At 40.4% G+C, this 57,671-nt stretch carries 45 protein-coding genes, 3 tRNA genes and 3 pseudogenes (1 of these 51 only partly in view); 23 read left to right on the top strand and 28 right to left on the bottom strand.

Annotated elements, in window-relative coordinates; translation table 11 throughout:
• Positions 1-103: 103 nt before the first annotated feature.
• From BHV83_RS07110 to BHV83_RS07190, 17 genes are all read left to right on the top strand, one after another.
• Positions 104-1,705, top strand: coding sequence for a cytidylyltransferase domain-containing protein (locus BHV83_RS07110; protein ID WP_009017046.1), 1,602 nt, complete (start codon positions 104-106; stop codon positions 1,703-1,705).
• Between the two features lie 20 nt (positions 1,706-1,725).
• Entirely contained in the window at positions 1,726-2,760 is a 1,035-nt protein-coding gene (locus BHV83_RS07115) for an N-acetylneuraminate synthase family protein (RefSeq protein WP_009017047.1), read from the top strand.
• Positions 2,761-3,004: 244 nt separating this feature from the next.
• The gene (locus BHV83_RS07120) at positions 3,005-4,780 is read left to right on the top strand and encodes a hypothetical protein (protein ID WP_272057433.1); all 1,776 of its coding nucleotides are present in this window, start codon (positions 3,005-3,007) and stop codon (positions 4,778-4,780) included.
• 9 nt (positions 4,781-4,789) lie between these two features.
• On the top strand, positions 4,790-6,241 hold the full coding sequence (locus BHV83_RS07125; protein ID WP_286757098.1) for a lipopolysaccharide biosynthesis protein: 1,452 nt from the start codon (positions 4,790-4,792) through the stop codon (positions 6,239-6,241).
• A gap of 96 nt (positions 6,242-6,337) precedes the next feature.
• Positions 6,338-7,375: a hypothetical protein gene (locus BHV83_RS07130; protein WP_270620653.1), complete on the top strand. Its 1,038-nt coding sequence runs from the start codon at positions 6,338-6,340 to the stop codon at positions 7,373-7,375.
• A 26-nt stretch (positions 7,376-7,401) separates the two neighbouring features.
• A complete protein-coding gene (locus BHV83_RS07135; protein WP_147425512.1) occupies positions 7,402-8,301 on the top strand; it encodes a hypothetical protein in 900 nt (299 codons plus the stop codon).
• A gap of 18 nt (positions 8,302-8,319) precedes the next feature.
• Positions 8,320-9,195: a glycosyltransferase family 2 protein gene (locus BHV83_RS07140; protein WP_009017052.1), complete on the top strand. Its 876-nt coding sequence runs from the start codon at positions 8,320-8,322 to the stop codon at positions 9,193-9,195.
• Between the two features lie 10 nt (positions 9,196-9,205).
• A complete protein-coding gene (locus tag BHV83_RS07145) occupies positions 9,206-10,171 on the top strand; it encodes a hypothetical protein (RefSeq protein ID WP_009017053.1) in 966 nt (321 codons plus the stop codon).
• Positions 10,172-10,199: 28 nt separating this feature from the next.
• The gene (locus tag BHV83_RS07150; protein WP_009017054.1) at positions 10,200-10,421 is read left to right on the top strand and encodes a phosphopantetheine-binding protein; all 222 of its coding nucleotides are present in this window, start codon (positions 10,200-10,202) and stop codon (positions 10,419-10,421) included.
• A gap of 6 nt (positions 10,422-10,427) precedes the next feature.
• Positions 10,428-11,645, top strand: a complete 1,218-nt coding sequence (locus tag BHV83_RS07155; RefSeq protein ID WP_009017055.1) for an ANL family adenylate-forming protein — start codon at positions 10,428-10,430, stop codon at positions 11,643-11,645.
• Positions 11,642-12,364 (top strand): SDR family oxidoreductase, encoded by a 723-nt coding sequence (locus BHV83_RS07160; RefSeq protein ID WP_286757107.1) that lies wholly within the window; start codon positions 11,642-11,644, stop codon positions 12,362-12,364. Before BHV83_RS07155 ends, BHV83_RS07160 begins: the two co-directional genes overlap by 4 nt.
• A 1-nt stretch (position 12,365) precedes the next feature.
• Complete coding sequence (locus BHV83_RS07165; protein WP_009017057.1) at positions 12,366-13,043, top strand: PIG-L deacetylase family protein; 678 nt, start codon at positions 12,366-12,368, stop codon at positions 13,041-13,043.
• Between the two features lie 4 nt (positions 13,044-13,047).
• Positions 13,048-13,692, top strand: coding sequence for a sugar transferase (locus tag BHV83_RS07170; protein ID WP_009017058.1), 645 nt, complete (start codon positions 13,048-13,050; stop codon positions 13,690-13,692).
• Complete coding sequence (locus tag BHV83_RS07175) at positions 13,682-14,542, top strand: NAD-dependent epimerase/dehydratase family protein (protein WP_009017059.1); 861 nt, start codon at positions 13,682-13,684, stop codon at positions 14,540-14,542. The genes BHV83_RS07170 and BHV83_RS07175 overlap by 11 nt, the downstream gene beginning before the upstream one ends.
• 3 nt (positions 14,543-14,545) lie before the next feature.
• Positions 14,546-14,941, top strand: coding sequence for a WbuC family cupin fold metalloprotein (locus BHV83_RS07180; protein ID WP_286757110.1), 396 nt, complete (start codon positions 14,546-14,548; stop codon positions 14,939-14,941).
• Between the two features lie 78 nt (positions 14,942-15,019).
• Complete coding sequence (locus tag BHV83_RS07185) at positions 15,020-15,154, top strand: hypothetical protein (protein ID WP_255223108.1); 135 nt, start codon at positions 15,020-15,022, stop codon at positions 15,152-15,154.
• 209 nt (positions 15,155-15,363) lie between these two features.
• On the top strand, positions 15,364-16,338 hold the full coding sequence (locus tag BHV83_RS07190) for a PD-(D/E)XK nuclease family transposase (protein WP_211737013.1): 975 nt from the start codon (positions 15,364-15,366) through the stop codon (positions 16,336-16,338).
• Between the two features lie 105 nt (positions 16,339-16,443).
• Here the strand turns inward: BHV83_RS07190 and BHV83_RS07195 are convergent, their stop codons facing one another.
• The 7 genes from BHV83_RS07195 to BHV83_RS07225 form a co-directional block, all read right to left on the bottom strand.
• Positions 16,444-18,768 (bottom strand): TonB-dependent receptor, encoded by a 2,325-nt coding sequence (locus tag BHV83_RS07195; RefSeq protein WP_286757115.1) that lies wholly within the window; start codon positions 18,766-18,768, stop codon positions 16,444-16,446.
• A gap of 106 nt (positions 18,769-18,874) precedes the next feature.
• Positions 18,875-19,456, bottom strand: coding sequence for a helix-turn-helix transcriptional regulator (locus tag BHV83_RS07200; protein WP_012056204.1), 582 nt, complete (start codon positions 19,454-19,456; stop codon positions 18,875-18,877).
• A 9-nt stretch (positions 19,457-19,465) separates the two neighbouring features.
• The gene (locus BHV83_RS07205) at positions 19,466-20,152 is read right to left on the bottom strand and encodes a LuxR family transcriptional regulator (protein WP_005858717.1); all 687 of its coding nucleotides are present in this window, start codon (positions 20,150-20,152) and stop codon (positions 19,466-19,468) included.
• A 25-nt stretch (positions 20,153-20,177) separates the two neighbouring features.
• Entirely contained in the window at positions 20,178-21,116 is a 939-nt protein-coding gene (locus tag BHV83_RS07210) for a sugar phosphate isomerase/epimerase family protein (RefSeq protein WP_005858715.1), read from the bottom strand.
• Between the two features lie 12 nt (positions 21,117-21,128).
• Positions 21,129-22,511: a Gfo/Idh/MocA family oxidoreductase gene (locus BHV83_RS07215; protein ID WP_008779406.1), complete on the bottom strand. Its 1,383-nt coding sequence runs from the start codon at positions 22,509-22,511 to the stop codon at positions 21,129-21,131.
• A gap of 20 nt (positions 22,512-22,531) precedes the next feature.
• Positions 22,532-24,106, bottom strand: coding sequence for an SUMF1/EgtB/PvdO family nonheme iron enzyme (locus tag BHV83_RS07220; protein WP_122246345.1), 1,575 nt, complete (start codon positions 24,104-24,106; stop codon positions 22,532-22,534).
• Positions 24,107-24,308: 202 nt separating this feature from the next.
• Positions 24,309-24,381: transfer RNA gene (locus BHV83_RS07225), tRNA-Trp, on the bottom strand.
• 135 nt (positions 24,382-24,516) lie between these two features.
• On the opposite strand from BHV83_RS07225, the gene BHV83_RS07230 reads away from it, so the two are divergent.
• The gene (locus BHV83_RS07230) at positions 24,517-25,104 is read left to right on the top strand and encodes an RNA polymerase sigma-70 factor (RefSeq protein WP_286757121.1); all 588 of its coding nucleotides are present in this window, start codon (positions 24,517-24,519) and stop codon (positions 25,102-25,104) included.
• A gap of 22 nt (positions 25,105-25,126) precedes the next feature.
• Here the strand turns inward: BHV83_RS07230 and BHV83_RS07235 are convergent, their stop codons facing one another.
• Together BHV83_RS07235 and BHV83_RS07240 are read right to left on the bottom strand one after the other, a co-directional pair.
• Entirely contained in the window at positions 25,127-25,801 is a 675-nt protein-coding gene (locus BHV83_RS07235; protein WP_286757123.1) for an HAD family hydrolase, read from the bottom strand.
• A gap of 66 nt (positions 25,802-25,867) precedes the next feature.
• Positions 25,868-25,941, bottom strand: a tRNA-Pro gene (locus BHV83_RS07240).
• Positions 25,942-26,139: 198 nt separating this feature from the next.
• Here BHV83_RS07240 and BHV83_RS07245 point away from each other — a divergent pair.
• Positions 26,140-26,201: transfer RNA gene (locus tag BHV83_RS07245), tRNA-Phe, on the top strand.
• Positions 26,202-26,452: 251 nt separating this feature from the next.
• Positions 26,453-26,667: pseudogene (locus BHV83_RS21720) on the top strand (site-specific integrase); the annotation flags it as partial.
• A 153-nt stretch (positions 26,668-26,820) separates the two neighbouring features.
• Here BHV83_RS21720 and BHV83_RS07255 read toward each other — a convergent pair.
• From BHV83_RS07255 to BHV83_RS07300, 11 genes and pseudogenes are all read right to left on the bottom strand, one after another.
• Positions 26,821-27,264, bottom strand: a pseudogene (locus BHV83_RS07255) (ATP-binding protein); the annotation flags it as partial.
• Between the two features lie 328 nt (positions 27,265-27,592).
• The gene (locus BHV83_RS07260) at positions 27,593-28,939 is read right to left on the bottom strand and encodes an aspartate kinase (protein WP_057327956.1); all 1,347 of its coding nucleotides are present in this window, start codon (positions 28,937-28,939) and stop codon (positions 27,593-27,595) included.
• Between the two features lie 28 nt (positions 28,940-28,967).
• Positions 28,968-30,686, bottom strand: coding sequence for a sensor histidine kinase (locus BHV83_RS07265; RefSeq protein WP_034531510.1), 1,719 nt, complete (start codon positions 30,684-30,686; stop codon positions 28,968-28,970).
• A gap of 10 nt (positions 30,687-30,696) precedes the next feature.
• Positions 30,697-31,773: a sensor protein KdpD gene (locus BHV83_RS07270; RefSeq protein WP_286757129.1), complete on the bottom strand. Its 1,077-nt coding sequence runs from the start codon at positions 31,771-31,773 to the stop codon at positions 30,697-30,699.
• Between the two features lie 13 nt (positions 31,774-31,786).
• The gene (locus tag BHV83_RS07275; protein ID WP_005868608.1) at positions 31,787-32,557 is read right to left on the bottom strand and encodes a hypothetical protein; all 771 of its coding nucleotides are present in this window, start codon (positions 32,555-32,557) and stop codon (positions 31,787-31,789) included.
• A gap of 32 nt (positions 32,558-32,589) precedes the next feature.
• The gene (locus BHV83_RS07280; RefSeq protein WP_005868610.1) at positions 32,590-33,171 is read right to left on the bottom strand and encodes a K(+)-transporting ATPase subunit C; all 582 of its coding nucleotides are present in this window, start codon (positions 33,169-33,171) and stop codon (positions 32,590-32,592) included.
• An 80-nt stretch (positions 33,172-33,251) separates the two neighbouring features.
• Positions 33,252-35,291, bottom strand: a complete 2,040-nt coding sequence (gene kdpB / locus BHV83_RS07285; RefSeq protein WP_005868612.1) for a potassium-transporting ATPase subunit KdpB — start codon at positions 35,289-35,291, stop codon at positions 33,252-33,254.
• 16 nt (positions 35,292-35,307) lie between these two features.
• Positions 35,308-37,017, bottom strand: coding sequence for a potassium-transporting ATPase subunit KdpA (gene kdpA / locus BHV83_RS07290; protein WP_057326909.1), 1,710 nt, complete (start codon positions 37,015-37,017; stop codon positions 35,308-35,310).
• Positions 37,018-37,043: 26 nt separating this feature from the next.
• Complete coding sequence (locus BHV83_RS21725) at positions 37,044-37,124, bottom strand: potassium-transporting ATPase subunit F (RefSeq protein ID WP_080504992.1); 81 nt, start codon at positions 37,122-37,124, stop codon at positions 37,044-37,046.
• 370 nt (positions 37,125-37,494) lie between these two features.
• Positions 37,495-37,686 (bottom strand): helix-turn-helix domain-containing protein, encoded by a 192-nt coding sequence (locus BHV83_RS07295; RefSeq protein ID WP_008772525.1) that lies wholly within the window; start codon positions 37,684-37,686, stop codon positions 37,495-37,497.
• Positions 37,687-37,721: 35 nt separating this feature from the next.
• A complete protein-coding gene (locus BHV83_RS07300) occupies positions 37,722-38,195 on the bottom strand; it encodes a hypothetical protein (protein WP_005868619.1) in 474 nt (157 codons plus the stop codon).
• Between the two features lie 702 nt (positions 38,196-38,897).
• On the opposite strand from BHV83_RS07300, the pseudogene BHV83_RS07305 reads away from it, so the two are divergent.
• The 3 genes and pseudogenes from BHV83_RS07305 to BHV83_RS07315 all read left to right on the top strand — a co-directional run bounded on the left by BHV83_RS07305 (position 38,898) and on the right by BHV83_RS07315 (position 45,075).
• A pseudogene (locus tag BHV83_RS07305) lies at positions 38,898-41,103 on the top strand (bifunctional alpha,alpha-trehalose-phosphate synthase (UDP-forming)/trehalose-phosphatase).
• Between the two features lie 5 nt (positions 41,104-41,108).
• Positions 41,109-42,896, top strand: coding sequence for a glycoside hydrolase family 15 protein (locus BHV83_RS07310; RefSeq protein ID WP_009276108.1), 1,788 nt, complete (start codon positions 41,109-41,111; stop codon positions 42,894-42,896).
• A 91-nt stretch (positions 42,897-42,987) separates the two neighbouring features.
• A complete protein-coding gene (locus BHV83_RS07315) occupies positions 42,988-45,075 on the top strand; it encodes a cation:proton antiporter (protein WP_057326910.1) in 2,088 nt (695 codons plus the stop codon).
• Between the two features lie 198 nt (positions 45,076-45,273).
• On the opposite strand, the gene BHV83_RS07320 is transcribed toward BHV83_RS07315, so the two are convergent.
• The 8 genes from BHV83_RS07320 to BHV83_RS07355 all read right to left on the bottom strand — a co-directional run.
• Positions 45,274-46,566, bottom strand: coding sequence for an MATE family efflux transporter (locus BHV83_RS07320; RefSeq protein WP_057326899.1), 1,293 nt, complete (start codon positions 46,564-46,566; stop codon positions 45,274-45,276).
• Between the two features lie 504 nt (positions 46,567-47,070).
• The gene (locus BHV83_RS07325; RefSeq protein ID WP_044546068.1) at positions 47,071-48,573 is read right to left on the bottom strand and encodes a glutamine synthetase family protein; all 1,503 of its coding nucleotides are present in this window, start codon (positions 48,571-48,573) and stop codon (positions 47,071-47,073) included.
• Between the two features lie 18 nt (positions 48,574-48,591).
• Positions 48,592-49,542 (bottom strand): glycerophosphodiester phosphodiesterase family protein, encoded by a 951-nt coding sequence (locus BHV83_RS07330; protein WP_005868641.1) that lies wholly within the window; start codon positions 49,540-49,542, stop codon positions 48,592-48,594.
• An 80-nt stretch (positions 49,543-49,622) separates the two neighbouring features.
• Positions 49,623-51,218 carry a sulfatase family protein gene (locus tag BHV83_RS07335; protein WP_122380440.1) on the bottom strand — a complete coding sequence of 532 codons (1,596 nt, stop codon included), beginning with the start codon at positions 51,216-51,218 and terminating at the stop codon, positions 49,623-49,625.
• A gap of 47 nt (positions 51,219-51,265) precedes the next feature.
• Positions 51,266-52,738, bottom strand: coding sequence for a sulfatase family protein (locus BHV83_RS07340; protein WP_233570175.1), 1,473 nt, complete (start codon positions 52,736-52,738; stop codon positions 51,266-51,268).
• Positions 52,739-52,897: 159 nt separating this feature from the next.
• Positions 52,898-54,445 carry a sulfatase family protein gene (locus BHV83_RS07345; protein WP_005868645.1) on the bottom strand — a complete coding sequence of 516 codons (1,548 nt, stop codon included), beginning with the start codon at positions 54,443-54,445 and terminating at the stop codon, positions 52,898-52,900.
• A 48-nt stretch (positions 54,446-54,493) separates the two neighbouring features.
• Complete coding sequence (locus BHV83_RS07350) at positions 54,494-55,981, bottom strand: RagB/SusD family nutrient uptake outer membrane protein (RefSeq protein ID WP_286757149.1); 1,488 nt, start codon at positions 55,979-55,981, stop codon at positions 54,494-54,496.
• 18 nt (positions 55,982-55,999) lie between these two features.
• Positions 56,000-57,671, bottom strand: partial view of a TonB-dependent receptor gene (locus tag BHV83_RS07355; protein WP_122380442.1) — the 3' portion only. 1,634 nt of this gene lie beyond the right edge of the window; 1,672 of the gene's 3,306 nt are visible here — the last part of the coding sequence; its start codon lies beyond the right edge, outside the window; the stop codon is at positions 56,000-56,002.

Raw genomic sequence — 57,671 nt, forward strand, 5'->3', positions numbered from 1 at the left:
CTTAATATAAAAAAACTATTATTCTATCTTGCTGGTAAATAGTAAGATGGGATAATTGAGTGCTAACATTGAAGGTGAAGAGAAATTCTAATTGTAGATAAACATGAACATTTTAGCAATTATTCCTGCAAGAGCAGGATCTAAAGGAGTTCCCAATAAAAATATCCGATTGCTTGGGCAGCATCCTTTAGTATATTACTCAATTAAAAATGCATTGCAGTCAAAGTATATTACCGATGTGATTATTTCGACTGATTCTAACCCTGTACGTATCATTGCGCAGCAAATGGGAGCGAAGGTGCATTGGCGTGATGCGGAGCTTGCTGGCGATGAGGTAACTCTCGATGCGGTTATCTATGACGCTATTCCGACGGATAAGCAGTGGGATTATGTCATCACTATGCAGCCCACTTCGCCAACTCTCACTGTTGGTACATTAGATAGTGCCATTGAATACGCAATAAAAAGCAAACTCGACACTCTTATCTCTGCAATCAATGCACCTCACCTCTCTTGGGGAGAAAAGGATGGAAAGAAGATACCGAACTATGAAAAGCGTCTTAACCGTCAGTATCTTCCACCATGTTACATGGAGACGGGTGCTTTTGTTATCTCAAAGGCAGATATCGTAACAGAGAGTACTCGTATTGGTGTAAATGTTGATGTTTACGAGATTCCAGAGCGAGAGTCGCAGGATATTGATACCTTCGCTGATCTCTGTAGTGCAGCTGCTTTACTTGAGGCTCAGAAGATAGCTATCTATGTGAATGGTAATAACAAGCGTGGTATTGGACACATCTATCGTGCTCTTGAAATCGCTGATGAATTCTATGTTAAGCCAGATGTCTACTACGATGTAAACCAGACAGATGTTAAGGTTTTTGGTAACACTACTCATAATCTTATCCCTGTCAATGGCATTGCGGAACTCTACGAGATCTGTAAACGTGAGCAGTACAGCTTATTTGTCAACGATATCCTCACTACGTCCATTGACTATATGATTGGTTTGCGTTCAGTTTTGCCAAACGCTAAACTTATCAACTTTGAGGATGATGGTGAAGGAATTCTTAAAGCTGACCTTGTTTTCAATGCACTTTATAGTGAGCATGCATTGCCTAATGTTTATGGCGGGGAGAAATACTATATCTGTGGTAAGATCTTTATGTTCTACGAACCAATCAAGATAAAGGAAGATGTTAATCGTGTATTCATTGCTTTTGGTGGTGCTGACCCGCAGAACTACACAGACCGTTTGCTTGACATCATCTCTAAAGATGAGTATAAGAAATATGAGTTTGTTGTAGTTGTTGGGCGTGCTAAGTACAATGTTGATGCTTTACTTGAGTATAATAAGTATGAACATATTCAGGTTCTTTATGATGTTAGCAATATGCCTGAACTCATGTCTTCCTGTGATATTGCTATTACTTCTCGTGGACGCACAGGTTACGAGCTTGCACTCCTTGGCATTCCTTCAATCGCAATGGCACAAAATCAGCGTGAGGAGAAGCATGGCTTTGTTTGCAATGAGAATGGTTTCTCGTACATTGGTCTTAACCCAAGCGATGAAATTATCGAAGGTATTCTCAAAATGTATATGAATCTTTCCAAGGAAGCACGAGAGAAGTTACATGGAAAACTTCTCTCGCACAACCTTCGTGATGGCCGTAAGCGTGTGATGTCGCTTATTCGTGGATTATAAACAACATACTCATTTGTATTATGAAACCTTATGTAATAGCAGAAATGGGTGTCAATTTCTATGATACCGCTAAGAAACTCAACATCAATCCGCTCGAAGCAGCAAAGATGTATATCGATGCTGCAGCTGAAGCTGGTATTGATTGTGCTAAATTTCAATCATATAAAGCTGGCACTATCGTATCTAAGAATTCGCCAGCTTATTGGGACTTGACAAAGGAGCCGACAAAGACCCAATATGAGTTGTTTTTAAAGCATGACTCTTTTGGTGAATGTGAGTACCGTGAGCTTTGTAAATACACTCATGACAAGGGAATGGATTTTACATCTACTCCTTTCGACTATGCTTCAGCTGACTATCTTTATGACATGGTAGATTTCTATAAAATCTCATCATCCGATCTTTCTAATTTGCCATTTATTCATCATATAGGAGCAAAAGGTAAGCCTGTTTTTGTGTCTGTAGGAGCAGCTTATCTTTCGGAATGTGATGAAGCTATTCGTGCGTTACAAGAGTCAGGATGTAAAGATATCGTTGTTTTTCACTGTGTGTTATCATATCCTACTAATCCTAAAGATGCAAATCTTCGTGTAATTGATACATTGAAGAAGACATTTCCATCCGTTCGTGTTGGATTTAGTGATCATGTGGCCCCTGATGACAATATGATGACTCTTGCTGCAGCTTATTTATTGGGAGCAGAGGTTATCGAGAAGCACTTCACTCTCGACAAGACTCTTCCTGGCAACGACCACTATCATGCGGGTGATCCAGAGGATTTCAAAAAGGCTATTGCCAACTTCCAATGGATTGACAAAATACTAGGTAATCCAGAGAAGGTTGTTCTCGATTGTGAGCAGGTTCCTCGTCGCGAGGCTCGTCGCTCATTGGTGCTTACTCGTTGCATGAAAGCAGGCGAGATTATCAAAAAGGAAGACCTTATGCCAAAGCGTCCGGGCACTGGTATCGCTCCACGTTTTGAAGATATTGTTATAGGTCGTAAAGTACTTGCAGATCTAACAGAAGATACCATCCTTACATGGGATATGATTTAATATTTTGCAACAGAAGGTTCTATTCTTTTTGTTTCAACTGATAAATCTAGATTATATAAATCTATAAGATTGTTTTAGGAAGGAGATAGTTCCCTTAAAATAGCCTTCATGATAGTAACGAACGTGGAATGAAAATGCCTACTTTATTCTACATATTAATTGAATCAGGTAAGGAGTATAATATACACTAGAATAGCATAGTGGAAACAATTGAGTGCTTACATTAGAAATAATATTAATTGATATGGGAAAATTATTATTTACCAATAATCAGGATTGGGAAAATATTCTTAGAGGTATTTATTCCAGAAATGAATTAAATAAAAATTATAGTTCAAATGGACTAACTTGTTATGCGAAGCGATATGTAGACAGTGAAAATTGTTACTTTGATAATGACGGGGTAGTTGCGATTATAGGTACTTGGGCGTATTTAAATGATGATAATCCCTTTAATTTGAATGTAATCTATCAAGATCTCAAGTCAGAAGATAAAGGTGTTGATTATGTAAGAAAATATTTGATAGGTTCTTATGCTTTAGCTTATATTCAAGATAATAAACTTAGAATATTTGTGGATGAGTGCCATACATACGCTCTTTATTATTATATAGGTAGAGAAGGTGTGGTTGTTACTAATACATATTATCACGTAGAAAAAGTTTCAAAACAAGAATTCGACGAAACTGTTTTTGCTACAATGCTTGCGAGTGTTGGACTGTGTAGCAATAGAACTCCTTTCAAAAATATATATAGGTTACTAGAAAATGAATATATCGAATACGATTTTGCTATCCATCAGGCAATTATAAAAAAGTGTGACGTTCATACTACATCCTATTCCTTTGGCTCAATGGAGGAGGCCTTGAAGGTGTTAAAGGATGAAATAGAATTGCAGACTACAGTCCTTAATAAAAGAGTGCATAAAAAATTTCTCTTTGCTACGGGAGGATTGGATTCTAGAGTAAAACTGGCTTTAGATCTATTCCATAGTAAGGAAGTTATGATTGGATATTGGAAGGGTGAAGATTCAATTACAAATGGAACTTTACAAGATGCGAAAATTAATGAACTTTTAGCTTCTGAGTTTTCTTTAAAAACTAAAATATTCGATGTAAGTCAGCATTTTAGAGAGTGTTTGAGAACTATAGATGAAGATGAATTGGATCGATATGGTGAATACATTAGCATTTATGCACATAATCAAAAATGGTTGACTTTGTTTGATGATTTACACAAAGAGAATATCGATGAAGTAGAATTTGGAATGGATACAGATCTTTTAAGAGAAATAGGAAGTCTGGATGATTCATTTGATGAAGATTATGATAATTCGAAATTTGCAATTAAAGGCTGCTTGAGAGGAGGCTTATTTAATTATGTTTTTGATTTACCTAATGTGTGCAAATTGATCTGTGATGAAATTAAATTGGTAAACTTAGATTCACAGAATGATCTAAAAACTAAATATGCTAATCTCTTTAATTATTTTAGACATGATATGGGATGCTATTTTTCAAATATGTTGAATGAAAGTTTCTTCTCATATCCTCTTTTGCACAGTAAAAGAATATGGGATATAATCTATAATATTCCATATGATTATCGAGAAGATAGTAAACTTTCATTGCGTCTAATAAATAGTTGGTGCCCTATGCTGTTGAATATACCAGTGTTTACTCATCATCATTATGGTATATATAATCGTCAGAAGGGGGTGTTGAAGAAGAATTGGAGATATTTATTGCTATTGAGAATTAAGCCCTATGTCTTAAGATCAAAGCTTTATGATATTTTATATGTAAAACTTATAGAACCGGTTTATCGTCCGCAGAATAAAAATAATGAGATCTTGTTTCAAACGAGTGTTGCATCGCTTCAGAGTTCTGAATCCTTTATAAAGAGTGGAGTTCGTTTTAGAAAAAATTTAATTGGTAAAGGATTTGATATGGCTGCTTTATGTACCATAGTGGCAAAGTGCAAGTTTGTTGATCAAGTTCTTAATGTGGTGAGAAAGTAAAGTTCTGCAATGGGTACTAGATATAATATATTAGGTCTGTTACGTTCTCCTTCATCCGTATATGTAATCTTTCGATATGGGACGTATATAGTTCAATTCTTGAATTCCATATTATTGGCAAAAGCTCTAGGTGATATCAAATATGGAATATATAGCTTTGTCTTTTTGATTATGCAATATATGTCGTATTCAAATCTGGGAATTAATGAGTCCTTGAATACGGAATATGCGGTAAGTAAAGATAGTGATAGATGTAAAATATGGAATACGTCATGGGCATTGAATTTATTGATAAATACTTTTCTGTTCATGGTGTTTGCTTTTTTAATTTCAATAGTTTCGCTATTTAGTCGCTATGAGTTCGATTCATATGGTATGTTATTGCTAATGACATGTATCGTAATTAATCTGTCTCGAATTTATATAACATATTATAAACTACATGGAAAGCTGATTAAATTGAATATCCAACAGTTCCTTCCTCATTTTGTACTACTTGTATTGGTGTTAATTATGTGGAATAAACTTACTGTTAGACAGATTGTTGTTTCTTATTTGATGAGTAATGTGATAGCATTGATCATTTTTAGGGTGGATTTGCCCAATCCTCCTTCCTTTCAAATTGATCGATCGATCGCATCTGTTTTGTTACGTAGGGGTATTACTCTATTACTCTATAATTTGAGTTTTTATCTTCTTACGTTAGTGGCATCATCTTTAGTAAGTTCTTATTTTTCTTTAGAAGAGTTTGGGTGTTACTCATTTGTTAATACCTTGATTCATGGTATAATTATGGCTTGTGGAGCATTTTTGTTCATATTCTATCCTAAAATATTGAACAGACTCTATAGTTGTGATGAAGATAAGGCTTATGAGTTGATAAGCAGGATAAGAGGTGTTTATATTCTATTTATAGATTTGGTGTCTTTATTGTCTATATTTGTTGCGGTTGTTTTGTCCTATTTGTTACCTCAATATAGAAATGATATCACTATTATATTCCCTATTCTTATTTTGGGGCAAATAATTATGAGTTCTACTACTGGGCATTCAGCTTATCTGCTGTCAAAAAAGAAAGAATTCAGATTAGTTGTTTTTGGTTTCGAATCTGTTGTGTTGACGCTGGTTTTGGGAATCTTATGTGGTGAATATATCAATTCATTATATGCTTTGTCGTTGGTTGTTCCTATTAGTTCTTTGTTTTATACATTCATGACGACTCGAGAATCTTTAGCAACCATGAATAAGAGTCATGCGATAGCTGATGTGTTGAAGGAGATATTTGCGCTGAAAAAATGGTTTCCTTGTGTACTTGTCTTGATTTATGCTTTTGTTATTAACCAGTGGCATGTTATTTTGATTGGAGTAGGTATATATCTTTTTATTAATTATAAAAATCTAAGGATTTCAATCAAGGAAGGTGTAAGGATAATTTCTGATAGAAATTCTCTTCTGGTTTAGGAACTAACAATTTCTTTGTGAAATATAAGTATGTTGATAAATAAAAGTAAATTTCAGGGTGATATTTTGGTGTATGCTTACATGATCTTGTTAATTATGACAAGAATACTTCCGAATATTTCATCAATTAATGCTATAGTATATGCCTTGTTTTGTTGTTTGTACTTTTTTTTACTGAAACATTCATTCTCTTTCTGTTTGAAAATATTGCCTATTTTGTTGATAATTTCTATTTTTTCTTATGCTAATGGGAGTGGTATGTTGTATATTCTTATTGATGTTTCAATTGCTTATTTTATTCTTGCATCTATTCTGGTATATGATAGCACAACTCTTGTTTGTCAGAATTTGAAATTGCTTAATAAATTGTCTTTTATCGTATTCATATTGAGTTTATTTGCAATGCTGTTTCCTGCTAACTATATTGACATAGGTGGAGATATTCGTTTTATTGGTTTTTTTAAATATGGTAATCTTTCTGCAAGTATAGTCTCTATATTGTGTGTGTTATATTGGGAAACCTTTAATTTGCTGTATAAAAATGCAAAAAGAAAGACAGTCGTTCTATTCTTTTTAATATGCTTTTTTGTTTCTTACATATTTGTATGTAAAACCCGATCGTTACTATTCTTTTTGCCTTATTGGATTTATCAAATATATCTCTTTTGTGGAAAAAGGATTTTCTTTGCTATGTCAGTTTTTGGTGTTGCGCTTGTTTCTTTTTCACTGTTCGATGAGTTGAAAGTTGTTTTGCGCATAAATGAAGATGCCTCTTTTTTAACAAGAGAATCTTTGTCTATATTTTTATTGGATGGAATACGAGAAAATTATTTCATTTTTCCTCATGGAGCTCGTAAGTCTACTGATTTCTTTCAAACTTTTTTTAATGATGAATCATTAACCCCTCATAATGATTTCCTGCGTTATTATTATGATTGGGGATTTGCTTTTTTATTATTGATTCTATTTATGTTCAATGATTTAAAAAAGAGAAAATGTTTTAATTTTGGATTTATTTTCATATCATTAGGATACTGCTCTTTTGCTTTGCATAATATGCTGTTTTTGCCTTATTTGCTTCTTCCTTATTTGTTTATATTGATTATAAAAAAACAACCAATAATTAGATTATGAATAATTCGTCAGATAAAATACTGGTAGTGGCACGAAAATATAATGATATTTTTTATGCCATTTCTACTAGTGAATGGAGTCAATGTTCAAAGCATTACCTATTAATGATTACAGATCGCTTAGATCAGAATGAGTATCCTATGCAACATTTGTTTGATAAGGTCTGGTCTGTTCATGCAGAGTTGTCGCATGTAGCAATTCTTAAGCAGGTTTTTATATTGAGTAGGATTTTAAATCAGCTAGACTATAATCTCGTTACTATTTCAAATATAGTTACTGTTGCCAATTTGTATATTTTGAATCACACTAAAACAGCAAAGATCATCATGCTTGAAGATGGGTTTATGAATTATTACAATTTTGTCCCTTCAAATAATCGTATAAAGCGATTGCTTATGAAGCTGTTATTTATTAATGTTGATCGAGTCTATAAGAAAATAGGAAGTTGTTATTTGTTAGAACCTAATCGTGCAAAATATTATTTTGGATTAAAAAAGCAGTTACGTATAGATGCAGATCACATTCTCAAATCAGTTCCCTTAAGTATGAATTTAGAAGGGAAGTCTATATTTGTGGGACAGCCATTGTATTTAATGAATAATATGAGTGTGGATGAATATTCTACTATAGTCAATAATTGTATATCACAATATGCAATTGATTATTACTTGTCTCATACCATGTCTTCGAAGAAAGAGAATGTTGTTTGTCAGCATATTGATATGTCCAGTTTACAATTAACACTTGAGGTTTTATCTTCTATATATAATATGAAAATATACTCATTCTCTTCTTCTGTTTTATTTACAACAAAACTGATTAATCACAAAACGGAAACATTTGCAGTTACTCATCCAAAAGTTGATACTATAAAATCAGACAATATGATTTATGATTATGTTAACGGATTTGTTTCTGTGAATTAACTGATTATTTATAAGCGTATGTTAGATGTTACTGTAGTTATACTTACGAAAAACGAAGAGGTGAATTTACCTGACTGTTTGGAATCTGTTAAAGATTTTGCCACCAGATGTGTTGTAATAGATAGTGGTAGCATTGATAAAACTAAAGAAATAGCAGCGAAATTCTCTGCGGATTTTTACGAGCATCCGTTTGAGAACTATGCTCGCCAGTTTAATTGGGCATTAGATAATACAAATATAACAACAAAATGGACTTTTAGGCTAGACGCAGATGAAAGACTTACTTCTGAACTAAAGATTGAGCTGTCCGGACTTGTGCAAAAATATGAATCAGATGATGAAGTTAATGGTTTTACTATGGAAGCTTGGTTATATTTTCTTGGTCATAAAATTAAACACGGTTGCCATACCAAGCGAAAATTGATGATGTTTAAGACAGGAATAGGTCGCATTGAAGATAGAAAAATGGATGAACACACAATTTTATCACATGGTAGATCTGTTTTTTGCAAACATCGATTTATTCATTATGATTTTAAAGATATGACCCATTGGGTAAATAAAATGAATTGGTATGCAACCCGTGAGATGCAAGATTATTTTGAATATATTCAGTCTAGAAACACAAATAAAAATCAAATCTCAAAAGATCAAACAATAGGAAATACACGAAGATTGAAATTTGGACTTTATTACAAATTACCTATTTTTCTTCGAAGTTGGATTCTTTTTTTCTATTATTATATCATTAAGCTAGGTTTTCTTGATGGTAAGGAAGGGTATGTTATGCATTACATGTATCATCTTTGGTATAGATCTTTGGTTGATTCTAAAATATTAGAACAGATGATTTATAATAAACCTTTTGAAGAAACTGGTGCTTTAAATAATTAATATTATTTTTATGCGTACAGTAACATTAAAGACAACTGATTTAACAGATTGTGAAATCGGTAAGTTTCTTGGTGCTTTCAGAGAGGTATATAATCAAGAGAGGTCTATCACTTATTTTAAAAACGAATATACTTCTACTTGTTTAGAGCATTCTTTTCATACGCTATTATATAATGAATTTGATGAAATATGTGGTAGTTACTCATTAATTCCATTTATCTATTCTGTTAAAGGAGAAGAAGTTCTTGTAGGGTTAGGATCTGATTTATTTATCAAAGATAGTTATCGGGATAATGTAAGTAATTTGTTGAGTGTCTTGAATGCTGCTATTAAAAATGCAGAAGAAGTAGGAATGGTTGCCTGTTTTGGTTTTCCTAATGATAATTCTGAAATGGTTAGCCGTGCATTTTTGAAAGAAAAGAGAATAGGTTTGCTTGATACCTATATCTTGCCGTATAAGATTGGTGATTATAAAGCATCGATGAAGCTTTTGAATCCATTCTCGATACTTTTCTCAAACTGTTTATTAGGATTGTCGCATTTGTCATCATCTAACAATATTGCCGACACAATCATCAGGAAAGTTAGGCCTCAGTTTGAGCAGACCCGTTTCAAATGGTTCAACCCTACTGATTATCATCTGTATCAAAATAATGAAATGCAGTGCGTGTGGAAAATTTCTGCATTTGAGGGAGTCAAGGCTTGCTTTCTGATGGATGTATATCCGCTTACTGCAAGGAATTTCGATAAAGCTGTTAGAAAAATGGTGAGCGATGTTAAGAAAGAGTGTGGATTGTTTCTTTATGTTGGTCATCTCCATTTCACTCCGCTATCAATGGTTAAGATCCCAAGAAGATTTGAACCTAAAGCCTTCCGCTTTGATTGCAGAATTTTGGATAAAGAAAAATTATCAAAGGTAGATGTTTTCAATATTGACAATTGGGAGGTTGATCTGTCTTCGTATGATTTATTATAAATGTATAACTTGTTAAAAGTAAAGTAGTATGGAAAAGAAAGTTTTTGATATAATTAATGAGATTAGAGCTGCTAAAGATATGAATACAGTAGCTGAACTTACGGCAGAAACAAGACTTCGCGAAGATCTTGCTTTTACTTCATTTGATCTTGCAGAATTAACTGTTAAGATTGAGGATGAGTTTGACATTGACATCTTCGAGGATGGACTAGTTAATACGATTGGTGAAATCTATGCGAAACTCTCTTAATTGCAGATGAAAAGATTCCTTTTGAATAATGGCTCTGAGTACAGCTATGAGCAGTTGCTTGCTTCGCTCAACGAGAGCGACAAGTACTACCTTCTGTACAAACAGCTAGATTTGTATCTCTTCTTCGTTAATCTTATCAAGGCATTGGCTAACAATGCTCCGTTAGTGTTACTTGACGCTGACCTAAACGAGACAGAAATCGATGGTGTAAACGTAGCTGAAATAAATGTGCCAACAAAAATTGTTTCCACTACGTTTGTTAACATGGAGGCTGTTGTAGAGGCGGTTAAGAACTCTACATCTGAAATCACGATCTTTACTTCTGGAACGACCGGTCAACCTAAGAAAGTGGTACATTGCGTGCAGACTCTTATGCGGGCGGTACGTTTTGGCGAAAAATATATAAATCAGGTTTGGGCGTATGCATATAATCCAACTCATATGGCAGGCTTGCAGGTGTTCTTCCAGGCGTTTATGAATCTGAACTTCTTGGTGAATGTGTTTAATAAGAGCCGTACTGAGGTTTATTCGCTAATTGAGACAAATCGCGTTACTCATATGTCTGCTACGCCCACTTTCTATCGCTTGCTATTGCCTTTCGAAAAAGTTTATCAGACCGTACAGCGTGTAACACTTGGGGGAGAGAAATCTGATAAGAAGCTTTATGAGTCAATAGGGATGATTTTTCCTAACGCTAAAATAAATAATGTGTATGCTTCCACGGAAGCTGGAACTTTATTTGCCGCTAAAGGCGATAGCTTCCAGATTCCAGCTGCTATTCGGGACAAATTCTTGATTCAAGAGGAGGAGTTGCTTATTCACAAGTCGCTGCTTGGTCAGTCGGATAGCTTTAAGTTCGATGGTGATTACTATCATTCAGGTGACTTGATTGAATGGGTGAACGAAGCCAATGGCTTATTCCGCTTCAGGAGTCGCAAAAATGAACTCATCAATGTGGGCGGCTATAAGGTTAACCCTGGCGAAACTGAAAAAGTAATCCTTGAAATCGAAGGAGTACAGCAGGCTTTGGTTTATGGTAAGGCTAACTCTATTTTGGGTAATGTGCTTTGTGCGGAAGTGCAATTAGTTGAAGGCTCAACCCTTACGGAATTGGAGATTCGTAACTATTTGAAAGAACAGTTGCAGGACTTTAAGATTCCTCGTCGAATTAAGTTTGTGGATTCTTTCTCATTAACAAGAACTGGTAAAATTAAACGATCATGAACGTATTGGTAACAGGTTGCTCACGTGGTGTGGGCTTGGAAATTTGTAGAGTGTTGCTGGAGCAGGGTAATACTGTGTATGGTGTCGCTCGTAGTTATACGGATGAGTTTAAAGCATTGGAAGCTGAATATGCGGGCAAACTCTTCTTCAAGAGTATTGATCTTAGCGATAGCGAGAGTATAAGAAAGTCGGTTTTTAAAGAATTTGTGGGAAATAAAGTCGTACTTGACGTTTACGTGAACAATGCTGCGATGGCTTATGATGATATAGTGACAAATCTAAACTTGGATCGACTGAAGGCGATGTATGCGGTCAATGTATTTACTCCGATGATGATGACAAAATACGCAATACGTAATATGCTTCTTCACCATACCCGTGGTTCTATAGTGCATATTTCAAGTATTAGTGCGCATACGGGTTACAAAGGGCTTGCTATGTATGCTTCTTCAAAGGGTGCACTCGAAGCATTTTCAAAGGATACGGCTCGTGAATGGGGGGGGATGGGCATTCGCTCCAATGTGGTAGTGCCTGGATTTATGGAGACAGCCATGAGCTCAACTCTTACAGACGACCAAAAAGATAGGATATACAAACGTACTTCTATGAAGGCGGCTACCAGTGTTCGTTCTGTAGCGGAAACTGTTTCCTTTCTTGTTAGTGAGAAAGCATGTAGTATCACTGGACAGAATATATATGTAGATAATGGAACAATCTAGTATGAACTATTTAGTCGTAGTAGCTCATCCTGACGATGAGGTGTTGGGTGCTGGTGCAACAATTAAAAAACTAACAAGGGATGGCCATTCAGTAGACATCTGCATTATGTGTTCAGAGGCTAAAGCACGTGCTTTTCGCCCTGACGACAATGAACTGAACGATGATTTAGATGCTAGCTCAAAGATGCTTGGCATACGTAATAAGTATGCGGGGAACTTCCCTAATATAGAGATGAATAATGCTACGCATCTTAGTTTGGTACAGTTTATAGAGAAGGCGATCATCGCATCGAATTGTGACGTGGTTATCACGCATCACCCTTCTGACACAAATAATGATCATATGCATACCTCTATGGCTTGTCAAGCTGCTATCCGTCTGTTTCAACGCCGTGCGGAGGTGAAACCTTTAAAGGAGTTCCTGTTTATGGAGGTACTCTCTTCTACTGAATGGTCAGTTAATACATCCATGAACCGATTTCAGCCAAATACATTCGTGGAGGTTGGTGAGAACTGCTTAGAGGTTAAAATAAATGCTTTAGCTACCTATCGGGGTGTAATGCGGCCTTTTCCTCATCCTCGCTCTGCGGAAGCGATCAAGGGGTTAGCGGCTTATCGGGGCGCTCAAAGTGGAACGAATTATGCGGAGGCATTTGAGTGTACTTTAAGAAGACTTTGATTGTATGTATCAGTTTGTAAAAAGAGCTTTTTGTGTGATAGCTTGTGGTGGTGCGTTGATCGTTTTATTGCCTGTGTTCTTGATAGCTATTATTGGTATTCTTATCTCTGATTGGGGACCTGTTTTTTATTGTGCGAATCGTATTGGAAAGGATAACAAGTCTTTTAGGATGTATAAGTTCCGAAGCATGACGATCGCCAAAGATGCGGATGAGAAGAGTTTCAAGGCGGATACGAACCGTATCTTCAAGTGGGGTGCCATTATGCGCGCTACAAAGATTGATGAATTGCCTCAGTTGCTGAATTGTGTATTGGGGGATATGGCGATAGTGGGACCTCGTCCAGCCGCACAAGATCAAGTGGTGATTATGCGTGAGGGTAAATATGGTATAGCTGCCCGAGTGCGTCCGGGGTTGACAGGTCCAGCCGCATTATATGATTATTTATACGGTGACACTGTAGAAGATCCTGCAGAGTATATGGAAAAAGTGTTGCCTACCCGTAGGGAATTAGAGGCGTTTTATGTTCATCACGTGAATGTCGGTTTTGACTTAAAAATGATCGTTTGGACGTTTTTGTGCATTTTAGGTAGGGTGGCTGGTAAACCGCAGAATTGGATACTTGAAAAATTAAAAGGATATGTCGAATAAAACAATACTGGTAACAGGCTCAGCTGGGATGATTGGCTGCTATCTGGTGAAAGATCTGATAGCTAAAGGTTGCACTGTAGTGGGTGTTGACCGCAGGGTATCAGATTGGACGCATGAGCATTTGAAACAAGTGGTTCTTGACCTTGCTGACAAAAATGCGTTGGAGGCGTTATTGGATGCGGAGAAGGTGGATAGATGCATTCATTTGGCCGCATTGGCACATGCTGGAGGTGGTGAAACTGACTTTAGTTTTGAGAGGTTCAAGTTTCTGAATGTGACTTGTGCTGAGAATGTGTTTGAAGCTTGTGTTAGCCATAATGTGTCTGTGTTGTTTATCAGTACTGTGGATGCCATTGGCATGGTGAAGGGGTTAATAAATTCAGGCACAGAGCTGAATCCTATCTCGAACTATGGAAAGAGCAAGGCAATGGCTGAAGGCAGGCTTAAAGAGATTTGCCCAAAGTGGAATATATATAGATTCTCCCCTGTCTATACCGCTACGCAGAAGCGTGATATTGAGAAGCGCTATTATCTGAAATATCCTAACTGGGCATATAAGATAGGTAATGGTGGTAAATTTGAGGTGCTAGAGATGAGTGGTGCTGTTAAAGCCATGGTAGATTGGGTTGATAAAGAGGTTGATAATACAATTCATATCATCAAGAATCCCGAGCTGCTGGACATCAATAACCTCATTAAGGTTGAAAAGGCGGAAGGCAGAGCCAAGCATGTGTTATATTTCCCTGAGTGGATGGTAATAGCTGGATTTTATTGCATCAATTTGATGTTTGGTAAGAGCAATACAACTTATTTGGTATTCAAGGCTCTCTGGCCTTTTAGAACGGTATAGCTTATGTTGATTAATCAAGAATTATTGGATGATTTGTTGGCTAAAACGGCAGATAGCCCTCGTTTGCGTGTGAACTTGGATTTGCGGAATAGTTCCGAGGATACTTCCCAGCGGATGCTGAACGCCTTGCAGTCGGGATCGTTAGTGGATATCCATCGTCATTCGAATACGTCTGAGACGGTCGCTATCTTGCGGGGGGCGGTCACGGAGATCTTCTATGATGAGAAGGGGGTGGAGTGCGGCCGTTATGAGTTGTCGCCTGCCATTGGGAATATGGTTCTACAGATTCCTGCCGGGCAGTGGCATATGCTTGATCCCTCGGGAACCTTCAGTTATCTTAGAGGCAAAGGATGGGGGGATGAGCCTATTCTGGGAACTGACATTTGGACGAGGGAATAGGTGTAGATTGTATTAATGTAGATATGTCTTGCGGAAGATGCTTCCTTACAGGAGGCAAAAGAAGCGCAAGAGAAAGCAATGGTAGAAGGTATGGAGAATGGCCGTTTATCAGAGAAATATGCTATCGCTCGAAACCTGAAAGAGGCGGGAGTGTCTAAATCTTTGATTGTTCAATGCATCGGTTTATCGGAAGAGAAGATCGAGCGGTTATAGTTTTTTTCCTGAAAACTGTCGAAGGCAGAGATGTCAGAATAATATTATCGGGAGAGTCGGTGTAAGAACCGGCTCTCCCGATTTCGTTATATTGTGGCTCCATAGGTTTATGTTGAAAAGAATTGAACGCTTGCGCTTTATTCTTTGATAAAAATTCCGTATGTTTGCGGTGTAGAATAAACAATAGGTTTAACTAAAAATAATTAGCTATGGGAAAGTTCGTGAATCCGTTTACGGATATTGGTTTTAAGATTATTTTCGGTCAGCCGGCTAGCAAGCCGTTCTTGATCACGTTATTGAACGAGTTGTTGGCGGGTGAGCATCGGATTGAGGATCTGGTGTTTCTCGACAAGGAGGATCATGCGGAGCATGTACGTGACAAGGGGATTATTTACGACCTCTATTGCCGTACCTCCACGGGAGAATATATCATCGTGGAGATGCAGAACCGCAAGCATCTGAATTTCGTGGACCGAACATTATATTATATGTGTCGTGCGGTGAGCCGTCAGATTGAGGCCCCGCTAGCGGTGGAAGTACACTCACCGGATGACGGGGAGGAAGGGCTGGAGGTGCGGGAACCTTCGATGTCGTATGGCGCAATCTATAAGCTACATACGGTGTATGGTGTTTTTTTCATGAATTTCAAGGAGCCGGATTTACCGGATCGTTTCCGTGTGGATTCTGGAATTCTGGATCTAGAAAGTCATGAGACGCTGAACCCTCATTTCCGGCAGATTTATTTGCAGTTCCCTTATTTTACGAAGGAACTGGATGAGTGCGAAACTTTATTAGAAAGACTTTTTTATGCGTTAAAGAATATGGAACATTGGATTCGAATGCCGGATGCCTTGAAAGAACAGGTGTTCGCTCATCTATCTCGTTTGGCCGCCGTGGCGAATCTCTCTCCGGAGAATCGTCTCGCCTATGACCGTGCCGTGGATCGCTACAATGTTAACCGTCTTGCGGAAGAGACTTTCTTGCAGGAAGTAGAGGAAGCAAAAGAGAAAGCGATAGCGGAAGCAAAGGCGAATGGGATGAAGGAAGGCTTGAGGGAAGGTCTGGAGAAAGGTCGCCTATCAGAGAAATATGCTATCGCCAAGAATTTAAAAGAGTCGGGGGTATCTAAATCTTTGATTGCCCAGAGCACCGGTTTACCGGAAGAGAAGATCGAAGGATTATAGTTTTTGAAGTAAGTTACCGAATATAGGAAAGTCGGAATAAAGTAATCGGGAGAGTTGGTGTAAGAACCGGCTCTCCCGTTTTTTATTTCTATTGAACGCTTGCGCTTAAAAGGCGATCGCCACCTCCGCACCGATCTGGAAGGGCTTACCTAGTTGGATAAACGGATTTCCGAACGACTCGAAATAGAATGCCGAGTAATGGGTGTTCGTTATATTACGGCTCCATAGATTTACGTTGACGATACCTTTGCGTACGCCTACCTTTGCGTTCACCGTTCCGTAGAATTTCTGGTAGATGTCGTTTCGCTCGGTCCAGAAGATCTTTCCGACACCGCTGAATTGGGCGGAGGCGGAGAATTGGTCTATCCATGCGTTACGGAACAGGCGGGTGTATTGCAGTCCTACGTTGAAGGTATGACGTGGGGTATATGGGATGAAGTTGTTCTTGAAATCCTCTTTCCCGTTGTTGTAATCCCGGAACGTAGCACGGGTAAAACCGTAATTAGCGTCGGCGGTTAGCCCATCGATGATGCGGGCACGCAAGGAGGCCTCTATACCGTAGCTTTTGGCTTTCCCGGCGTTGGTGAGGATACGGCCGTTGCCGCTGTTCACGAATTTGGTCAACTGCACGTCTTGAATGTCCATATAGAAACCTGTCAATTCTGCGCTTAGGCGTTGGAATAGCAACTCGCTACGGATACCGATCTCGTAGTTCCAGCTTTTCTCCGGTTTGTAGGCGGCTACTTCCTCGATGGGGGTAGGTTCTTTGACCTCGATCGGCATCATGTCCTTGAAAGCGCTCATCATATCGTATTGCATCTGGCTTTGCATCACGTCCGCCGACATTTGTACGTTGTAACCTCCGGTTTTATAACCTTTTGCTACTGATACGTAGGTGAACGTGTTTGGCGAACACTCGTACTTTAAAGATACTTTCGGAAGCACTTGCCAGAAATCTTGGGAGATGCTGGCGTCCATCACGGTGGTTGGGATCGGGAAAAGTTTCTCGATGTCGATAACCGGTCCGTTTTCTACGAAGCCGAAACCCATTCTCATCTTAGCCTCGGAATCGTAATCCATCTTTTGCTTCTCGTAATCCAAGCGGATACCGGCGGTAATTGACAGGCCTTCCGTGAACAGGTTGTTATAAGTGGATTGGTGATACAATGCAAGGCCGTAAGAAGGGGTGTCGAAAGAACCCGGAATATAAAGATGATCGTCCAGTATTTTTAGATAGGGCATCTTAGGGTGATCTTTCTTCAATTGATCGAATACGGGCTGGAGAACGGTCTTGATCCCGTCTTCCTTGAAATCGACCGGGCCGTCCGTATGTAGATCATCGTAGAAACCGTAGAGTCCGAAGGACCATTGGTAATTATTCCTCGTGTTGCTCTTGATCGCTAATTCCTCGCTGAAAGCGTTTTGCTTTTGCTTTTGGTTGAGGGTAAAGATCGATAGTGGGGAGAAGTCTTGATCCATCTTCATGTCATCCTTGAAATATTGATGACCGGTGATGCTGCTTAGTATCACGTGCTCATTCCGGTATTCGAGGGACAGGTTATTGGCGATGACCGTCCGTTTATAAGAGCTGGGATCGTTGATATTGATAGGATTTACATACTTGTGATCGGTATTTCCGGTTCCGATGAACATACCATATGGAAACGCTCCTTGATCCGTATAATCTACGGAAAGGGAGTAGGAGGCACGGAAGTTCGGATTGAAGCGACCTTCTAACTTGAATCGGCCGCCAACGTTGTCTTCCTTATCGATCTTTTTCCCATCGTAGGCATTGGTGTAGAAACCGTCGCTATGGTCATAGTAAGCGGCGGCGGTAAATCCGATGGTCTCGCTCAACTTAGCATAATGGGAGGCTTTGACTTTATATTGCCCGTAGCTTCCGGCCGATAGGGAGAGTTTCTTTCCTTGGTAATCGAACGGGGAGATGGTATAGATATTTACGATGCCCCCCATGGCGTTACGACCATACAAGGTTCCTTGCGGCCCTCGTAATACCTCGATGCGTTGGATATCGGTCAGCTCGAAATCGAAGGTGCTTTTATCCAGATAAGGCACGTTGTCTACATATAAGCCCACGGATTGTCCGCTACTTCTGGCTCCGATACCGCGGATATAGATGGCCGAGGTTAGTTTTGCCCCATAATCCGGCATGTATAGGTTCGGGACGAAAGAACTTATATCCTTTAATGCGTCGATCTGCCTACCGGAGATCATTTGTGGGGAAAGGATCGATACGGAACCGGGTAACGTACGGAGGTTATTCGTCTCCTTCGTGGATGAGGTCACGATTACCTCACCCATGTTATAGGTTTTTATCGTGTCGTTCTCGTTAGCCTTGATGTCCTCGGCGTATACATTTTGCAGCCCCAACGCACCTAGGGCGATGATACCTAAGTAGTGTCTCTTCATCGAATTTCTTTTGTTAGTATATTTTTTCAATCGCGAAGAAACGGTAAAGAAACAGGATGGTCAATCACTAGATGTAGTGATTTTGAAAGCTGGTTTGTTGGCTTCGCTATAGTTCGATATCGTCGCCGGAGATGATCCCGTTCATGATGGCGTAGAAGGTGAGACCGGATACGGTCTTGATGCCCAGCTTGGCGGTGATGTTCTTACGATGGGTAAGGACGGTGTTCAAGCTGATGTTCAGCTTATCGGCGATCTCTTTATTCGTGATGCCTTTTACGATCAGTTGAAGTACGTCTACCTCACGGCTGGATAGGTCCTTGTTGTTTTCGGTTGTGGTGTTGCCGGAGCTGTCGCTCGTAAATAATTGTTGCAATTGCTCGATAATGGTCTCTTGGGAGGAACGTAACGTGATACGGTTCGTAGACGAGAGCGCCCCGTGTTCTTCGGTGCTGTCGATGAGGATGGCGGTCTTGTTTCTTCTCGGGAGGAAGAAATCTGCGTTGAGCACAAGGGTATCTGAATCGGTGAAATAGTAATCGTAGGTGTCGCTTCCTGTGGAGGAAAGCATCTCGAAATTTGGAAAATAGCAAACCTCTACCGGGGGGAAGTAGTCGGTCAGCAAGCTTTGCAGCCCAATACTTCTTAGGGTATCAGACAGTATGATCGCTATTTGTTTGTTTCGATGCATTTCAGATCGTTAGATACATAATTTTTCCATGGCCGAGACCATGGGGGTAAGGATTCGATACCGGATCCGGTTGTGTTGTTTGATGTCTTTCTCCAGACTACAGATGGAGAAGAGGACGGCATAACATAAATTCTCGTCGTAATCTCCCGAAAGATGCTTGACCATGATACTTTTTAAGTCGGCTAAAAGGGCCTCGATGGTATCTTCCGTACGTTGCTCGGAGGTGATTTGCAATCCATCGATCGTTCCCGCCGGTTCTTTTCCCAGCTTTTTACTTAACGACATGCAGTAGGGGAACCATATCTTATCATCTTTCTCGATGCGGGCAATGAGTTCTTCCTTGAACGAGGAGAAGAAGCGTCCTATCAATCCAAGAGTAGGATTGCCGGGCGTACTCATCGAGATAAAGGAACCTAGATGGCGTTCTATATTGGGGAGCTGATAACGTAAATAGTATTGGTTCGTCTTTGTCAGGTAATCAATGATCTGCGATGTATGGAAAGTTTGTAACTTCTTCTCCGGAAAATACTCCTCGTTGAGGAAGGTATTGATCACTGTCAATAAAAAGTCCGTATCCAACGAATGTTCTTCACAGAGCGTCTTCACCGATTTGTCGCCAAGCCCGAGACGAATCCCAAACCGGTTGATTACGGGAATGAGTGAGGGGTGTTCTTCCACCACCTCACTCAATTGCATATTTGGGTATACTAAAGGCATCTTATCAAGCTTGTTCCCATTGTTCACGTAATAACTTGACGGCGGCGGGGACTACCACGTTACGGTCTCCCTGACATCCGCACTCGAAACTTACGTAGTTGTTATAACCAATCATTTTCAATCCCTTGAAGCCATTGATATAGTTATCGGCATCTCCATCCTCACCCGGCATGCTGCGACGTTTGCGGCTGGCCACGTGTACGTGTTGGAGATACTCTCCACCGGAGATAAAGGCTCCCATATCAGAGGTCTCTTCCCATGTCATATGCCAGAAGTCGCCCATGCAACGTACACCCGGATTATTGATATCCCGGCATAAAGAGGCGGCGTCGGCTACTTGACGTAGATAAAAACACTCTTTTCGGTTCAAAGGTTCAAAGATGACGCTAGTCCCATGCTGGGCGGCGAAAGTTCCCATCTCGTTGAATTGCTCGCAAAGGAAATCCCGTGTCTCCATCGTATGAGGCAAGGCGGGGACTTGACCATTAAAAGCAGGAACGATAATCACGCCCGTAGAACCTAATTCACCGGCTGCGGCGATGATCTCTTTCATCGTATCCATGCATTCCTTGCGGATGGCTGGATCGGTAGAAAGAATAAAGCCTTTGAAGCCGGCGCAAATGGCACTCACTTTGATATTACGTCCGTTTAAGGCCTGCTTGATCTCGTTTACCCGGCTGGCTAATCCTCCGCCACCCGGCTCAAAACCTACAACGCCCAACTTCTCCATAAAATCAAGTTTCTCGTTCAAACTTTCACCCGGGGCGATTCCCTCTTGGAAAGAAAGCTTTAATTCAAGGTCTTTGCCGGGCTTGTCGCTCCCTTTTTCTCCTTTGGCAGTGTTTGCCGACTTGGAAGAGCAGGAGGCCAAGGCCGTACTTCCTACCGCTAAAGCAGCGCCGGATAAGGAGGTTCTTAAAAAGTTTCTTCTATTTAATGTCATAAACAGTCTGGATTATTTCTTGTCGATTGGTTTACCCGGAACAGGAACGACGAAGCCGCTCATATCCATCTTTCCTAAGTTCAAATCTTTCGGAGTGTAATCCAATGCTGAGGCAGTCATGGCATCCCAAGTGGTCTCGGCACCCGTGTAAGCGGACTCACGACCCATGATTGCGGCCATATTGGAGATAGCAGTCTCAGAAGCTTGCTCGATTTGTTTACCACCACGGATGCAGTTGATCCAGTTTACATGCTCTAATGTATACGGGTCAGTTTGCTTGAAGTTCGCTTTTTCGGCCTCACTATCATATTTCCAGATAACGTTTCCTGCCAAATCCTTGATCTCCATCGTGTCACTGCTCCATGATCCCTTGGTTCCTTGGATGAATTCGCTTACATTATTTGCACAACCATCTATCTGGCGGCACATACTATGCATATGGATACCATTTTCCATTGTGAAATCAACGCTGAAGTTATCATATTGGTCGCCAGTGATACGACGGTGGCGAGAACCGAAACCTACAGCCTTGACTGGTTTCAATCCGCTGAACCAAGTGAATACATCTATATTATGTACGTGTTGCTCTACGATATGGTCGCCGGAAAGCCATTTCCAGTTTACCCAGTCCTTGATCATATATTCGCAATCGTTCCATTCCGGTTGACGATCCCGATACCAAAGCATATTCTGATTCCAGTAAACCGTACCGCCCGTGATCTCACCGATCAATCCTTCCATGATCTTCTTGTAAGACTCGACATAACTGCGTTGGTGATGGCGTTGAGTACCGGTTACGACACATAAGTTCTTTGCCGCAGCTTGTTTTGCGGTAGCCATAATGGTACGGTAACCAACCGGATCAACACAGATAGGTTTCTCTAAGAAGGAATGTTTGCCCTTTTCTGTGGCGTATTGGAAATGAACTGGACGGAATACGGGAGGAGTGGCGACGATCACTACATCTACGCCGCTATCAATCACTTGTTTGTACGCATCCAAGCCGACGAAACGTTTATCAGCCGGTACATCAATTCCTTTCTCATCTTTTAATTTCTTTGCCAAATCATCGACACGTTCTTGGAACGTATCGCCTAAAGCCACGATCGTAACGCCGTTTGCAGCGTTCAAGAAGTTAAAAGCGGCTCCGGAACCACGTCCGCCACAACCGATTACACCAGCTTTTAGTTCTTTTCCATCAGTCGCCAAATCTGGTAATTCGGGCACGTAATAAGTACCGGGTTCTTTCAAAGGCTTTATTGCGTTCGCACTTTCACCTCCACCACAAGAAGTTAATACACCAACTGTACTACCTGTTCCAATTGCTCCAAGCGCACCCGCTAGGGCTGAACTTTTCAGAAATGATCTTCTGCTAATGCTGTTCTCTTTTTTCATGATATTATTTTTTTTAGACACTATTTATTAGGTTCACATACAACACGGAAACCGATTCCTCTGATATCGGAGTACCACCAGATACTCTTCGGTTGTTGCGGATCGGTTTTTAACCAAGCTTCATGTTTGGTATAATCACGGGAAGCGCAGCGAAGATCTGCCGCATCGGAGGTGTAATTACCGCCTCTCACTACCCATTCTGTACCTTCAGTAACTAATGGATCTGTGGCGCTACTTCCGCTTTTAGCGTAAGCTTCAGGATCATACTTGTCGGCACAATATTCCATTACATTACCCAACATATTCTTTAACCCAAAAGGGTTGGCTTTTACCAAATCCGGTTCTTGCGTCTTATTTTTGCTGTTCTTGCTATAAATCACATAAGAACCTATACTATCAGTCTTTGCGTCGAAAAATTTACGCCAGAAGCCTTGATCGGAGAAATCTTTTGGATTGCCCGTAAAGAAATAAGGCGTTTCCGTGCCGCCACGTGCCGCATATTCCCATTCCGCCTCGGTCGGTAAACGATAAGTCTTTCCTGTTTTCTTGGATAACCATTGGCAGAAAGTCTCGGCCGCATAATGAGTCATTGTAATAGCCGGGCGATCTCCGCCACCCCAGCCTTGATCCGGGAAACCGAACGGAGGTGTCGGACCGGAGATGGCATCGACATTCGGATTACTGTTATTTGCGTACACGGTCTCTGGCGGGGTACGGCCCTCACTCATCGTATTCCCATAGAAAGCCCAGTATTGATCCCAAGTCACCTCGACCTCAGCCATGAAAAACGGACTGACAGTTACGTTGTGTACAGGCGACTCATCTGCTTTATGAAATGCCTCTTTTTCCTCACTACCCATTTTGAATGAACCTCCGGGGATAGCAATCATCTTGAATGATACCATTGTTCCGGGAATTTGTTCTACATAGTCGGTGAAAGAGGTAACTGTAGTTGGTTCCTTAAAAAACAAGCTGGTATCCGAAGATGCCCCGGATGTATTTTGTCCTGGTATACCAACCATCTTGGAGTGATTGTAGTTTGGATTGTAATGTCCTGCATCCAAATGGCAACTAATACATTGTAGATCTAGCTTTTTCTCATTCTCATCATAATATAAATGTGCCGTTACACCATCATCGGTAATTCCTTCGGGGAATAAGTTCTGATGGCACTCCTTACAAGATTCATTGGGGATATATTTAACGGCGTGTTCCAACTCGGACTTAGTTTCCCAATTGAAATCCGCACTGTCTTTAGTCAAGTATGACCAAACATCTTTCATACCCAATTTAGCCTTTGCGCTATAATGTTTCCAAGTATTTGTTTGGGGTGGGAGGTGACAAGCTACGCAATGTGTCTTAACGCCACTTCCATTATTTACATGCTTGGAAAGTTTCCAACTGTTTTCTACGTGAGGATGCACGTGGCACATCATACAAGATTCATCTGTCGAGAAATATACAGATGTTTTATAAAGGGCGATCATAATCCCAGCTCCCAAAAATAATCCGAGGAACAGGATAAACGCCTTACTTTTGAAAAAATACTTTTTCCTCTCAGACGAGTATCGATTTGAAAATTTGTTAGTTGTCATCTGTTTCTATGGTATACGATTTACACTAAGTCTCAATTAGATTTAAAATCGGCAATAAAAGTAGTATATTCCTTTATATATTGAAAGAAAAAATAGTCTCTTTAACGAAAAATGTTGTCTTATTTACGCTTTTTTATCGCAATGGGAAGAGAGGGTGAATAATAAAAAGCGGCAACACATATTCATTGTGTTGCCGCTCACGCACGGAAGGAGAGGCTCGAACTCCCGACACCTGGTTTTGGAGACCAGTGCTCTACCGACTGAGCTACTTCCGTATTGCGGGTGCAAAAGTAGTTTAATAATTTGAATATGCAAGTAAAATATGAGAAAAAATAGTCTGCTTTTTAAAAAGGCATTTAGATTATATTTAGTATGTTTGCCAAATCAAAGATAAAGGAGTGGGAGTTTTTGTGCGAGATATCAAAGGGTTGCTTGAATCTGTGTCGGTAGATAACAGGGGAGCTTTCGAACGTTTTTATAATTTATATTATGATCAGGTTTTTCGCTTCGCTTATTATTGTTTAGGCGAGAAGGAGGCATGCCGTGAAGTTGTGACAGATGTTTTTTTCTCGGTCTGGCAATCTCGGAAACGATTAAAGGAGATTGATAATATAGATACTTATTTATATATTTCTGTACGTAACGAGTCTTTTCGTTATCAAGCAAGGAATAAAGACTTGAATAGGGCTTCTTTAAATGAGTTGTTGCCATTAATGGAAGAGGAAGATGAGGGTTCTCCGGAGGAGCATTTGGAGTTAAAAGAGATGAGAGAGATGCTTGATAAAGCGATTGACGAACTTCCTGAGAAATGCCGTCTTGTGTTTTTGATGTCTCGTGAGGAGGGATTGAAAACGAAGGAGATCGCGGAAATATTATCGGTTCAAGAGAGTACGGTTCGTGTACAGATGAAGATCGCTATAGAAAAATTGGTAGCCCGGTTGAAGCCGAGCTTTCCAAATATTTCATTCTCTTTATTGCTGATGTTTATTTTAATGTGATTTATAGATCTGCTTAAGCTTTCTATATGGGGATATTCCCTGTTAGAAGGAAAGATGATAGTTCTTTTATATCAGTAACGATTTTGTTTGCTCCGACATTCGCTAATTCTTCTTCATCCCCGTAGCCGTAAAGGACTCCTATTGAATCTATGTTATTCGCTTTGGCCCCTTCTATATCATATTTACGATCACCGATCATGACTACGTCAGACCGTGTTTTTATATCGGTACTGTCTAATACATATTGTATTACATCCGCTTTTTCGGAACGGTTTCCGTTGAATGTGCTTCCTCCAACAAATGTAAAATAAGATTCTAAGTGGAAATATTCTAGAATTTGTTGAGCGAAGGGTTGCGGCTTTGAGGTGGCTAAGTAGATTTTCATTTCGTTTTCGGTAAGCAAACGGAGTAATTCTTCAATACCTTGATACAGGGTATTCTCGAAAATACCTTGTTTTGAAAAATATTCCCGGTATTTAGCAATGGCTACATCTGCTTGCTCATCCGTAAACTGATAGAAGTCCTTAAAGGATGTTTTTAATGGTGGCCCGATGAAAGGGCATAAAGATCGTAAATCTTCTACTTCTATATTGAAATAGGAGAGGGCGTACTTTACAGAACTGGTAATACCAATCATAGGATCGGTTAATGTACCGTCCAGATCGAACAATATATGTTGATACCTTTTGTTATTCATTAGATATTAATAGGATTGAAAAAAGAAAGGCAAGATCTCTTTCAAGATTCTTGCCTTTTTGATGAGTCGGGATGAGAAGACTCGAACTTCCGACCTCCACGTCCCGAACGTGGCGCGCTAGCCAACTGTGCTACATCCCGTTTTTTGTATCGTTGTCTCGATTACGGGTGCAAAGGTACACATTGTTTTTGAACCTGCAAGAGAAAAGTGGATTTTTTTGCAGGAAAAATAGATAATTTACTGTCCTGTGAATTTTTCTTTCAAAACATTTGCTGGATTAAAAATAATACCTACCTTTGCACCCGTAATCGAAACAACGATATACAAAACGACATGATGGTGCCATAGCTCAGTTGGTAGAGCAAAGGACTGAAAATCCTTGTGTCCCCGGTTGGCACCACTTTTAAGAAAAGAAAAACGATGTAAATCCCTGAATTTCTTTGAAATTCAGGGATTTTTCATTTCCAAGAATAAGCAAAATAAGTGGGACTAAAGCAAACTATACATCCTTATTCGGGGGATAGTTTTAGAAAGCCTAAAATGTTACACAGCACAAGTGCTACTTCGTTTTTTTACAGCACATTGATCTATTTTACATAACCGGGTTCTCGGTTCGATTTCCTAACTTTGTATCATTAAAAATTGAGCTGTATGGAAAGAGAAATATTCAGCGTGTTGTTCTTCATTAAGCGTAGTAAAACGTTAAAAACGGGAAAGTACCTCTGCGTGTGAAATTCTATCAGATTTACCAAGACTTGGAATTGGAGGAAAAGATTGTCTCCGCACGTGCCATAGTAAACCGCTATCAGGGAAAGGACGAAACTTTCAAAACATTATATAATGTGTTCAAGGAGTATAACGACAACTTGGAAACTCGAATGAAACAGATCCCCAATATCCAACTTAAATTGACCCCCGATTTATTTTTCCTAAAATACAAAAAAAACATCATATAATCAGTTCATTAGCTTTCGATTTGTGCTGGGTTTGTAATTTTTATTTACTGCCAATATAGTCATTCATTTCTTCCCGCAAATTTTGCGTAAGGACTCTCCGTGCAGCTCAATTCTTGCGGCTTGGTGAGTTATTCTGTACATGACTGCGCCGGCTATTGTCTCCTTGCCGATGACATCATACTTGTCTTTGACCGGCAATTGTGATGCAATCAGTGTTGATTTCTTACCATATCGGTCTTCGATGATGTCCATCAGATGCATTCTGCTTCCGTTGTCCAACGGCTGCAAGCCGAAATCATCCTGTATAAGCATATCCGTCCTTTCTATCTTTTTCAGCTCCTACAGGATGCTACCTTTTACCTTGGTGGCCTTCAACTGCCCTAAAAGTCTGGAAGTATTGGCATACAGCACTTTCAATCCTTTCTGGCAGACTCTGTATCCCAAGGCTGTGGCAATGTAGCTCTTTCCTGTACCGGAGCTTCCCATGACAAACAAGTCGCACACCTCCTTGACAAAACTTGTTCATGCTGATTGATTTATTGGGAATACTATCTGTTTTGTCTATTTAATAGATTAATGTAGAATTATGAACTGATTCTGTAACTCTTTTAATGTTTTTTTGGTGGGGCAATTTAAATTGGATTTTGGGGAACTCTTTAGATAGGACAATGGGGGGACAGTTTATACCAAATTTTCCACCTGTCAATACACAGAAGAATTTTCATTGTTTATTACCGAAAAATAGAAGCAGTCTCTACAAAAAAAGACTGCTTCTGCTTCATTTCTAAAACAAATCAAAAAACAAATATGCTCAACTATTAATCTTAATTTTCTTTTAAGAAACGGATGATAACACAGGTTTGTCTGATACGGAAAACAAGTGTTCACTAAGCGCCTTCAAAGCATGCACTTTATCTTCCGCTTTCATCACCAACGATACATTACTACTACTTCCGCCGTATGAAATCATCCGTACGGGAATATCTTTCAATGCATTGATGATGCGTGCCTCAAAACCGACATTTTGCCATTCTAGGTCACCAACAACACAAACAATCACCATATTCTTTTCGACTGTAATCGTTGCGTATTTCCGTAATACACCCACAATCTCGTCTATATGCTTGTCATCATCAATCGTTACGGAAACCCCGATATCGGAAGTGGTCACCATGTCCACCGGCGTATTGTAATTATAGAACGTATCAAACACGATGCTCAGAAAATGAGGTGTCGGTATCGTATGGAGCGACTTGATCTTGACATACGTGATGTTGTCTTTGGCGGCAACAGCTTTGATCGCACCCTTTTCCGCCGTATTCGAGATCAATGTACCCGACGCATTTGGCTGCAATGCGTTCAAGAGGCGTACCGGTATGTTCTTTTCCTTGGCAGGCAGGATGCAAGTCGGATGTAGTATCTTGGCACCGAAATGTGCCAACTTAGCGGCTTCGTCGAAGTTCAACTGCCTAACAGGAGCGGTGTCATTGACAAACCGTGGATCGTTGTTGTGCATCCCGTCAATATCCGTCCATATCTGTATCTCTTCTGCTTGGATAGCCGCTCCAATTAGAGAGGCGGTGTAATCGCTTCCTCCTCTTTCCAAGTTGTCAATGCTGCCGTAAGCATTCCGGCAGATGAAACCTTGCGTAATATATATTTCTGCCTCTTTGTTTTGCTCCAAAAGTGTATTTAGGTGTTTAGCGATATATTCCATGTCCGGTTCATTGTCCATTGTAATTCGCATGAAGTTCAACGCAGGCAATAAAACTACCTTCACTCCTTGTTCTTCCAGATAGCAGGTCATCAGAAAGGTTGATATTAGCTCACCCTGCGCCAAGATTTCCTTTTCATCGAACATGCTGAAAGGCATATTAGAGAAAGACCAGACATGTTGAGACCGTTCAAGCATGTATTGCATGGCCCTTTCTTTGTAGGTATCGCTTTGGTATAATTCTTCTATATGATTGACATAAGCTTGTTCCAAAGCAGAAAGGATCGCATTGGCTTTTCCCGGATCTTTCTTATGGAAACACTCAGATATCTCCACTAAAGAGTTTGTTGTCCCTGCCATGGCAGAGAGTACTACTATTTTCTGTTCCTGATCGCAAATGATTGATGCGACATTCTTGATCCGCTGGGCAGAACCGACTGAAGTACCACCAAATTTTAATACTTTCATTAGACTATCTGATTTTTGATTTTACTTTTTATACATTGAATCTGATCACGAACGTGCTACCTTTACCGACTTCGCTTTCGATACGGATCGTACCACCATGAGCTTCCACAAAGTCCTTGCTGATGGCAAGTCCCAAACCGCTACCTTGTACTTTTGTTCCCGGCACACGGAAATAGTGGTCGAAAATACTTTCGTGGTAACGCGAGTCAATGCCCTTTCCGAAGTCCTTGACATAGATCTCGACGGCTTTGTCGATCTGTCGTGCACCGATGATAATCCGTCCGTTCTCCGACGAATAACGGATGGCGTTCGATAACAGGTTGGTCACAACCCAAGCAATTTTCTCGCTGTCGACAAACAATTTGGTGATCTTTTCAGGATACTCCACTTCGATCTGACAGTTAAAACGCTCGGCCTGTACCCGGTTCGCCTTGATGGCATAGTCGATCAGTTCGATCGGTTTGGTAATCTTCGGATTCAGGTAGAGCTTACCGCTTTCTACCTGTGACATCTTCAACAATTCGCCAGTGATCTCCAACAAACGGTCGCTATTTTCCTTTATGTTCTTGGAAAGGCTCTCCTGTTCTGTATTCAGTTTTCCGATCCGATTGTCTTCCAGCAGTTCCAAGCTCATCATGATAGCCGATATCGGTGTCTTCAGTTCATGAGAGATCGTTGAAATAAAAGTTGTCTTTGCAATATCTTTTTCTTTAAATTCGGTCACGTTCTTCAACAGGATCACATCCCCGACATACTTACCCTCCAGTCCAGTCTGCCTGTTAACGTTGATCGGGATGTATTTTACTTGAAAATAGCTTTCCTTGTTGTCCGCATAGATTTTCAACGGATCCTTATTGTCATCGGGATGTACCAACTGGCGGATCAAACGGCGCAGCAGATCATTTTTTAACGCCACTTCGGGAGCCGGTTTGTCGATAATGTTTTCCCGTGTCAAATTCAAAACAGTCAAAGCCTCGTCATTGACAAACAAAATCTTCCGTTCCTTACTCAAGCCTATGATAGGTTCTGCAATGCTGTTGATAATTGTTTCTATATATTTTTTCCCTTGCAGGATATCTTCCAGCGAACTGTTCCTGTATTCGGCCAAGCGCTCGGCCATCTCGTTGAACAACGTGGCTATTTCCTTAAACTCCGGTTCATTACCCAAATTGAGCCGTTTGCTGTAATTGGCATTGGTGATTTCCTTGATGCCATCCGTCAATTTCCGGATCTGTACGCTGACCGAGCGTGGCAGGCGAGCCAGAAAGAGGAAGGCGATCACGATACAAGCAATCCCTACCGTCCAGATCCAAAAGAGAGACCTTTCCGCCGTATGGACAGCCACTTCATTCTTTTCATAAATGGCTGACATATTGACTGCCATAATGGTATAAATCGTCTGGCGTATCTGCCGAATCGATTCATCATCCATGTCATCCAACGCCTTTTCACAGTTCGAACTTAATCGGTTGGTCAGTATGTCTTCATCCTTCTCTGTCAGATTTTTTTTCTGAGCTTCCAACCCGGCCTCAAACTCTTTTCGGGCATTCGGATTTTCCCGAATGGCATCCAGTGACTCGAGCATCTGACGGGAATAAAGGAGTGAATTATAATTATCCGCTAGGATATTCTGCGTGTCATCCGATACATTATGAATGTTTTTTATAGCCAATCCACCTAATAAAGTGATCAGGACAAATAAAAGTCCTATCCCATAAGTCAACTTTGTTTTTATATTCATATTCATGGAAGGATTTTTATGCTAATATTATTAAATCAATGCCTAATTGAGCCAACTCTTCTAACATGTTCCGATAGTGAACCATCGCAAGGATAGCGGAAGGATATTTTAAAGCTGGTCGTCCGATACATAGCGTACTGATTTGCTTTTCTTTACAAACCTGTACGATCGCATCCGTTATATGTGGGGATTGCACTTGAATGATTTCTCCTCCAAGTTCCGTTGCCAACTTGAAATGGTTAAGCAAATGCCTTTGACTTGCCAACGGAATCCTGTCGGAACTTTCTCTTGGGGTTTGTACATACAGTACAAAAAACTTGGAATTATATCGGGTTGCCAACCGTGCGACTTTCCGTATGATCTTACGGGGAGTTTTCTCATTACTGCTGATGCAGGCCATAAACCTTTCGTGGCGTACGCCGAGATTCTCTGGAATGGTATTCTCCACTTTTTTTTCTACCCGCAAAGCTACCTCTTTCAATGCCAACTCCCTAAGCTGAAGAATATGTTCAGCCTTAAAGAAATTATTTAATGCTGTTTGTATCTTATCGGGTTTGTATATTTTTCCGGCTTTTAACCGAGCCAGCAATTCGTCAGCGGTAAGGTCTATGTTGACCACTTCATCAGCCTGCTCCAGTACGATATCAGGAATACGTTCCTTGACCTCAATGCCAACCACGTCCTGCACCATCTCGTTAAGTCCTTCTATATGCTGAATATTGACCGCCGTGATCACACTGATACCGGCATCCAGTATATCCATGACATCCTGCCAACGCTTTTCGTTCTTACTGCCTTCGACATTGGTATGAGCCAATTCGTCAACGATGACAACTTCAGGATGGATACTGAGAATCGACTGCAAGTCCATCTCTTCGATCTCTTTTCCTTTATAAAATATCTTGCGGCGGGGGATGATAGGCAATCCTTCCACCAATGCCTCCGTCTCGACTCTCCCATGTGTTTCTATATAACCGATCTTGACATCGATACCGCTTTCCAGTAATTGGTGGGCATCTGATAGCATCCGATACGATTTACCTGACTTTTTCAACAAATCTAAAAAATGTTGTACACTTTGTTCTCGGTCCATGCGTATTATTATATCAAGGTCTTAAAGAAATTCCCAAGACAAGATGGGCATCCTCCATACGAGGGTTCCAAATTGCCTGTGTAAAAATAGGTAATGAGAAAGAATCCGTGATTTTGATATCTTTCGTTGCTTTCAATGCAACATTCGTTACTGCAAATCCACTATTTACATCACCTCCATACGTAGTTATTCCCGCATCATACGGAAGAACACCACAAGTTGCATTCAGATCGACGCCCTTCACTGTGAATGGAAAATTCAACTCCACATAAGAAGAATAGTTTTGGTTTCCATTTTCATCTTTGTCTTGACCGGCAAACATGAAATTCCAAGTGATAGACAAAGGTAACTTCTCAATAGGCAAAGTGTAAGCCAAACCTGCTTCAAAATGGTGATCTGTTTCATGGCTTTTGAAGTTAAAATAACGGCAAGAGCCTTGCCCTGCCCACCATAAGCTAGCGACAGACAATGTAGGACCAGCTGATCCGAATGTATACGCTGCCGTTAAATCTATCTCTTTAGCCGCAGGCATAGATGTAGAGTTTGCTCCCTGAAAATCGGTAGATCCCCAGGCTGTCAAAGAGAAATTACCTACCCCCAGTGATAGTGTCGGCTGGAAGCTAGCACCAGTTTGGTAGAAACCACGCCAAATATAGGAACTTACCAAATCTCCCTGTACAGAAAAACTTACTTTACCATCCTCTTCCTGTGCATTAGCCAACGTAGAAGATGCCATTGAGAATACAACTGCCAAGGCTGCTACTTTTTTTACGAATGATTTCATAACCTAAATCTAATTGACTTATTAAAAATTTGTTATTTGTTATTTGATGCTTGATCAAGCGCAACATTTAATTTCAATACATTTACTTTCTCCGTTCCGAACATACCCAATAACGGTTTCTCAACATGAGAATTGACGATACCCATTACCTTTTCTTCCGACCATCCACGAGCGTCCGCTACACGTTTGGCCTGTGCATAAGCGGCTTTCGGTGAGATATGGGGATCCAAACCGGAACTGCTGGCCGTGATGATTTCAGCCGGAACTTTTTCACGGGTTAGGTAAGGATGATGAACCAAGAATGTATCAATACGTTCTTCCAACAAAGCTAAATGTTCTTCATTGGAAGGTCCCTTGTTACTACCTGCCGAACTGGATGCATCGTAACCGTCACCAGCATGGGAAGGACGTCCCCAGAAATAAATATCTTGCGTGAAATTCTGACCAACATTGGCGGCCCCCACTACTTTTCCATTCAATGTAACCAGTTCGGCATTACCCTTATTCGGTCCTGCCACTTGGGCAAACAACCACAAAACGAAGATGTAGAAAACACTGAAGAACAAACAAAATGCAATTGTCAGTCTTAATGATTTAAAAAGATTTGATATCATAATGAATTATTGTTTTATTTTCTTAACCTTCCTCCTATCTTCATACAGAGGGAGGAAGGTTTTTAATATTGATTTTACTTTTACATGAATAAACTTACAATCATATCTATCAACTTGATACCAATGAACGGGGCAATTACACCGCCCAAACCGTAGATCAGCAAGTTGCGACGAAGCAATGCGGAAGCACCGATCGGTTTATAAGCCACACCACGTAATGCCAGAGGGATCAGAATCGGGATGATGATCGCATTAAAGATGATCGCACTCAGGATCGCTGATTCCGGACTGTGCAGGTGCATGATGTTCATCGGGGCCAATGCCGGGATCGTAACCATGAACAGAGCTGGTACGATAGCGAAATACTTGGCCACGTCGTTAGCGATACTGAAAGTAGTCAGCGTACCGCGAGTCATCAGCAACTGTTTACCGATTTCGACAATCTCGATCAGTTTCGTTGGGTCGTTGTCCAAATCAACCATATTACCAGCTTCCTTGGCAGCCTGCGTACCACTGTTCATTGCGACACCAACGTTTGCCTGAGCCAAGGCCGGGGCATCGTTCGTACCGTCCCCCATCATGGCGACCAGCTTACCGTTTTCCTGTTCCTTACGGATATAGTTCATCTTGTCTTCCGGTTTGGCTTCGGCGATATAATCGTCTACACCGGCTTTTTCAGCGATATATTTTGCGGTCAACGGGTTATCACCGGTTACCATTACCGTCTTCACACCCATCTTACGCAAACGTTCAAAACGTTCTTGGATACCCGGTTTGATGATATCCTGTAACTCGATCACACCAATGATGAAATCATCCTGTGAAACAACCAGCGGAGTACCGCCGTTACTCGTGATCTTCTGAACCAAATCGGCCACTTCTTTCGGATATTTGTTGCCGGCAGCCTCACTCATCTTACGAATAGCATCAAAAGCTCCTTTACGGATGCGAGTACCGTTTGCCAAATCCACCCCTGAACATTTAGTTTCTGCCGTAAACTTGATCATCTTTGATCCAGATGTATTCAGATCATGTACACGTACACCTTTTTCACGTCCCAGTTCCACGATTGACTTACCTTCGGGTGTATCGTCAGAAAGAGAGGACAGTAGACAAGCTTGTACAAAAGAGTGTTCGTCAATGCCGGATACCGGATAGAATTGGGTTGCTTTACGGTTACCGATCGTGATCGTACCGGTCTTGTCGAGCAGCAAAGTATCAATGTCACCGGCTGTTTCAACCGCCTTACCGGATTTGGTGATTACATTAGCAGACAACGCACGATCCATACCGGCAATGCCGATGGCAGATAACAAACCACCGATCGTAGTCGGGATCAAACAAACGAACAAAGAGATAAAGGCTGCGATCGTAATCGTCGTGTTGGAATAATCAGCAAACGGTTTCAAGGTACCGCAAACAACAACGAATACCAATGTAAAACCTGCCAGCAAGATTGTCAAGGCGATTTCGTTCGGAGTTTTCTGGCGAGAAGCGCCTTCCACCAAGGCGATCATCTTATCCAAGAAACTTTCACCCGGTTCGGTCGTCACTTTCACCTTGATCTGGTCGGACAATACTTTCGTACCGCCTGTTACAGAACTCTTATCTCCACCCGCTTCACGGATCACCGGAGCAGATTCACCTGTGATGGCGCTTTCATCGATAGAAGCCAGACCTTCGATAATTTCACCATCGGAAGGAATCGTGTCGCCGGCTTCACAAATAAAGATGTCGCCTTTCTTCAACTGAGAAGAACTGACCGTTTCGATCTTGTTACCGACACACAATTTGGCAGGAGTTTCTTCCCGGGTCTTACGCAAACTGTCGGCCTGAGCCTTGCCTCGTGCCTCTGCAATCGCCTCTGCGAAGTTGGCGAAAAGCAACGTGGCGAACAATACAATAAACACTAAGATATTGTAACCGAAAGATCCTTGCGTTGTATCACCGGTGGCAGCAGCCCAAATCGTAACAAACAACATGACGAACGTCACCACCTCCACGATAAACATGATCGGGTTACGGAACATCATCCGCGGATTCAACTTAACGAATGATTGCTTCAAACTTTCTATAACGAGCTCCTTTGGAAATAAAGAAGCAGTTTTGTTATTTCTCATCTTCTTAATCTGTCAATTAGTAAATACTAAAATATTCGGCGATCGGGCCTAATGTTTGTGCCGGGAAGAATGACAAGGCAGCAACGATGACGATTACGCAGAATGTCATCACACCGAATGTAACCGTATCAGTCTTTAATGTACCCGCGCTTTCCGGAGTGTACTTCTTGTTTGCCAAAAGACCTGCAATAGCTACCTGTCCGACAATTGGCAAATAACGTGAAATGATCAGTGCCAAACCGCAAGTGTAGTTCCAGAAATAGGTATTGTCGCCTAATCCTTCAAAACCGGAACCGTTGTTAGCAGAAGAAGAAGTATATTCATATAACATTTCACTGAAACCATGGAAACCGGGGTTGTTCAACCAGCCACCCTCGCTCTCTACGAATTCAGGGGCATATACCCATACGTAGGAAGAGATAGCCGTAAAGATCAAAATCACGAACGGGTGAGCCAACGAAACGATCGTCGCAATCTTCATTTCTCGGGCTTCTACCTTTTTACCTAAGAATTCCGGCGTACGTCCGACCATCAAACCGCTGATGAATACAGCTATGATCAAGAATGCATAGTAGTTCATGAAACCTACGCCGACACCACCAAACCATGTATTGATCTGCATGTTCAACATCTCCACCATACCGGAAAGAGGCATTGTGCTGTCGTGCATACCGTTAACGGAACCATTAGAGGTGACGGTCGTAGTCACAGACCACAAAGCGGTTGCGCCCGGACCCAGACGGGTTTCCTTACCTTCCATAGCACCACAAGACTGGTCAATACCCATCTCGTCGATTTTCGGGTTACCTGCCATCTCATAGTGAACGTTACAGAATACCCCCAAAAGATAAGCAAACAGCATTACACCATAGATCACATAACCTAACTTTTTACGTTTCAGATAAAATCCCAAAGCAAATACCAATGCCATCGGAATGATCAGAATAGACCAGCATTCTACAATATTGGTCAGGTAAGTCGGGTTTTCCAATGGGTGAGAAGAGTTTACTCCGAAGTAACCACCACCATTCGTACCTAACTGTTTAATCGGAACGATTGCAGCTGTAGGGCCTTGTGAAACAGTTTGTTCTGCTCCTTCCAATGTCGGGATTGTCATTTTGGAGTCGAAGCCCATCGGCGTACCTTGTATGATCAGGATGAAACCCACGATCAGAGACATCGGGAAAAGGATACGTGTACAGCTGATCACTAAATAGTGCCAGAAGTTGCCGATTGTTTTAGTTGTTTTGGTAGCCATCGATTTCATAATTCCAGCCATAGCAGCCATACCTGTTGCAGCAGTGATGAACTGGAACAACATGATGACGAACAACTGTGTAAAATAAGTCAAACCGCTTTCTCCGCTATAGTGCTGCAAGTTACAGTTAACCATGAAACTAATACACGTGTTGAACGCCAAATCTGGACTTTGTCCGCTGTTCCCATCAGGATTCAAAGGAAGATATCCTTGCGATACCAACAGGATCATACCCCAGAAGAACCAAAATACGTTTATAATAAGCAGAGATTTCAAGAATGCCTTCCAATCCATCTCTTCATTGGGGTTGATACCCGCCAGTTTGTAAATAAATCTTTCAATTGGAGCCATGAAACGCATGCAGTCGTTTCCATCCTTATACACCTTGGCGATATGCTTTCCCAGCGGGTAACTGATAACCAGCAGCAGCAATATCTGCAATGCTACACCTAAAATTTCTGTATTCATCTTTTCACTTAAAAAAATAATTACCATTAAAACTTTTCGGGCTTAATTAGGACATACATCAAATACCCGAAGATCAATAAGCAAAGTATAAACAGTGCTAAAAACATAATTTAATTCTCCTTTCTTACATTAAATTTTCTCAAACCAGTCCACACACTTGAAGAAAAACCAATAGCATACTACACCGGTAGCACACAAGAACAAAAATGATAACGTATCTTCCATACTTGTCTCTTTTAATTATTAATACTATTTATTTGTTTTCCGCCCTACTATATGCCAAAGTTGTGCCAAAAAATCGAGTTTATGCACAATATATTGTTTATCAGTTATATAATCAAAAAAATAATATTATTATGTAATATGCTCAATCCTTTTCAAAATGAAAATATCCTTTTCATTTTGAAAAGGTATATAAAAAGGCAAGCTGCCTGTTTTAGGTAACCTACCGGGTATGCAAGAACAAAGTGTTCCACATTATAGTCCATAGGCTTCCATCTTCTTATAAAGTGTGGTTAAGCCTATCCCAAGAAGACGAGCTGCTTCGGGTTTGTATCCGTTGGTATGTTGGAGAACTTTCTGAATGAGGTGCTTTTCAACGCTGATTAGGTCCAATTCAATATTATTCCCCATATTTTCAGATAATTGACATTTCCTTTCCATGGACATCGTATTATGGCTGCCATATATTTTTTATGATCACTTTAAATCTCACCAAAATCTTTAGATATCTGCCCTGCACAGACAGGCTTCCAACAATCGAAATTTCTCTTTTTAGCTAAAATCGTGTTATTGATTATAGGCAATTCGCAACTTTCGCTGATATATAAAATAGCATGTCCCCGAGCTGTTGTTTTCAATTGTTTTCTTAATGTGTTCCAAGCTTCTGTATCAGAAATAAAATATTGCGATGCGGTAGACTCCGTTTCATACACCAGTTTGTATTCATTCAGCACCAATTCATTTTCCTGATTTGTCTTCTTTTGAGGATAGCATAAATAGGCAATTCCTGTCAAAAGGATGATTCCTGTAAAAGTATTCAGCAGATATTTAAAATAATAATCATTTTCGAAGAAATAGAATTCATTGATGTTACCACATATACATACGCTAGCCACAAACAGTAATATTACCGTTATCCGTTGCTTCAAAAATTTCATCCGCATATTCTTTTCCATTTGTATCCTAATTTTTGAAATCAAATCCTTTAAATAAGCCGTGAATAAATTATATCCACGGCTCAAAAAGAAAAAAACAATTCAAATCTTTACATAATGAATGGAGAAAAAGATTTTGGTACACATAAAACAACTTTAATTGCAATAATATATAATATGAAACTTATATCCTTCTATGGGCAACCAAATACTTCTTGCAAGGCCACCATTTTTCAATCCTGTTTTTCAAAATGAAAAAATATCCAAAAACACCAATCCAGCTTGTTACTAGTAACAGAACGATAATCTTGTTTTTGATCCTTTGAGGAACATCTTTTTTTATTAAATTGCTGATTGCCCATACAGAGGCAAGCGAGCCTAATTGATAAATAAAAAATACCATTTTGTTTCTTTGTTGTTCTACATTGTTTCTTATAGCAGACAACCGAAGATGAATATTAATGATACTTTCTTCGGAAATCTAAACTGATAAAGATAATGCCAAAATCAGACCAATTTAAGAATAATAAACATAAATCACTATATATCAATTGATTAAAAATATCAATTCTAAATTGAAAGTAAAAAAAACCAACTAAAATGAAAAACACTTTTTCATTTTGGTAATATTACTTAGGCTTCCCTATTTACAAACATCTGTTTATCAATGACAAATACAAATTGGTATGGATTTTGCTTTGTGTTGTATATAATATTTCAAATATGAGATTATTTATCATTTCGAATAGGTTGCCTGTAAAAGTTACACGTTCCTCCGATGGAAAATTTGTTTTTTCACGGAGCGAAGGAGGGCTGGCTACAGGTTTGAAGTCATTGGACGTTGATTGTGAAAAACATTGGATCGGTTGGCCTGGCGTCTGCGTAGAACAAAAGACGGAAAAAGATGACATTTGCAGTCAATTGGAAAAAAATAATTATCATCCGGTATTCTTATCCGACAGGCAGTATGAAAATTACTACGAAGGATATAGCAACAGTACCCTATGGCCCCTCTGTCATTACTTTTTTGCTTATACGTTATATAAAAAGAACTTTTGGGAATCATATAGGGAAGTCAATGCTGTTTTTTGTGAAGAGATATCGCGGATAGTTGAACCTAATGATTGGGTTTGGGTACAGGACTATCAGTTAATGCTGTTGCCGGGCATGCTCCGTGAGAAGTTTCCCAACCTTCATATCGGGTATTTCCACCATATTCCGTTTCCTTCACATGAACTTTTCCGGATTCTGCCCGAAAGGGTCGAGATCCTGAACGGACTTTTGGGAGCCGACTTTGTCGCTTTTCACATTCACGATTATATGCGTCATTTCATCAGTGCGACGGAACGCGTCCTTCATAAGAATTTCAATCTGGATGAAGTTCAAATGAATGATCGTGTAACCCGTGTGGATGCATTACCGATGGGGATAAACTATGATCTTTCTATTTGGAGATCATAAGTTAATCATATCGGTAGACCGACTGGATTACAGCAAAGGAATATTGCACCGTCTTTACGGATTCGCCTCTTTTTTGAAAAATCATCCGGAATATCACGGGAAAGTGACATTGGCGATGGTTATCGTCCCCTCTCGCGACCATGTAGGCAGTTATGCCGAATTGAAAACCAAAATAGACGAGGAGATCGGTTCTATCAATGGAACTTACTCTACCATGAATTGGACTCCGGTATGTTATTTTTATCACGGTTTCTCTTTTGAGGAATTAGTAGCGATGTATTATGTTGCCGATATAGCCTTGGTAACCCCTTTGCGCGATGGTATGAATCTTGTGGCAAAAGAGTATGTCGCTACCAAACAAGATAATCCGGGGGTACTCATTTTAAGTGAAATGGCCGGTGCTTCGGTTGAATTGTCTGATGCTTTATTGATTAATCCAAACGACACGGACCAGATCGAACAAGCCATTTGCCGTGCATTGAAAATGCCATTGGAGGAACAAAAAGAAAGGCTTCAGCGGATGCAAGCCATCCTTTCGGTTCAAACCGTAAACAAATGGGCTGCGGATTTCATGAGAGAATGGCGGCAGACCGCAGAGAAAAACAAACGATTACAAAAGAAAAAGATCTCCGCACAAGACCAGAACGAAATCAAAACATTATATGACCAAGCGAAAAAGCGCTTGATTTTGCTGGATTACGACGGAACATTAACTGCATTCAAAAATCATCCGGAAGATGCAGTTCCAACACCTGCATTACGAGACCTGTTACAGCGTTTTTGTTCCGACCCTCGGAATCATGTAACCATTAATAGCGGGCGGGACCACTATACATTGGAGAAATGGCTGGGAGATCTTCCTCTGTCTTTTGCCGCCGAGCATGGTGCATTTTACAAGGAAAAAGGCGCATGGCATAAAAACATAGGCAATCGAGAGTGGGATTCGGAGCTATTGTTTATTCTAAATTTGTTTGTAAGCAAAACCCCGTACTCTCATCTTGAGACAAAAGAAGCTGCTCTTGCCTGGCATTATAGAGAATCGGACGCCTGGCTGGGAGAGCTGAGAGCGCAACAGCTAACAAAGGCTATAATGCCTGTTTGCCTGAAAAAGGGATTACAAATCATGCAGGGCAACAAAGTCGTGGAAATAAAATCTCCAGAATGCACAAAAGGTTCGGAAGTAGATCGCCTATTATTGGCTTCCCGCTATGATTTTATACTAGCAATGGGAGATGACACGACGGATGAGGATATGTTTCGGGCTCTTCCAGTATCCGCCATAACAGTTAAAGTTGGAATTGTATCTGAAAAAGCCAAATACAATCTGTCCTCGCAGGAAGAAGTATTGCCTTTTTTGGAAGAATTGTCGGGTGAAGGTGTTAGTTACGGAACGACTTCCAAAAGCATAAAAGGTCAACTGAAAGCCACCGTTGATTTTTTTAAAGGATTGTGGACAAATAAAAAATAATTTTTATGGACAAGTTAAATTACGGAGTAATAGGAAATTGCTGCACTGCGGCTTTGATTTCGGATAAAGGCAGTATAGATTGGTTATGTTTCCCTAACTTCGACTCACCTTCCATCTTTGCATCATTGCTCGATCGGGAGAAAGGGGGATATTTCGGCTTCGAGGTTTCTCCGGATTATCAAATATCGCAATCGTATGTTCCTCATACAAATATTCTTTCGACCAACTTCGTATCAGAAGAAAATGAATTTGCCGTTGTAGATTTCATGCCTTGTTACCATCTGAGCGATGCGAGCAATTGTTATCGTCCGGCAGAGATCTACCGATATATCCGCAGAATCAAAGGTACTCCCCGTTTTAAAATCAACTATGAGCCGGCTCCGGACTATGCCCGTGGAAAGACAATTTTCAACACGACCTCGGAATATATAGAGACCTACTCTACTTCTAACAGCAAAGATAGGCAATATCTTTATTCCTCACTACCTTTGCACAACATCTTGGAACAGAAAGAAATCGTACTGGCTAAGGACGAGTTCTTGCTACTTTCATATAACGAGAAAGTAATACCCGTCAACATTGAGCGTGAGAAACTGGAATACTGCCGGACGCTGGTTTATTGGTTGAATTGGACTGACCGAACCAAGAAGTTTACGGTCTATAACGATATCATTGAGCGAAGTCTCCTAGTTTTAAAATTGATGTCTTTTTATAATGGAGCCGTATTGGCGGCCATAACAACTAGCCTACCGGAAACGATCGGAGAAGTCCGTAACTGGGATTATCGTTTTTGTTGGCTGCGCGACGCCTCCATGTCCATTGAAACTTTGTTCCAGATAGGCCATGTGGAAGCCGCAAGGCGGTTCATGAGATTTGTCCAGTCTACTTTTGTTTCTCAACACGATACTTACCAGATCATGTACGGTATTCGCGGAGAAAGAAAATTGACGGAAGTTATTCTGGGACATCTTTCCGGTTATAAGAACTCACGACCCGTTCGGATCGGTAATGATGCTTACCACCAGCTTCAAAATGACTCGTTCGGCTATTTAATGGACCTGATCTACCAATACTATCGTTTGATGCCCGGTACATTGGACGAGGTGGAAGATATGTGGGAAATGGTAAAAAGTATCCTGACGAATGTGATGATTGACTGGAAAAAACCAGACAAAGGCATTTGGGAGATTAGAGGAGAAGGACAGCATTTTGTTTCCTCCAAAGTTATGTGCTGGGTCGCATTAGACAGGGGAGCTCGTATTGCAGATTTATTAAACAAACCGACATACCGGAGACGTTGGTCGGAAGAAGCGACCGTAATCAAAGAAAATGTCATGAAAAACGGTTGGAAAGAAGAGATGCAAAGTTTCTCGCAAACCTACGGTAATTCCGACCTTGATGCGTCCTTGTTGTTAATGGAACCGTATGGATTTATCGATCCGAGAGACATACGCTACCATAAAACAGTGCAAGCGATAAAGAATGCGTTACTTTATAAAGGGTTGATGTACCGTTATAAATCTCATGATGATTTCGGACTCCCCTCTTCCGCCTTTACTATTTGTACGTTCTGGCTCATCCGTGCTCTTTATGTCATTGGAGAAAAAGAAGAAGCACGTAGTCTGTTTGAGGAAATGCTTCATAATTCAAATCACTTGGGACTTTTCAGTGAAGACATTGATTTTGAAACCAAGGAGCAACTGGGGAATTTTCCTCAAGCATATTCCCATTTGGCACTAGTCAATACCGCTATATTGTTTTCGGAAGAGGACATACGACTGTCTTTTAAATAAACCTTCTGTATCTCTTTCATTTTGGAAATATTTTTTCACTATGAAAGAGATTTTATTCTATTTTTATAGGACAAAGCTCATAGGAATCAATATGGAAACGAATAATTTACTGGCCCCATTATTTTTTGTATTGATAGGGTTGATGGGAGGTGCGATTTTAAAATTCGGATTAAAAAAGATGCCTCTTCCTTACACGGTCGGGCTATTTGCCTTTGGATTATTGATCGGTACGTTTGACCGGATAGGCTGGTTGGAAAGCATTCCTATATTAAAATCATCGATCGATCTTGCCGGAAATGCTAATCCCGATATGATACTTTATATTTTTCTTCCGATCTTGATATTCGACGCTGCTTATGAACTGGACGTGCATATCTTTCGAAAAACATTGACAAATGCCACTATATTGTCCGTACCGGGTGTCATTATTGCGATGTTGCTGACGGCTGCCTTGATGATAGGGATCGGAACGTTCGCCCCTTCTTATGAAGGGTGGAACTGGACCTTTGCATTGATGTTCGGAGCCTTGATAAGTGCGACAGACCCAGTGGCCGTTGTCGCATTGTTGAAAGAGCTAGGCACCAGTAAACGTTTCTCGACGCTAGTGGATGCCGAGTCGATGCTGAACGATGGAACCGGTATTGTCCTTTTCATGCTGTTTTTCGGAGCCTATACCGCTACTGGTGTTTCGGATTCTCCCGTAGCGGACTTTATCATGGTCGTTGCCGGAGGAGCCCTGCTTGGTACGCTTTTGGCTTATTTGTGTATTCAATTTATCACAAAAGTAAATGGAGACGAGATGCTTCAAAACAGCGTGATGATTCTTTCCGCTTATATGACTTTTGTCATAGCGCAAAATTATTTGGAAGTATCGGGAGTAATCGCTTTGGTCGGTTTCGGTTTAACAGTCTCTTACATGGGCCGTCCGAGGCTGAAACCGCAGGTCAATAAATTCATGCGTCAATTTTGGGAATTGGCAGCACACATAGCAAATACATTGATATTCATAATTGTCGGTATCGTAATAGCATTGAAGGTAGACTTCTCATGGATGGATTTATTGATTCTTATCTGTGTATATGCCGGGATAAATATCATTCGTATATTAATAATAACCATATTTTATCCGATCATGAAACGGTCCGGATATGGCTTGTCGGTGCGAGAGTCCACGATCTTGAGTTGGGGAGGATTACGTGGTGCATTGGGACTAACGATGGCACTGATGGTATCGTATACCTTTTCGATACCAGAACCAATACGTCGGCAAGTACTTTTCCTTACGGCTGGGATTGTAACTTTAACATTGACAATAAATGCGACTACAATCGGTTGGCTTCTAAAAAAATTGGGATTGGCAGAGATACCGTCCTCCAAGCTTCTTTTGGATTATAGCGTAAAAGAACAGTTGTACGAAGGTTCTGAAAAATACCTAAAAGATTTGAAACAGAAGGAAGCGTTGGAAGCAACAGACTGGAGTATTGTCGAACAGTTTCTACCTCAAAAAGAAATATATCCGGAAATGCCTGTCCGTACCAAAGACGTAATGGCAGACATACGCCTACGAATCTTGGATAGAGAGCGCTCGCTCTATTGGAGCCTATACACAAACGGTGTCATTTCATCCGGGACGCAAAGACGTTTAAATGCCGCAATTGATGAACAATACGATCGAGACGGAAAGAAACCTCTATGCGACCGAGGCGATATTTTTGAATTCTGTGAGGAACCTTCATGGATAATCAGTATGAAGTTTTTCTCTCGTTTTTTCCAAAAATGGGCAGATATTTACTATCAAGACAGAATTATTTTAGGGTACGATTTGGCAAGGGGATTGATCATAGCCCAGAAAGAGTCCTTGAAACTGGTTAACGAGTTTGGCTCCTCGGAAACAGTCTCTACCGAATATGAAAGTTGCTTATCGCTTTTACAAGTCGAGATCCGTAAAAATATAACTAGAGCATCGAATTTTATCACAAAAATATCCATTGATTATCCTAAATCATATAAAGAGGCTGTGACTCGCAAGTCTGTCCGTATGTTATTGAGCAACGAAAAAAAGAGGATAGAACAATTCAAGGAACAGGGTTTGATTTCCCAAGAAGAAGCCGAGCAAATGGTAAATGAGTTGGGAGAACGTCATAATAAGTTTTTCACTTCTTACCAGTTCCTAAAATAGCGAAAAGAGAAATATGTCAGTCATCCTCAATAGATAATAACTCATCTAAAGCACCATTCATAATGTATGGTAAACACTGGCGAATCTTGTCTATAGGCCAATCCCACTATTTGAGGATCTTGTATAATGGTATTTAGATATACGGTTTGTTTATCTCCCGTACGTGGATATATTTTAGTCATCATCTTTCTTCGTTTTTTAGTAATGTTTCTTTTTCAAATAAAAAATAGATTGTGTAGTCAACAGAATTACAAAGACGTATTCCGCTGTTAAATAGATTGCGAGAGGAGCTTGCGTGTAACGACATAACCAATAAAGATAAACCAAATATGTGGCTGTTGTCGTAACTTGAAAAAGGAAAGTCATTTGTGTCTTTCCTGTTCCTCCGACAGCATTCAAATATACATAACCCGGTAAAGCGAAAGTGTAATTCAACAACATTACAACAAAAGGGGCAAAAGCTAATTGTATCAATAGTTCATTACTCGTATAAAAACCAATAATCCATCGATTACACAATAAAGCAATCGCAACCAAGGGAAATCCTATGGCATAACCTAATTTCAGAATTTTACTACAGATTGAAAATAGTGTCTTCCCTTCTCCCGCACCAATCGCATTACTGACTAATGAGCCTGTTGTAAGCGCAAAAGAATTCGCTATCACAAAAAATATAGCCGATACGCTCCGGGTTATATTGGAAATCGCTAACTCTATTTTTCCCAAATGTTCAATTGAAACGAAAAACAAGAACCAAGGGGCTACACTAATAAACGCATGAAGCATACTCCATGTTGATAACTTCAAGACTTTTATAAGTAAATTACCATTATAGACCGGCCTCAACCCATATTTTTCTTTATCCAATCGTATCCACATATAGAAGGAAAGCATCATAAAGGAACCCATCTCTGCCAAAGAAGAGGCAATTGCCGCCCCCGAGATTCCTAATTCCCTAGTGAATATCAAATAAAAATTTAAAGGAATATTGATTAATACCGCTATGGCAGCAGCCCAAGATAGAGCTTTTGTATGCGTTATCCCCACTAAAAAAGAACGTATCGCCAAAAATGGGAATGAAAACAACAATCCAAAGCTACGCCAATCCAAGTATAGGATTACCGCTCGATAAATATCCGAGGAAACGATCAGCTTCTTTAATATAAATGGGGAAACCGTATGAATGAGAAGGTAAAGAAAGATAGCCAATCCCAAAAGGAAAAATAAGCCTTGAAAAAAGGTCTTGCCGGTTTCCTTGTAATCTTGCTCTCCATTCCTTCGAGCTACCATTACTTGCAATCCAATGCTAAATCCAAAACCAAGCATATAAATCGCCAAATAATAAATTCCGGCGATAGCGGACGCTCCTAATTCTATCTCTCCAACGTGGCCTAAGAAAACAGCATCCGTAATATTGATTAATTGTTCCATTAAGATGCTCATTATTACAGGAAAGTTGATGAGCCATATTTGTTTATATGTATAATTCATTGCTCAACTGTATAATAGTGCGATACAACATACCGCTTTTATGCAGTATGTTATTTCGTAATCCATAAAATAAAAGGATATAAAATCTCCGTGACAAATAAAGCTGTATTTGTCAAATAGCTGAATAGCTTTATTGGATAGGGCTAAAAGAAAAAACGGCTAAATAGACGTCTCTATCCAACCGTTCAAAAGATCTTCGCGATAATCTTTTGTGCTCACAGTCAAGGTTAAACTCGAAAAACATATAACTTCAAAATGAATTTATAACATCATTTTGTTTTGATGTTGGCAAAGGTAAGCCTTTATTTGTAAATAACAATTTTTTATCATGTTTTTTTTACTATTATATCTTTTTTTTCTTCTCTAGAATATTTTCGTTTTAATTTATGGCCTCTCTTGTGCTCGGATATTCAAAAAAACGCAATGGAAAGTTCAAGAAATGAAAGCAGGGCATAAAAAGGGTGTGTCATGACACACCCTCTTGTGAAACCATAAAAAAGATTTTCAGCCACAATGGAAATAAGTATTGACCAGCTTCAACATCTCTTCCGGATTATTCTCTAGGTCCTTGCGTAAAGAAGCGTCATCATAAGATTCCAGTTTACGGATGATGCCGTCTATCATACTCGGACTAAATACGTTATATTTTTCAAAAACAGCACGCTGTTGTCTTAAACGGGCGGCTGAGGCTGCGCAACTGTCTGGGAGTTGATCCAATGTCTTTAGGCGATCTTGATTCTCTTCCTTATGAATATTCACGTTTACATAAGTCTTCTCAGCGATCTCCAAAGCATCGTCGATCTCAAAACCATGGCGGCACGCAACTGCCAATCCTGCCAATAATTGGTATAAATCAGCGGAGCCATCCGGTGAGCGCATCTCGACCGTTTGCTTTTGGCTCGTATCATAATGGCTGGCAGGTTCCAATGGGTTCGCCAAAGCACACATGTCCGTTTTTGCGGCCCAACCTAGCGGAACACGAACTAAAACTGAACGATTCCGATCTCCCCAACAAATATTCGTAGGTGCTTCTTGGTGTGGAACCAAGCGGAAATATGAGGTTGGGTTCGTATTTCCAAAAGCCGTAATAGAGGAAGCTAAGCACATCATTCCAGCGATAGCCTTACGGGCGGTTTCGGATAAGATACCATTCGCTAACATCTGATTCTTGCCATCTTTCATGATACGCATATGGACATGCAGACCGGAACCTGCTTTTCCCACCGTAATTTTCGGAGCGAAAGTGATGTTATATCCATATTCATGCGCTAGATTGCGGATCGCCCATTTAGCGATCATCAATTGATCCGCTGCATTTTCCGCAGGACATGGTAAGAACTCGATCTCATTTTGCTCATAGATCAAACCATTTAACGTAAAGTTACCAACTTCTGAATGACCATATTTAATTTGTCCCCCGGCTTGCGCTATGCAGTGCATGCACTCCGTCCGGAACTCATTGAACTTAGCGTAAGGAGCGGATTCATGATAACCTTTTTGGTCGGTAGCAGGGAAAACGCCTTCATCCGGTGCGATTACGTAATATTCTAATTCACCCATTGCCTCAAATTCCATTCCCGTCACCTCATGAAAAGCCTTACAAGCTTTATGCAAGGTATATTCCGGGGAACTTTCTAAGGGTTCTCCATCCTTATTGAAGAATGAGCAAAGCATGGTAAGCGTAGGTAATTCCGCAAACGGATCCTCGAAAGCCGTACGGAAACGGGGCACCACATACAGGTCACTACTTCCCGCCTCGATAAACGAGAAAAGACTAGAGCCATCCACACGCTCACCGCAAGTCAAGATCGCATCCAGATAGGCCGCATTGTTGATTACAAAGTTTAGTGTTTTCAAACGTCCGTCGCCTGCAGGATACATAAAATTAACCATCTGGATATCTTTCTCATAGATATAACGGATAATGTCCTCTTTCGTAAACTCGGACGCTGGCTTTTGTAAAAACTCCACTAATACGTTGGGAGTCATTTCTAGTTCTTTGTTCATGTCTTATATTGATTATGTTTATAGTGTAGAGAAAAACTTTCCTTTGGAACTGCTAACCGGAATCAAGCTAGAGATCGCTTCAGCAACCTCTATAGGTCGGTCAGACTCTATGATGTCCACACCTTGACGGATGATCATACGGTATGCTTCAGCACGACTTTCGGGTGTGGATAGTTTATCGTCGGAGGGAGCGGTAGATATCATGCACATGACACCTCTTTCATGTAACATATCGATCACCTCACGGACTTCGGGGGTAATCTTCGGACCTACGTAAGCCATGATATGATTCCAAGGTATACCGTTATCCTCATAGTCTTGAACCGCCTCTTTCGTTTTCACGAAAGCCTCAAACATGAAATTCGGATTTTTCTCGTAAAAGAAACGAGCCGAGGCACCATCATGAACCGTAATCATTACATAAGGTTCCGCTTGCATATCGGTAATCAACTGAGCAGTGCGCTCCATCGGAACATCCTTCTTATCAAGGATTAGGATTGTTTTTCCACGGGCCCAACGAATCGCTTCCTCTAAAGTCGGGATACGATAGTTTGTGATATTTCCTTCGGGATCCTTCAAACGGAAATTTTGCAATTCTTCCCAAGTATAATCAGAAACTTTCCCAGTCCCATTACTGGTACGCTCCAGTGTATCATCGTGGAAAAGGACGATAACACTATCTTTGGTTAACCTCGGATCTATCTCGAACGTGGCAGGAGTATAAGAGAGGGTATTTTCAAAGGTTTCCATACTGTTCTCAGGATAGCCTTTTCCCCGTCCACCTCGGTGTCCACTAATTAAAGGAATTCGGTCATCGGCATATTGGTAGAAAGATATCAAATCATCTACATTTGATATCTGTAGCGTATTCATTCCGTTGTATTCAAGCTCCTCCTTTGGCGTGTTCAATACGCAAGAACCACAAAGCAGGGCCAGCATTAAAAATCTGGCGGATAAATTGATTTTCATTTCACGATCGTATTTTAGGTGAATGATTCTTTCTATCCGCCAAACTTACACAAAATAAATGATTTTACAGAGTTAGCACCTTAATATTCGTCAACTTTCTGGTCTACACGGAACTTATCCAAACGTGCTTGCAGGCGAGTTTGGATATCAGCATATTCCGGATTATCGTATAAATTATTCAGCTCATTCGGATCACTTTGCAAATCGTAAAGCTCATTGCAATTAATCGCGTCATTATGCTCATTCTTCTCTCCATAGAAATGGATCAATTTATAACGACTGTCACGTACGCCATCGTGGCGACGTACCATATGGATAGCTGGATAATCATAATAATGATAATATAGATACTCACGCCAATCTCTTGGTGTCTCGCCTCCAAACAAGGGGACTAAAGAAGTTCCTACCATATAATCAGGTTTCTCGATACCGGCTATATCCAGATAAGTCGGGGCATAGTCAATGTTCTGTACTAAGGCCGTACATTCACTTCCCGCCTTGATTTTAGCAGGATAACGGATAATCAACGGCGTACGGAAAGATTCTTCATACATGAAACGTTTGTCGAACCAGCCATGTTCACCCATGTAAAAACCTTGATCCGAGGTATAAACGATCACGGTATTATCCATAAGCCCTTCTTTTTCCAGATAGGCGATCAAACGCCCTACCTCATCGTCAATCGATTTGATGCAACGTACGTAATCCTTGATATAACGTTGATATTTCCATTTAACCAAATCCTCACCTTTCAGGTTCTCGTTAATGAATTTTTCGTTACGAGGCTTATAAGAAGCGATCCAAGCCTCCCGTTGTTCCGGGGTCATACGATCCAAAGAGGCCTCCCAACCACCAATATTCCATTCCTTTTTATAAGCCTCCTTATCTTTAAGCTCATCTACCTTCAAATCATAAACCAAAGTCATATTTTTGTCTATACTCATCTCTTGTGTACGTGCGGCATCGCAACGAGTAGCATAATTATCATTGAAAGTATCTGGATATGGGAACTCTACATCCTCATATAAATCCATATATTTCGTATCCGGCATCCAGTTACGATGTGGAGCCTTATGATGAACCAGCAGGCAGAAAGGCTTATCCTTATCCCTCTCTTCCAAAAACTCGATAGCGTGATCGGTCGTAAGGGTCGTCGCATATCCCTCTTCTTTTACATACTTGCCATTCGATTCATTGCTTTTAAACTCTGGATTATAATAATCTCCCTGATCCCATAACACATGATAATAATCAAAACCTTTCGGCTCACATTGCATATGCCATTTACCGACAACACCTGTTTGATAACCGTGCTGTTGTAAGATTTCAGAGAAGAATACTTTTGTCGTATCAATACCTTTTCCTAATTGTCTTTGTCCGTTTTGATGGCTATAAAGACCGGTCATCAAACAAGCACGGCTAGGAGTAGACAGAGAATTCTCTACAAAGGCTTGCCTGAATAACATACCTTCCGCAGCCAAACGATCTAAATTTGGTGTTGGTGCCAATTTACCTAGCGCATGTCCATAAGCGCTAATAGTTTGATACGAATGATCATCCGTCATGATATGGATGATATTAAGCGGCTTCTCTGCCACTTCTTTTTGCCCGGTTCCGCATGCGGAGAATAAGAAGGCCGGAGCCAAGAAGACCCCATAGTTAATCGCATTCTTCATGTATTCAAAATTTTAAAATTACACAAACGTACAAAAAACAGAAATTATCACCAATAATACTTCCGGGCTATCTCAGCCATAGTCGGATATTTACTATCCTCATCGTCATATTGTTGTTTCAATTCCAACAGTTTTGTCTTCAACTCTTTAATCAACGCCTTTTTCGATGGGTCGTGATACAGGTTCTTCATTTCCATTGGATCCTCTTTCAAGTCATACAATTCCCATTCGGGAGTTCTGGACTCATTCTTGGTCCCGGTCATTCCCAACGACTCTCCATAATAGAATATCAATTTATAGCGATCCGTACGGATACCATAGTTGGCTGTCACGTTATGGTCGTTATCCGCATTCATCCAATAGCGGTAATACATAGCCTGTCTCCAATTAGCTGGGGTCTCATTTCTCAAATTCGAGCGGAAACTTTCTCCCTGCATTTGGCTAGGCTTGTCCATTCCGGCATAATCCAAAAATAGAGGAGCGAAATCGATATTCAATGTTATATCCTTATTATCCGTGCCGGGTTTGATTTCTTTCGGATAACGGATAACAAACGGCATACGCAAGCATTCCTCATACATCAATCGTTTATCAAACCAACCATGTTCCCCCAAAAAAAATCCTTGGTCTCCGGTATAGATGACAACCGTGTTTTCCGCCAATCCTTGCTCATCCAAATAGTTCAAGATACGCCCTACGTTTTCATCAATACCAGCGATACAGCGCAAATAATCTTTAATATACAATTGATAAGCCCAATGGCGCAACTCATCACGGCTCATATCCGTAGGTATATCCGTTTTCACATCCGTCTGCCTCAAATGCTCCATGCTCATCCGTAGCAACTCCGCATACTCTCCCTTGCCCTCATATGTGTCCAATAAGTTCTCCGGCTCCGGGATCGTTACATCTTTCAATAAATCCTTGAAACGCTCGGCGGGTGTCCACGGTCTGTGAGGAGCCTTGAAATGGCACATCATAAAGAAAGGCTTGCTCTTATCTCGATTTTCCATATATTTGATAGCCTCACTTCCTATCACGTCGGTAGAATGCCCTTTATACACTTTACCCGTTCGGGGATTCGCATGCGGATCATTCCCCCATGTACCTTTTTCTATAAGCATCGGGTCATTATAACGGCCCTGTCCAGGCAAGATATTGTAATAATCAAAACCTGTAGGTTCCGCATGCAAATGCCATTTACCGAATATAGCGGTTTGATATCCTGCTTGCTGCAAGCATTTCGCTACATTCGGAAGATCCGGATCTAATGGATCTTGCAAAGTATATACACCATTCTTTTGGCTATATTGTCCTGTGATAATCGCTCCACGGCTCGGGGTACTGATTGAGTTCGTCACAAAACAATTCCTCAATATTGCGCCCTCATGCGCTATTCGATCAATATTGGGGGTCGGTAAGACCGTTGATAAAATTCCACCATAAGCACTTACCGCCTGCGAAGCATGATCGTCAGACATGATATAAATGATATTCGGTGTCCTATCATTCTGTGCCATGGCTGTTTGAACAGCACTAAAGTCATATAGGAAAATGCTTGATAATAAAATGTATTTGCATTTCATCGTATTTGTATTAATTTATTATACCAAACTTTTATAAAGCTATTAATAAAAAAGGATATATTATAATCCTTCATAAATCATACTTCTTGCGAATCAGTAATGCCCTTGATTCCGATGATCCGTGTGAGGTCTCACGGTTCGTTTCAAAGGGATATTCATTCCATCCGTAGACTCCAGCCAGTCATAAATCTGAGCATTCAATTGTTTGATTGTCTCTTTATATTCAGGTTCCGCAATCAGGTTCGTAGTTTCATACGGATCATTTTGCAAATCATAGAACTCATTCGTATCCCAAACCCCATGATAACGGATATACTTATAACGATCGGTGCGGATACCATGCATCGTTGGTGTCTGCGGAAATTCATATTCCCAATAATACTCGTAGAAGATATGATCTCTCCAATCCACCTTTTCTCCCTTGAGCAAAGGCAAGAAAGAATATCCCACCATCTGCTCAGCCTTTTCTAAACCCGCACAAGCCATAATTGTAGGAGCGACATCTACATTTTGTACCATATTCTCTATTACCTTACCTCCCTCAAACATACTAGGGCAACGAACCAACATAGGAACTCGCACAGATTCCTCGTAGAACTGTCTTTTGTCGATCAATCCATGTTCTCCCCACGCAAAGCCATTATCACCCATGTAAATAACCAACGTGTTATCATCTAACCCTGCTTCTTTCAGATAATCCAAGACAGAACCGATACTTTCATCTACAGAACGCAAGGTCTCACAATATTTACGAACTTGAACATCCCAAGGACGGCCATGGTAGGAATAGTCCACCCCATGCCAACTTTCTCTTTGACTTTTCACCCAATCCGGAGCCATTTTTTCTCCATAATACTCTTTTCCAAACGCAGCCTTTCCTGTTTTCTTATCAATAGTCGGCAACTCTTTAATGCCATAATGAGGCGTATTGAAGTTCGGAGGTAATACCAATTCCTTATTTTTATAACAATCCTTATGGCGCTTTGCGGCTGAAAAATTGTCGTGCACACCCTTATGAGACAAATAGACAAAGAACGGTTTATCCGCTTGTTTTTGTTCTTTCATGAATTGGATCGCATGGTCGGTCAAGAGATCCGTAACATAGGTACTGTCTTTATATTGTATCCATTCCCCATTTGTATTTATACGAGGGTTATAATATTCCCCCTGCCCCTTGAAACCTTCCCAATGATCAAAGCCTGGTTGAGGAGCCCCTGAGTCATTTCCCATGTGCCATTTTCCAAAGAAAGCAGTTTTATATCCACACTCCTGCAAATATTGTGGAAAAAAGATCAATCCATCAGGAAGAGGAGCGGCATTATCAACCACCTTATGGCTATGTGAATACATGCCGGTCAAGATGGAAGCACGGCTGGGAGAAGAAAGAGAGGTCGTAACAAACGCATTTTTGATATGCGCTCCTTCCTTGGCCATCCGATCCATATTAGGAGTTTCCAACCAAGGGATCGTATTCATGAACCCCATATAATCATACCGGTGGTCATCCGAGAGAATAAAGACAACATTTAATGGTTTCGTTTTTTGTGAAGTATTGTCTGCTTCCTGATTTTTAGGCTGGCAGGCCAAACATTGACTTACGATAGTCAATGAAAACAAGGTATTATTGATATTTGTATTCATATTGATAAAAGTTGAGGAGCTGTAAGTTTTACAGCTCCAATTAACATTTTATGACCAACCCGGATTTTGCGTTAGCTCAGGATTCAAATCCAATTCCCGTTGAGGAATAGGCATGAGAATCATGTAATCCTTTATATTACTAGCAATGTCCGTCTTATTCTTCTCAGCGACTTTCGCTTCGTATGTGCTGTGCTCTTTCATCCGTTTTATGAATGTACCTGTACGTACGAGGTCAAACCAGCGATGTCCTTCTATCGGAAATTCCAAATAACGCTCTTGTAAGACTGCTGCCCGGAAAGCATCTTTAGACAAACCCTCATAATTTTCAGAAGAATCACCAAACGCACGCTCTCGAACACGATTTAAAACTTGATGAGCTTTCTCTGATTCTCCGATTTCATTTAACGCTTCCGCATACATAAGCAAGGCATCCGAATAACGGATGATATGCATATTGATCTCACAGAACTTAATAGCCGTTAATCCATCTTGCCAATACTTGCCAAACAAAGGAATACTTGATATCAATTCCTTTCCATTTACAGGGTTCGTATAATGCGTTCTTAAATTCACGGCTTTACGTTTATCATTTTCCTTAAAGGTATTATTTAATTCCATAGTGGGAATATCCGCCTCATTAGATCCACTAACTCCGATCGGTTCAGGCAAAGAATATTTGGGTCCCGTTAAACTCATTTCATCATTATGAGGTAATGGGTCCGCCTTATATTCAATATAAAAGACAGCCTCTTTACCAGCTTCAGTATCCAAGTTCCAATTATCTCCATACTCCACATGTAAACCATACCCATAAGCACCTTCTTGTTCAACAACCTCTGCCAGTTTTTCCTTTGCTTTGGAATAATCACCTTTCGTCAAATACACCTTTCCTGCTAAAATCTTGGCAGCACCTTTTGTCGCACGCCCTATATCTGTAGTCCCATATTCTGAGGGATAAGGAAGGGCACTTTCCGCATCTGTCAAATCAGATAGAATCTGTTCATAGATCTGCTCTTTCGCAACTCTCGGCCCCATAGCATCATCTATTGTCTCTAACTGAGTCACCAAAGGAACATCTCCAAAAAAGCGGACTAAATTGAAATAATAAAGAGCACGTAAGAATTTTGCTTCTGCTATAAATCTTTTTTGTAAATCAGGATTCATAGTAACAGATGGAATGTTATTAATAGCGGCATTAGCTTTCATAATGCCCGAATAATTATTTTGCCACATATCTCTAATAAATGTGTTTTCCGGGGTGTGACGCAAAAATTCCAAGTTCTGTAGAAAGGCATTAGGCATACCAAGACCGTTTTTCATCCCATCACATGTAAGATTGCATAACATATACATGCACCTACTATAAATACTATTAAGTTGTTGATAAGTTGCATCAACTGCCGCTTGGGCATCTTTCTGACTCGTGTAAAAGTTATCCACGACCAGCCTGTCTATTGGTTTCTCGTCTAAGAAAGAACACTGTACATTGAACAATGAGAATATTGATATACAGCCAAATATTATATATTTATTCATGATAATACAATTTAATTATTACTTAATATCAAGTTTTATACCAAACATAAATGTACGAGATTGTGGATAGCCACCGAAATCTTCGCCCGCTTCAAGCGTAGAGGCACCTCTATAACTAACTTCAGGGTCATATCCCCGATATTTTGTCCATGTTAATAAATTTTGTCCAGTCACATACAGACGCAAACCTTGGATATGCTTTAAGTTTATTTTAGGAAAGCTATAAGATAGTGATAACGTTTTCAATTTCAGATAAGAGCCATCTTCTATAAATCGATCACTTACCAATAAGGCTCTATTTGTTGTTGCCTTTGGGTATATGTTACTCGGATTTTCCGGTGTCCAACGATTTACCATGTCCGCATAAGCATTTTGCCCACCTGTTGGATTCTCCAATTCCATGGCATTATAATTAAGAATCTTATTTCCATAGGAATATTGTAAGAACACATTAAGTTCGAAGCCCTTATAAGCAAACGTATTTGTTAATCCTCCGAAAAATTTAGGATTAGCGTCTCCCAATATTTCCCTGTCATTAGCGGCATCTACCTTTCCATCACCATTTAAATCCTTATATCTACGCAAACCAACACCAATAGGTGAAGCAGATGAAGTTTGTTGCTTACATTCTTCCTCATTTTGAAAAATACCATCAAAACGATATCCATAGAAAACACCAATGGGCTCACCTACAATCAAGCGACGTACAGAGCCTGTTTTTAAATGCCCATCGCCTTCTGCCATTTCCTTATACTCTTCTCCGCCTAATTCAAGAACTTTATTCCGATTGAAGGCGATGTTAAAAGCGGTTGTCCAACTGAATGCCCCTGTCAAATTATCACTTTCTATTGATAATTCATATCCTTGATTTTCTATGCTACCTATATTCTTCAACATGGTTTGATATCCAGATGTAGCAGGAACTGCAACACTATACAGCAGGTCTGTTGTTTTCTTCTTATAATAGTCTGTTGTGATGCGTAATCTATTATTGAACAAGCCTAAATCTAAACCAATATCAAATTGTCCGGTGCGCTCCCACTTTAAGTCAGGATTAGGAATTTTGTTTGGGAAAAATCCTGATACGAGTTGATTCCCTAAGATCCAATTACTAGTACCTAAAGTTGCCAATGATTCATATACACCGATCTCCGTATTACCTGTAAAACCATAACTGGCTCTTAACTTTAAATTCGAAATGACTTCTTTTACAGGCTCCATAAAAGCCTCTTCCGATATTCGCCACCCAGCAGAAGCGGAAGGGAAGAAACCATATTTGTTGTTTGTCCCAAAACGAGAAGAGCCGTCAACACGGGCATTCACGGAAAATAGATACTTATGTTTCAGCGTATAATTAATACGAGCTAAATACGACATCAAACTCCATTGAGTAGCGTTGGATTCCGGTTTGTTATAAACAGAACCAGCTCCCAGATTATTATAAAGCATTACATCATTCACGAAATTTGAGGAGGATCCCATTACATATTCCGCATTATTTTTTTGCATCGTAAAACCACCCAACAAGCTTAAGTCGTGCTCCTCTGCAAATGTTTTATTCCAAGTCAGTGTATTTTCGTTCAGCCAATTTATACTTTTATTTACACCTACATAAGCCGAGGCAACTCCTCCAGACTGATAAATATTGGACGGGGTATATCTGTTTGTCTTATGATACATCACATCCGCT

It is taken from the genome of Parabacteroides sp. merdae-related_45_40 (assembly GCF_001915675.1).

Coding starts and splice junctions, on each gene's coding strand:
- BHV83_RS07325 (WP_044546068.1), bottom strand. CDS start 48,573: ATGAACAAAGAACTAGAAATGACTCCCAACGTATTAGTGGAGTTTTTA.
- BHV83_RS07275 (WP_005868608.1), bottom strand. CDS start 32,557: ATGAAATCATTCGTAAAAAAAGTAGCAGCCTTGGCAGTTGTATTCTCA.
- BHV83_RS07315 (WP_057326910.1), top strand. CDS start 42,988: ATGGAAACGAATAATTTACTGGCCCCATTATTTTTTGTATTGATAGGG.
- BHV83_RS07335 (WP_122380440.1), bottom strand. CDS start 51,218: ATGAAGAATGCGATTAACTATGGGGTCTTCTTGGCTCCGGCCTTCTTA.
- BHV83_RS07215 (WP_008779406.1), bottom strand. CDS start 22,511: ATGAAAAAAGAGAACAGCATTAGCAGAAGATCATTTCTGAAAAGTTCA.
- BHV83_RS07205 (WP_005858717.1), bottom strand. CDS start 20,152: ATGCAATTGAGTGAGGTGGTGGAAGAACACCCCTCACTCATTCCCGTA.
- BHV83_RS07340 (WP_233570175.1), bottom strand. CDS start 52,738: ATGGCACAGAATGATAGGACACCGAATATCATTTATATCATGTCTGAC.
- BHV83_RS07125 (WP_286757098.1), top strand. CDS start 4,790: ATGGGTACTAGATATAATATATTAGGTCTGTTACGTTCTCCTTCATCC.
- BHV83_RS07155 (WP_009017055.1), top strand. CDS start 10,428: ATGAAAAGATTCCTTTTGAATAATGGCTCTGAGTACAGCTATGAGCAG.
- kdpA (WP_057326909.1), bottom strand. CDS start 37,017: ATGAATACAGAAATTTTAGGTGTAGCATTGCAGATATTGCTGCTGCTG.
- BHV83_RS07190 (WP_211737013.1), top strand. CDS start 15,364: ATGGGAAAGTTCGTGAATCCGTTTACGGATATTGGTTTTAAGATTATT.
- BHV83_RS07350 (WP_286757149.1), bottom strand. CDS start 55,981: ATGAATAAATATATAATATTTGGCTGTATATCAATATTCTCATTGTTC.
- BHV83_RS07270 (WP_286757129.1), bottom strand. CDS start 31,773: ATGGACCGAGAACAAAGTGTACAACATTTTTTAGATTTGTTGAAAAAG.
- BHV83_RS07130 (WP_270620653.1), top strand. CDS start 6,338: ATGACAAGAATACTTCCGAATATTTCATCAATTAATGCTATAGTATAT.
- BHV83_RS07145 (WP_009017053.1), top strand. CDS start 9,206: ATGCGTACAGTAACATTAAAGACAACTGATTTAACAGATTGTGAAATC.
- BHV83_RS07120 (WP_272057433.1), top strand. CDS start 3,005: ATGGGAAAATTATTATTTACCAATAATCAGGATTGGGAAAATATTCTT.
- BHV83_RS07185 (WP_255223108.1), top strand. CDS start 15,020: ATGGTAGAAGGTATGGAGAATGGCCGTTTATCAGAGAAATATGCTATC.
- BHV83_RS07180 (WP_286757110.1), top strand. CDS start 14,546: ATGTTGATTAATCAAGAATTATTGGATGATTTGTTGGCTAAAACGGCA.
- BHV83_RS07345 (WP_005868645.1), bottom strand. CDS start 54,445: ATGAATACAAATATCAATAATACCTTGTTTTCATTGACTATCGTAAGT.
- BHV83_RS07220 (WP_122246345.1), bottom strand. CDS start 24,106: ATGACAACTAACAAATTTTCAAATCGATACTCGTCTGAGAGGAAAAAG.
- BHV83_RS07110 (WP_009017046.1), top strand. CDS start 104: ATGAACATTTTAGCAATTATTCCTGCAAGAGCAGGATCTAAAGGAGTT.
- BHV83_RS07235 (WP_286757123.1), bottom strand. CDS start 25,801: ATGAATAACAAAAGGTATCAACATATATTGTTCGATCTGGACGGTACA.
- BHV83_RS07260 (WP_057327956.1), bottom strand. CDS start 28,939: ATGAAAGTATTAAAATTTGGTGGTACTTCAGTCGGTTCTGCCCAGCGG.
- BHV83_RS07150 (WP_009017054.1), top strand. CDS start 10,200: ATGGAAAAGAAAGTTTTTGATATAATTAATGAGATTAGAGCTGCTAAA.
- BHV83_RS07160 (WP_286757107.1), top strand. CDS start 11,642: ATGAACGTATTGGTAACAGGTTGCTCACGTGGTGTGGGCTTGGAAATT.
- BHV83_RS07170 (WP_009017058.1), top strand. CDS start 13,048: ATGTATCAGTTTGTAAAAAGAGCTTTTTGTGTGATAGCTTGTGGTGGT.
- BHV83_RS07175 (WP_009017059.1), top strand. CDS start 13,682: ATGTCGAATAAAACAATACTGGTAACAGGCTCAGCTGGGATGATTGGC.
- BHV83_RS07200 (WP_012056204.1), bottom strand. CDS start 19,456: ATGCATCGAAACAAACAAATAGCGATCATACTGTCTGATACCCTAAGA.
- BHV83_RS07140 (WP_009017052.1), top strand. CDS start 8,320: ATGTTAGATGTTACTGTAGTTATACTTACGAAAAACGAAGAGGTGAAT.
- BHV83_RS07310 (WP_009276108.1), top strand. CDS start 41,109: ATGGACAAGTTAAATTACGGAGTAATAGGAAATTGCTGCACTGCGGCT.
- BHV83_RS07330 (WP_005868641.1), bottom strand. CDS start 49,542: ATGAAAATCAATTTATCCGCCAGATTTTTAATGCTGGCCCTGCTTTGT.
- BHV83_RS07295 (WP_008772525.1), bottom strand. CDS start 37,686: ATGTCCATGGAAAGGAAATGTCAATTATCTGAAAATATGGGGAATAAT.
- BHV83_RS07195 (WP_286757115.1), bottom strand. CDS start 18,768: ATGAAGAGACACTACTTAGGTATCATCGCCCTAGGTGCGTTGGGGCTG.
- BHV83_RS07300 (WP_005868619.1), bottom strand. CDS start 38,195: ATGGAAAAGAATATGCGGATGAAATTTTTGAAGCAACGGATAACGGTA.
- BHV83_RS07320 (WP_057326899.1), bottom strand. CDS start 46,566: ATGAATTATACATATAAACAAATATGGCTCATCAACTTTCCTGTAATA.
- kdpB (WP_005868612.1), bottom strand. CDS start 35,291: ATGAGAAATAACAAAACTGCTTCTTTATTTCCAAAGGAGCTCGTTATA.
- BHV83_RS07165 (WP_009017057.1), top strand. CDS start 12,366: ATGAACTATTTAGTCGTAGTAGCTCATCCTGACGATGAGGTGTTGGGT.
- BHV83_RS21725 (WP_080504992.1), bottom strand. CDS start 37,124: ATGTTTTTAGCACTGTTTATACTTTGCTTATTGATCTTCGGGTATTTG.
- BHV83_RS07265 (WP_034531510.1), bottom strand. CDS start 30,686: ATGAATATGAATATAAAAACAAAGTTGACTTATGGGATAGGACTTTTA.
- BHV83_RS07210 (WP_005858715.1), bottom strand. CDS start 21,116: ATGACATTAAATAGAAGAAACTTTTTAAGAACCTCCTTATCCGGCGCT.
- BHV83_RS07280 (WP_005868610.1), bottom strand. CDS start 33,171: ATGATATCAAATCTTTTTAAATCATTAAGACTGACAATTGCATTTTGT.
- BHV83_RS07115 (WP_009017047.1), top strand. CDS start 1,726: ATGAAACCTTATGTAATAGCAGAAATGGGTGTCAATTTCTATGATACC.